Origin of the sequence: Psychrosphaera haliotis (assembly GCF_009728465.1) — a bacterium.
Classification (GTDB): Bacteria; Pseudomonadota; Gammaproteobacteria; order Enterobacterales; family Alteromonadaceae; genus Psychrosphaera; species Psychrosphaera haliotis.
The window spans coordinates 1-57,671 of sequence record NZ_WOCD01000003.1; the positions used below are offsets into that span (position 1 = coordinate 1).

The following is a 57,671-nucleotide window of genomic DNA, read 5'->3' on the forward strand; positions in this document are numbered from 1 at the left end:
TTTAATTACTGTGTACTACCTTATATGCTAGGCAGCTTGCTTTTTGAGTACCTTTATTCCTAGGTAGGCAAACGTTATCGCTAGGATAGGGTTAAGTAAATTAAAGAAGGCATATTGCCAATACTCAAGTGGACTGACAAGCAACACGCCTGCCATGTAGGCACCACAAGTATTCCAAGGAATCAGTGGGCTTGTAATCGTACACCATCTTCTAACGCTCTAGATAAGTTAACATTCTCTAATCCACGGCGCTCATATTCTTCTCTATACATACGACCCGTCATTACCAATGACATATATTGGTCGGCTGTCACTACATTAATACCAAAGCGGTACCTATTGTTGCTGTGATCAGCGAGCCAGAGGATTTTGCTGCAGATAAGATACTTCTAACAAAAACCGCTAGAAGTCCCAATTTCTCCATAACGGCACCAAACATCAATGCAGTCATGATCAACCAAGTTGTATTAAGCATAGATGACATACCACCACCACTTAACAACTTGTCCATGTTGTCGTCACCGGTTACTACACTAAACCCGTCAAACATTGCTTTCCAAACTACTGATACTTTTTCAACAAAACCATTGCCACCGGCGATGCTAGCTAAAAGGTCTGGCTGAAAAATGTATCCCCAAACTGCGCCAATTAGCGCACCGATGAAGATAGCTGGAAAGGCAGGAACCTTTTTAATAGCCATCACAACTAAAATTAATAGTGGAAATAAATGAATTAATGAAACGTCGTAAGTACTGCTAATAATTTCTTGTACGTTACCTATAGAAACGTTTTCAGCACTTGCCTGTTCAGTAAAACCTAAAATAGTAAACAGTATTAGCGCAATTACAAAAGACGGTACCGTTGTCCAAAGCATGTGACGAATATGGTCAAACAGGTCGCTTCCTGACACTGCAGGAGCAAGGTTAGTTGTTTCAGATAACGGGCTTATTTTATCTCCAAAATACGCGCCACTCACTACGGCACCGGCTGCAATTGCTGGTGACATGCCAATACCAGTTGCGATGCCCATCAGCGCAACACCTACCGTAGCTGCTGTTGTCCATGAACTACCTATGCTCATTGCTACAATCGCACTTAATAAACAGGCAGCAGCATAAAACCAGTCAGGGTCCAAAATTTCCAAACCAAAGTAAATTAGTGTTGGCACGGTGCCGGCTAGTAACCATGTACCAATTAAAGAAAACCTACCGCTAACAATATAAAAATAGCACCCATTGAAACAGAGATGCCATGTATCATAGCCTCTTCTAATTGATCCCATTTATAACCGTTTTTAATACCTATCAAACACGCTACTGCTGTTGCTAATAATAAAACGATTTGATTTGGGCCATAAGAGCTATCAGCTCCGTAAAGCCCAACAGACGCAGCCAATAACAATACCAAAAATAGTAACGGTATTATCGCGTCAAAAAATGAAGGTTGTTGTGGTGATTTCAAGTGAAAATCCTCTAAAAAAATATACTGCGATTAAGAGCCAAAGCTCATTAACCCTATTAGGTTTAGAAAAACAAATAGAACCGCTACTGGCGTAAACCAACGCAACGTTACATACCAAAGGTTAAACAAACCCTCAGATAAATTAAGCTCTTGTTTGACCGCTTCTTTTTGCATTATCCAAGCCACAAAAACAGCAGTAGCCAAGCCACCTAGAGGTAGTAATACATCGGCTGTAAGGTGGTCAATCAATTCAAAATAATTTGAAACATGTTTACCCACAAAAACAAAATCTAACTTGGCCCATTCAGCGCCCGTGAAAGAGAATACTGTAAGCATACTAACAAACCACAAACTTATAACTGCTGTAAATGCCGCTTTTCCACGAGAAAAGGCCAGTCGCTCTACTAGCCATGCAACAGCTGATTCAACCATTGCTATTGCAGAAGTAAAGGCAGCAAACCCCAACATTACAAAGAATAGCGTTCCAAAAACGATACCACCCCACATTTGTCCGAAGGCGATTGGCAAGCTTACGAATACTAATCCAGGACCAGCAGTTGCCTCTAAACCATTACCAAAAACGATTGGGTAAATTGCTAAACCAGCAATTAGAGCAATCACTGTGTCCGCAATTGCAATAGCAACAACAGATTGAGAGATACTGGTTTTTTGAGGTAAATAAGCACCGTAAATCATCATTGCGCCTGACGCTAAACTTAGTGTAAAGAAAGCGTGACCTAGTGCTATCAAAACTCCTGAAAATGTTAATTTTGAGAAGTCAGGGTAAAACATAAATTCTATAGTTTTTGCAAAGTCACCATTAATGGCCGCATAACCAGCAATTACGAGTAACAATACAAACATTGTAGGCATTGCGTATGTCACAGCACGTTCAAGACCATTTTTAAGGCCTTTACCAACAATTAAGCCAGTGACAGCAAGCACTATGCTTGTCCACATTATTAACGTAGACGGATCTGTTTGTAATTCGTTAAAAATATTCTGAATTTTTTCTGGCGAAGCACCAACAAAGTTACCCGCTGCTGACTCAAATATATAAGAAATTGCCCAACCAGCAATAACCGCATAAAAGGATAAAATTAAAAAGCCCGCAATCAAGCCAACCCAACAACTAAACTCCATTTAGTATTTGCCTTGGCTTCTAACGCCAATGCTCTTACTGAGTTTCCGGGGCTTAATCGTCCACGACGACCAATTAATACTTCCGCCATCATGACAGGTATACCAATTGCAAAAATACAGACTAGATATACGATGACAAAAGCACCACCACCGTTCTCGCCCATTATGTATGGAAACTTCCATACGTTTCCTAAACCAACGGCAGAACCCGTAGCTGCTAAAATAAACGCTAGTCTGCTAGACCATTGACCATGATCAACATTTGTTGACATGTGTCCCCCTTAAATTGTGTTTTATTATTATTGTTTTTATTCTTATATAAAAAAGCAGCCTAAGGCTGCTCTTCTTTAACCCGATTATTAACTACTTAGTCACTTTAGCAAACTGACCTGACGACACTAGGTCCGCAACGATTCGAGCAGACTCTTCAAGAAAAGGGTCTAGTTTCTCTAGTTGCTCTGGTAAATCATCATCTACTGACTCAATTGGCTCTAAGCCAAAGCGCTTTAGTCTTTCATTAATTCGAACTAAACGCTCAGATTTATTCTTCTCTTTTTCAGCTAACCGCTCAGCCTCATTAAGAGAAATAAAGTTCTTTTCTTTGTTGATCTTATATTCAGCGATATCACTAAATAAATAATTAAATTCAGGCTCTTTAGCTATACGTGATAGGTGACGTTTATTTAACAAATCAACCTGACTAGACACCAACGCAGAAGTCTTATATTTAGCTGGGCGAATATTATCCCAAGGCAATGCGTTTTCTTCCTGACTTTCTCCCCACTCTGCTGCTTCTATAGCCGATGGAAAGATGATGTCTGGAACAACGCCTTTATTTTGGGTACTGCCGCCATCAATTCTATAAAACTTAGCGATAGTAAATTGAATTGACCCAAGTTTATTATCAAATCGATCAAATGCTCTGCCTATTCCGCGATGCTCTTGAACGGTACCTTTACCAAAGGTTTGTTCACCAACAACTAGCGCACGACCATAATCTTGCAAAGCTGCTGCAAATATTTCTGATGCAGAAGCACTATACCTATCTACTAAAACGGTAAGTGGACCGTCATAATAACTAACGCCATCATAGTCACCGCGTTGGCTTATATTTCCAATGCTATTTCTAATTTGTACAACTGGCCCTTTATCAATAAATAAACCAGTTAATAATGACGCTTCAGTTAAAGAGCCACCGCCATTACCTCGAAGGTCAACAATAATGCCTTCAACGTTTTGGTCTTTAATTTTTTAACTTGAACTTTTACGTCTTCCGACAAGTTATTGTAAAAACTAGGGACAGTAATCACCCCAACTTTTGCACCTAACTCACCAGTCTGTGACTCGAAGACTTCTGAATCTGCGGCTCTGTCTTCAAGTCTTACTTTATCTCTAATAATAGAAACTTCTTTAGCGCTAGCTAATGAGTTGTCACCACGTACAACTTGAAGTTTTACCTCAGTGCCTTTTTTACCTTTGATAAGCTCAACAACATCGTCTAAACGCCAGCCTATAACGTCTACATAATCTTCTTTACCTTGAGCTACGCCGATAATCTTATCTTCTGGTTTTAATTTATTCGTTTGATCTGCTGGTCCACCAGGAACTAGACTGCGAATAACAGTAAACTCATCTACAGGCTGAAGTACCGCTCCGATACCTTCTAACTCTAAGTTCATTTCAACTTTAAAGCGGTCCGCTCTACGAGGAGATAAATAAGACGTATGAGCTTCTATGCTGCGAGCGAACGAGTTCATCACTAACTGAAAAGCATCTTCATTTTGGGACTGAGTCAATCGGCGAATTGCATTTACATAGCGTTTTTTAACGTCTCTTTGATACCTTCAACGTCTTTACCAGCAAGTTTTAAGTTCAACGCATCATACTTTAATTTTTGAGCCAAAACTCATCAAGTTCCGCAGTCGACTTTGCCCATGGAGTTTCTTCTCTATCGAAATAAAAGACGTCATCTTTGGTAAAGTCCATTGGTAACGCTAACCATTCGATAGCTTGTTTGTATCTATCCACTCGTCGTTTAATAGACTCTTCAAACAATTCAAAAGCAAAATCTAGAGAGCCTTTACTAATACCGTCATCAAATTGATCGGCATATTGATCAAATTTGGCTATATCGGCAGCCGTAAATAAGCTTTGTTATAATCTAAATTACGTAAATATCTATCGTAGATTTTGGCAGACAGTTCATCATCTAAGTGAACCTTTTTATAATGCGAACGAGAAAACCAGGCCGTGATCCTTTTTGAAGCGACTTTGTGCTGTGCTTCCTGTACCAAATCTGGAACAACAAAATCTTCAACTTTAGTCTCAGCATTTGCAACACTGAAAAAAGATAAAGATGCGATTATCGAGCTTGCTAATACGTTCTTAACTGTCTGCATATACGCTCCTATGCTTTAAAAATACTATCCTTTGATACCTTCATAACCATACCTGAAGATAACTGAACTGAAACCTCTCCCTTTGAAGCTTCGACAATTGTCGCAGCCATTGGTTTCATTCCTAACTTAACTAAAACAGACGTTCCTTCACTAAAGTCTTCATTGCTCACTAATTCTTTAGCTGGCTCAGGTTCTTTTGTGGGGCTTTTTCTGTTTTTGGCTTGCGCTTAGGCGGGTTTTTCACTGACTTAGCTGGACGCTTTGGAGCATCCTTTTTCGCAGCAGCTTTACGCTTCTCATCAAACTTAGCTTTACTTTCAGCTAATTGAGATTTTGCATGTTCAATATGTTCGTTAGTTAGAGCCTCAACATCAGCACCTACTAAATCTACTCTCATCCCACCTTTCTCTACTGCCTCTAGGTATCTCCAGCTATTTGTATAGCGACGTAACGCATGACGAACTTGCGTTTTAGAGACAGGATCTTCATCGGTCAATTCCGCTGCAATATCATTAAAAATACCGATTTTTAATGGTTTAGCTGCGCCCTTGATACTGAAGCTTTGTGGAAATTTATTTGCTAAAAATTCAATAACCGTTTTAAGGTCTGTTTTCTGTTGAGATTGCATTAATCGTTCTCTATTTCATCTAATTTCTGAACTACAAAGCTAGTTAACCAGCTTTCTAATTCATCTAATTCATTTTCTATAACAAAGTCTTGGCCAGCTACTGCTTCCCATAACTCGTCGAATAATTTTTCAGCCATCAATGGTGTAGTGTGGTCAGGCAACATTCCGTATGCTTGATAAACCATTTCATTTATTCGTTCTACTACTTCTTCTTCGTCGCCATCCCAATCACCTACGATTTCAATGCCAACTAAAAAGTCACGAACGTCTATAAACTCTTTCATTATGGACTAAGACCAAATACTTTGGATCATTTCTACCAACTGTTCCATTCCGTCAGCATCTGCTTGTTTGAAACGGCCGACTGTTGGACTATCAATGTCTAGTACCGCAACTAACTTGCCATTAACATTAATTGGTACAACAACTTCTGAGTTACTTGCTGCGTCACAGGCAATATGACCGTCAAATTCATGTACGTCCATAATCAATTGAGTTTTGTTTTGAGACACGGCAGTACCGCAAACACCACGACCAACTGGAATACGAACACAAGCCGCTCGCCCTTGAAAAGGACCCAGAATAAGTTCTTCTGATTGACCGTTTACACTTTCACCCATCAAATAAAATCCTGCCCAATTTACATCGTCTAATCTTTCAAAAAGAATGGCACTAATGTTCGAAAGGTTAGCAATTAAATTAGGTTCGCCTTCACACAATGCTTTCGCTTGCATGGTTATTTCACGATAGAATTCTTTTTTATCCAAAGTTATCCCACAGATTTATTTAAGTTAAAAAATATAGCCTGCTAAGTTACCCCTAATCACCTTAAATTTAAGGCGCTTGGCTTAATAAAATCGGCAAAAGCTCATTATTTGTTGGTTTTTTCTGCAAACGCCTACAAAAATAGTGATCGCACCTTATCTCGGTAGCTTCTACTGACTCTAATTTCATGCTCATTATTTAACTGTATAACGTATTCACCGTTGCTTAATGTGAGTACTTTCTTTACTGCGTTATTATTTACTAACACTGAACGGTGAACTCGGACAAACAATCTAGGGTTCAGTTCTTGTTCAAGTTGCTTCATTGTTTTACGTAAAATATGCGTTTCACCATCATTACAATGAACACACATATAATCACCAGCAGCATCAACCCAAAGGACATCATGTACAGCAATTCGAGTGGTTTCACCTACATCTTTTACCGAAATATAGTCTCTATACCCCTGCACAGCGAGCGGTTCACCTTTTGCTAAGCTATCTAAAATCTCATCAGAATTTGAGCCGGTTAACTGCGCCATTAATTTAACTAATTGCAATTGTTGCTCTGTATCGTGATTCGTTAAAAAGCTTCGTTCAACTTTTTGCATACATTCCTGCAAACGTTCTTCATCAACTGGCTTTAATAGGTAGTCAATTGCATGTACTTCAAATGCCTTTAACGCGTACTGATCGTAAGCGGTAACAAATACAATTTTAGGGAGGTTGCTTATTTCTTGTTGTAGCTTACTTAGAACATCAAAACCTGTCATACCAGGCATTTGAATGTCTAGAAATACTAAATCCGGCTTTAACTCAATAATTTTTTCAATGGCTTGGTGGCCATTCTTACATTGCTCGATAACTTCAACACGTTCGAATTTATTCAGCCTTAATAACAAGCCCTTACGCGCAAGAGGCTCGTCGTCTACAATTATCGTTTTAATAGTTTTTAACATTAAACAAGTCCTACTCAGCTTCAAATTCTAATGGGATACGGATATTTACCTTCAACCCATTTGGTTCTACCGATGACAATACAAATGAATGATCATCATACAAATTTTGTAAACGCTCTTTTATATTAGTTATACCGACGCCAACACCCTTCTGGCTAGTATTATAATGACCATTATCTAAGCCAGGTCCATTGTCTTTTACCTCTAATAACAAGTCATGACCAAATGTTTCGGCGCTTACCGATATAATGCCGCCATCATCGCAAGCAGCGATGGCATACTTAATTGAGTTTTCGATTAGTGGTTGCAGCAGTAAACTAGGAAACTAAAGCTTGTTCAGCATCTTCAGAAACCTTCCAGTTAACCGTTAACCTGTCTTCAAATCTAATTTTTTCAATCTCTAAGTAAAGCGACAACGCTTTAATCTCTTGCTTAAGAGGCACTTTTTTTATGGGATCTGTGTGTAATGAATGTCTTAAAAACTCGCTTAACTTGCTAACCATTCTATTGGCCGTATTATTTTCTTCACACATAATGAGTGTGGATATCGCATTTAGTGTGTTAAACAAAAAATGTGGATTCAATTGATAGCGCAACATTTTTAGTTGTGCTTGGTTTGCCATGTTTGCTGCTGTAAGTACTTTCTGCCTTTCTTTTTGTAACATTTGGTAGTATTTGATACCAAAATACAATCCGCTCCAGCACAGAACAATATAAAAGCTGCCTAATGTATTGTGGAAGTAGTAGGTCCAGTCTTCTGGGTGTGAACCAAATTTATAGAATTCGAAAAAACTAAAGCGCTTTATCACGCCCCATGTTATGCCAACAACAAACGACGCACTGAGTATGGTTACAATAAGTTTAGTCGGCGTCATCTCCCATACTTTTTGATACAAATACCTTAACGGTAAAGTAAGCATAGCGCCAATGTAAGCATCAGAAATGATGATAAATATGTAACTGTCTCTGAAGTTATCAACAAAGGAGCCAATGTAGTGAACAAGCGCAAAACTGCACCAGCCGACGATGTGCAATATCCAAAAGAATTTTTTTCTGTCGTCTAAAAGTGTTTGTACATTCAAATTTATATCGCCCCTCAGCGCAAAACAGCTACTGAATACATTATAAGGAGAAGGGTTTATTAAATACGGTAAGTAGACCCGCTAAGCGGGTCGTTAGTCGCATAACAGAGGTGAATATTTGTATTAAGCTTCCTGCTTATCCAATCCGAATAAATGACAAAATATCCAAGCAGGACCAATCATTAAAAACTGAACATCTTTAAAAAACGATGGCTTTTTACCCTCAATTTTGTGACCAACAAACTGCAGCACCCAAGCTGCGACAAACACAATGATAGACATCATCAACACTGACATATCCATATTTAAAGACCACCAGTGGACAAATAAGACGGTTAAAGTTGAAAAGATAATCATGCCTAAACCAAGAAAAACGGAAAGTTTAATGTAAAACAACATAGCTGGGATCAAAAGTAGCGTTGCCCAGTTAACCATTGGTGAAACATTCTCAACTGGAAATGGAATTGCCCATAATAGGCCTACCACTGTCATAAAAATGGCGGGGACACAAAGGTAGTGAATAACTTTGTTTGTACTGTTTTGGTGGCTTTCGCCATATTCCGACAACCACTGTTGTAAATTCTTCATCTATATTGCTCTTCTATTTTTATAATTTGAGAGCAATATAAACGGGAATGCTATTTAATGACAAGACAAAAAGTTCAGTTTTACATTTCTATATCTGAAAGTACCGGCGTAGGTTTTCTATCTTTGTCTAACGCAACAAACTTAAATGAACCAGAAATCGCCTTATGTTTATCATCTTGGTACATACCTTCAATAAAGATATTCACTTCAACAACCATGCTCGTTCGACCTATTTGTGAAACACTCGCCACCAATTCAACAATTGAACCTGCAGGGATAGGCTCTTTAAAATCGACTCGGTCAGACGATATTGTTACCAGTGGTTTGCGACAAAAACGAGTTGCACATATAAAAGCCACCTCATCCATCCAGGCTAAAGCCTCACCACCGAATAAAGTGTTGTGATGATTTGTTCGACCTGGGAATACCGTTTTTGTGGTGTAGGTTGTTGCATAATTAATTCTGGCTTGGACTTTTTCTGAATATTCCATATGATCACTCTACTCTTTATTGGTTTAACTCTATTATAAACCTATTCTTACAGTAACCTTGATGAATACTTATGTTATTTCCATTAAGTGTTATTTTTTTAGTCACTATGGACGAATTTTGTTATGTCGACGGTTAATTATCACTTTTCAATTGAAGACCCAAATGCACATTTATTTAATATAAAAATAGAATATACCCCTCTAACTGAAACAGTAGATGAATTATATTTGCCAAACTGGATTCCTGGCAGCTACATGATAAGAGACTTTGCCAAGCACGTACTAGAGATTAAGGCGTTTGACAAACATGGCTCACTTACATTGCACGCTACTGACAAAAGTACATTTAAGTTACAACACAATAATAAACCCGTAACGATAGAGTACAAATATTACGCGTTTGATTTAAGCGTACGTAAAGCCTATTTAGATCAACAATATGGTTTTATTAATCCAGCAAGTAGTTGCTTTGCAATCAAAGGTCATGAACACCAAGTTTGCAATGTCATTTTAAATAAGCCTACGTCTTCAATTTGTAAAAACTGGCTACCTGCCTCTGGGTTATCTAAGGGAATTAATACTAAAGCTTTCAGTTGGGGCGAATACAGTATTGAAGGTTATCTTGCATTTACCGACTATCCAATATTATTTGGCGAATTAGACATTGCCACCTTTGAAATAAATCAAATTCCGCACCACGTGGTAACCGTTGGTCAACATTTTGGTTCGCTAACTCGCGTCGCCAAAGACTTAACGCCTCTTTGCCAGTTTCACGCTGATATGTTTGGTGGATTGCCTACTGATGTAGACCAATATCTGTTTTTGACCATGATAACCGACAATGGTTTTGGTGGGCTCGAGCATTTAAACTCAACAGCATTGGTAGCGAGTCGCTTTGATATCATTAATGATGACGCAGCGATTACTGACGGATATCAAACTTTTTTAAGTTTATGCAGTCACGAATATCTTCATACTTGGAACGTAAAACGTTTAAAACCAACCGAGTTTATTCCTTATCAATTGAACAAAGAGGTCTATACCGACCAACTTTGGTTTTATGAGGGAATGACGTCTTATTTTGATGATTTCAGCTTGGTAGCCACTCATACTATTTCTAGTGAAGCATACTTAAATGCGCTAGCAAAAGCCCTTACCCGCCTAGAACGAGGTAAAGGACAACTTAGACAGTCGGTAACGGAAAGTAGCTTTTTAACGTGGACAAAGTTCTATCAACAAGACGATACAGCACCTGATCAAATAGTAAGTTACTACGTTAAAGGCGCTGTTATTGCTTGTTTTGCTGACATTGCCATCCGAAAACAATCAAACGGCGAACAGTCACTTAAAGACCTAATGCAAACCGCTTGGGTTAAGTTTGGCGTCAATAACTTAGGCACAACACAGCAAGACTTAGAAAGCCTGTTTAGTAACTTTTTGTCCGGCGAAGATTACTCTACTTTTCTCGAATTATTGTATAGCAAAGAAAAAGTAAACTTAAAGGAAACATTTAAACGTGTTGGGCTAGATTTAGACTACTATGATCAAGAAAAACCAAGTCAGTGGTTTAAGCCGCTAAGCTTTATACAAACCCAATCTGAAGAGCAGCCTCAAAGTCTCACTCGAGAAACAATTAAAAATACGAAGTCAGCACCTTGGCTTGGGGCTGTATTAGCTAATGTTCAAGGTAATATTGTAGTAAGACAAGTATTAGAAGGCTCGCCTGCACAGCAAGCTGGTATTGCAACAGGAGATACGTTAATTGCTTTTAACAACCTCAAAATTAATAGTGACGCCATCGAGCCTTTATTAAAAAATGCTGTTAAAGACTCAGAGAATGTAATTCACTACTTTAGGAAAGATTTACTTTACTGCTCTGACATAACGTTTGGTCAAAACAATAAGTTTGTTGCTGGGTTTACGATTGAAAATAAAGACAAGCTGAGTAAGTGGCTTAACTAACAAAGCATTCTTAAAGCCTATACTTTTTAAAGCTTAGCTTTCTGAAAGCTTATACTTCGTATAGCCTATAACTAGAAAGAACAAAGCCTAACTAAGCATAGTTTTAGTTAGGCTTTTTAATGTTTTGATTGAATGTTTTGATTTAAACTTTTATTTAACGAGATTTATTAGCTGGCTTAAGTAACGCTCTTAATCCAACTAGCTTATACAGAGGTTATTCGTCTAATAGTAAGGCAGGATCTAATCGGCGATTAAACCAATTCAGACGCCAATCTAAATGCGGGCCTGTTACTCTTCCGGTAGCACCAATCTCAGCAATTTTATCACCTTGCTGAACTTCATCACCTACCTTTACATCAACTTTACTTAAATGAATGTAGGTTGATGTCACGCCTAAGCCATGATCGATAATTAAAGTACCACCTGAATAATACAAATCAGGCTCTGCTAACACGACTTTTCCCGCCCAAGGCGCGATAACTTTGGTTCCAGTAGGTCCAGCTATATCTAAACCAAAGTGTGGACGTTTTGGTACACCATTAAATACACGTCTCGAACCATAAACTCCACTAATGCGCCCTTCTGCAGGTCGTATAGATTTTTCAAGGAAGTCGGTACGATAAGACATTTTCTCGCGAGCTTTTTTGACCTTAGCAGAGTCAGAGCTTATTCGGCTCAACACAGACTTAGGAGGCGACACGTATTTTTTAGCAACGCCATTGACTCTATCTATTTTATATTCACGTTGGGCAACCTTTAATGGCTGTCTATCAACGCTTCCATCAACATAAGTAATAACTAGTTCTGACTGCTCCTGTGCATCTACACCAAAGCCAAATACAAACAGATTATTATTAGGATGAACAGGAACCTTTACGCCATCAATTTTAACGCTTGTGACAGCTTCCGTTGACTTTCCATATAACAAACCGCCTTGAATAACATCACCAAAAAGGGTTGTTCTAGTCCCGTCAGTTGAAACGTTAATATCTGTTTTGTTATTAGCATTGGCATTGGCGACGTAAAAAAGAATGGAAGCCACTATGAATAGTCGCTTCATTAAAAGTCGTTTAATTACTATCAATTTCATTTAATAACATCCTTCATTAAATTTACCGTTTAAACTGACCAAATATCCACTGCAATGCTAAAGCTATTTTTTACTAAGCGAATGCAATTGCGCCTTTTGCAACACCTTCATAAGCCACTACTTTATAGTTGTTGTGCGGGTACTGAGCTTTTAATTTATCGGCAAGGTATTGAGCTATTAGTTCTACCGTCGTATCCACGGGCATGGAGTAGACAGAAGCTTTTTCCATTGCTAACTCAAACTTACCTTGAGAAGACTCATATTTGTATGCAACCTGGCTTTGTGTTTTTGAAATGAATTCTAACTCTGATTCAGCTACTTCATCTTCGTCTGTCGCCACATAAATATCTTCCCACAGTTTAGAAGCTTCTTTTTCTAAACGTGGAGATTTCATGTCATTTTCAAAGATTTGAATTTTAGAACGATGGCCATGAGCAATACGTTGGCAATTACCATCGTGCTTTTTTAGTCCATGCGTGTAGTGATAATAGAAGCCGCTTATATCTTCCGCTCTTAAAGACAATTCAACCTTCTTAACATTAGCAGGCAGTTGAGGCTTGATTACTGACGCTAAATGCTTAATCACATGAGACATTTCAATGCGGTCAGCGTCTACAAAACAGTAAGCGTCAGATGGGCTAGAAATCGCGATTTTTTCGCCGCTATTAGACTCAAACTCAACCTTTATGTAGTCTTGTCCCTCGATATGCTGAACATTAACACCACTGTATTCAGTTGGAATAGCCAACTTATGGTCAACCGTATCATCAATAATACGTTTAACTTGTTTTTTAACTTTAGAGAAGTCCAAAACCATATTTTGTTCATCAAGTTCACCGTGTAATGTCAAATCGACAATCCAGCTTTCACCCACCATGCCTCGTTGAGTACACAGGTAGGAAAAATCGATAACGGTTAAATCATTAACAAACAGTTGCATATTACTCTCTCTCTTTAATTCGAGCCGGTATTATAAAGATAATTATCACGCATCGCATTAATTGTTTTAGTTAACTTGGCGAAAACTATCAGAGTAGGTCATAGTATAAAACAATACACAAAAACAGGCGGTTAAATGAAGAAAGTTTATCAATGTAGCAATAACCTAGAACTTCAGCCTTTTATTGAAACTTTAAAGCGGTTAGATATAAAACATTTAGTTAAAAACGAGTACATCTCTGGAGCAATCGGAGAACTTCCTTTCACTGAAGCATGGCCACAACTTTGGGTATTAAATGACAGTGATTTAGATAGCGCAAGATCAGCGTGTAAGGCGATAGAGCAAGAATTAAAAACTGACAAACCCGATTGGAATTGCACTCATTGTGGCGAAGAAAACCACGCAAACTTTGAGTTTTGTTGGCAATGTGAACAATTAGATGTGCATCAAGTTTAGTTGTGTATACCTAACCACACTAATTGTGCATTTTGTATATTTTTACAGTGTAATGGCAAGGCCACTGTTAGACGATTAAATTATTTCCTAACGAGTAGACCTTGCTTGTCAATAATCAAAGACTACCAGCAACCTGTGTTTTCCATTGAAACCCACGGTTCTTTTGGTGGTAATGAGCCATTTTTTTGCAATAACTCAATGCTAATTCCATCGGGTGATCGTACAAATGCCATATGGCCACATCTTGGCGGTCGATTAATCAGTACCCCACCGTCTTGTAACTTTTGACAAAGCTCATAAATATCATCAACTCTAAATGCCAAGTGCCCAAAGTTACGACCACCTGTGTACTCTTCCGGATCCCAGTTGTAGGTTAGCTCAATAGTAGGTTTCTGTGTTTCTTTTGCTTCTTCTAACTGGTCTGACGCTGCTAGATACACAAGTGTAAACCTGCCCTTCTCACTATCTTGGCGATGAACTTCATGCAAGCCTAATAGGTCACAATAAAACTTCATTGATGCTTCAAGATTGTTGACTCGAACCATAGTGTGGACATATTCCATTGGTGTCTCCTAACTTAAAATATAAAAACGCAATTAATTTAACATGCTCAAAATTTCAAAACATTAAAAGCCTAGTGAGAAAATCCTAACTGGTGACTTTTTAACAAAGCCAGTATAATACGCGGCCTAATTTTTTAAAGATGAACTCGATGACTAAACCAAAAATAACGTTGGCGCCTATGGAAGGTGTAATAGACCACCTAATGAGGCACATGCTTACCAGCATGGGTGGCATCGACTTATGCGTTACTGAGTTTATTCGTATTGTCGATCAGAAACTGCCTGATCGTGTTTTTTATCGATACTGCCCAGAATTATACAACGGGAGTAAAACACCAAGCGGTACTCCTGTTCGTATTCAATTACTTGGACAAGAACCTAATTGGTTGGCCGAAAATGCCGTGGTTGCGACTTCTTTAGGTAGTCCGGGTATAGACCTTAACTTTGGTTGCCCAGCAAAGGCCGTTAATAAAAGTCGCGGTGGCGCAATTTTACTTAAAGACCCCAATACGCTTTATAACATAGCAAAAGCAGTGAGAAGTGCCGTCCCTGAGCATTTACCCGTTACCGCAAAAATGCGACTAGGTTTTGATGACGCTAGCCTAGCAATAGAAAACGCACAAGCTTTATCAGAAGGTGGTGCCTCTGAAATTGCTATTCATGCAAGAACAAAAAGTGATGGATACAAACCACCCGCTTATTGGGAACACATTGCGCTCATTGCCAAGCACGTTAAAACACCTCTAATTGCCAATGGCGAAATATGGAACCCAGAACAAGCCAGACTATGTCAATCAAGATCAGGCTGTACAAATATTATGTTAGGAAGAGGTGCATTAGCCCTTCCCAACTTAGCAAGTTGGATTAAAGGTGACCAACAGCCATTAACTTGGTTTCAGGTATTGGCACTGTTAATTAAATATTCTGAATATGAAATTGAAGGCGATAAAGGACTTTACTATTCAAACAGAGTGAAACAATGGATGGTTTATTTAAAGATGAACTACCCAGAAGCAGAACCATTTTTTAGGTCTATCCGAACCATCAAAAAGACCAACGAAATGCTGAACGCAATCCAACAAGAACATCAACATTATGCCAATATTGCAGAAACTAGTTAGCTAGGTTATTTTATCCTGAACTTTATGATTCATAAAAATAAAATAATCAGGATCTAAAATGCAAAAACACCTTACAACTAAACGACTAATGTTAACCGCTGCTATATCTATTGCGTTAGCTGGTTGCTCAGTAGAAACAAAAACAGATAATGTAACGACTCAAAACCAGCAATTAACTGAAGCTGATGCAAAAGCTTATGTTGTCAACGCGGAACAGCGCCTTTCAGAAATTTATGAATACGCCGCTAAAGCAGAATGGGTAGCTCAAACCTATATCACTGAAGATACTCAATTTATTGCCTCGAAAGCTAATGAAGAAATTAAGCTTTTGGGAATTGAACTTGCTAACGGTGCCGCAAAGTTCAAAGACTTAACGTTAGATTATGATACCAAACGAAAATTAGACCTTTTAAGACTCGGTCTAACTTTACCAGCTCCAGCAGACTCACCGGAACTGGCTTCTGAATTAGCGAAGATCGAAAGTAAATTATCTGCGATTTATGGCTCTGGCTCAACGCCTGATGGCAACAAGTATGACTTAATTGGCTTATCCAACACTATGGCAACCTCGGATGATCCAGAAGCAATGTTAAATGCCTGGATAGATTGGCGTAAAGTTTCTCCTAGCATGAAAGATAAATACGTCCGCCTTGTAGAGATTGCTAACCAAGGCGCTAAAGATTTAGGCTTTAATGATGTTGGCGCAATGTGGCGCTCTAAATACGACATGGAACCAGATGCCTTTGCAAATGAAATGGACAGGGTTTGGGGGCAAGTAAAACCCTTATACGACTCACTTCATTGTCATGTTAGAGCCAAGCTAAACGAAAAATACGGCGATGACGTAGTTCCTAACGAAGGCGAAATTCCAGCTCACCTTCTAGGTAACATGTGGGCACAGACCTGGGGCAACATTTATGACTTAGTTGCACCTGAAGGCGGAACAGGCGTTGATGTTACAACTAAACTTAAAGAGCACAACTACACACCAATTAAGATGGTCGAACAAGCAGAAGGCTTTTTCACCTCTCTTGGATTCGAAGAGTTACCAGGCACTTTTTGGACTCGTTCTCAGTTTGAAAAACCAGTAGGCCGAGATTCTGTATGTCATGCCAGTGCATGGGATGTTACAGATACGGATTACCGTATAAAAATGTGTATTCAGCAAACCGGTGAGGAGTTTAATGTAATACACCATGAGCTAGGCCATAATTTTTATCAACGTGCCTATAATCAAAAGCAACCTTTGTTGTATCGAGGCAGTGCTAATGATGGTTTCCACGAAGCTATTGGCGATACAGTAGCATTATCAATTACACCAAAATATCTAAAAGAAATTGGTTTGATTGAAGAAGAGCCGGATGCATCTGGCGATCTTCCATTTTTAATGCGTATGGCTATGGATAAAGTTGCCTTTTTACCATTTGGTTTAATGGTAGACAAATGGCGCTGGCAGGTATTTAGCGGTGAGTTAAAACCTGACCAATATAACGAAGGTTGGTGGAAATTACGTGAGCAATACCAAGGTGTGAAAGCTCCGGTAGCCCGCAGCGAAGAAAACTTTGACGCTGGTTCTAAATACCACATTCCTGCGAATACGCCTTATTCACGTTACTTCTTAGCACACATATTACAGTTCCAATTCCATAGAGAGCTTTGTGATATAGCCGGCGAAACGGGTCCTCTGCACCGTTGTTCAATTTACAACAACAAAGAAGTGGGCACTAAGTTAAATGCGATGCTTGAAATGGGCATGAGCAAGCCTTGGCAAGAAGCTTTAGAGGCTATGACAGGCTCTAAAGAAATGGATGCGACAGCAGTAATTGACTATTTTGCACCATTAAAAACATGGTTAGATAAACAAAATGTAAATCGTCAGTGCGGTTGGAAATAATACCAACGCAATACTGCAAATGTACTAATAAGAAATAGTAGTTACATTTGTAGTAGATACTAAAAAACGGCAGTTTAACTGCCGTTTTTTTATGACTTCATATTACCTAGTACAAAGAAGCTTATTTAACGCCTAACTCGCGCAAACGCTCATCTAAGTATTCGCCCGCAGTATAGCGATCAGACAATACAACGTCTGGACGTGGATGTAAGAATAGAGGTAAAGAAATACGAGACTTACTTCTATCTGCACCTTCCGGGTTAATTACTCGGTGAATAGTAGATGGGAAGTAACCGCCTGACGCTTCTTGCAGCATGTCACCGATATTTACCACTAAACAACCAAAGTCGCCTGGTACATCAAACCAACTACCGTCTTTTTTCTGAACTTGCAAACCACCTTGGTTTGCCGCGGGTAATACCGTTAGTAAGTTAATGTCGCCGTGTGCTGCTGCACGAATCGCACCCACTTCTTCGTCACCTGTAATTGGTGGGTAATGAAGAATTCGTAATAACGTTTGTTCGCTATCTTTAATCATTGAAGACAGCGCTGCTTTGTAGTTTACCGCTACATCTGCAGGAGAGTGCTTTTCTACCCAGTCTAAAAGTGTAGACGCTAACTCGTTCGCTTGAACAAAGTAGTTATGAACTTCTTCGCGCAATGCTTCCGGACACTGTCCCCAAGGGTAATAGTGATAATATTCTTTGATGTCTTTTTTGTCATGACCTTTGGCCGTTTCACTTACTGTATCTGGGAAGAATCCGTCTTGTGTGTCAACATTAAAGTGAAAGTCTTGTTTATTTTCCGATGAGAAATAGCCAGCCCAATTGTTATAAATAGACTCTAAAAGATCTTTCTGTAAAGGATGGTTTTTTAGTACACCAAAACCAGTTTCATGAAGAGACTTTACAAACTCTTCCGCTGCATTATCAGCTTTATAATCAACAATAGATAACATTATAATTTTAACCTCTTATTTTATGCGGCGAATTATATGTGATTTTAGCGCGTAATCAAAAAATAAACGGGAAAAAACTAACTTGGATCAAACTAAATGTTTATTGAACCACTTTTTGAACGATTAAACTTACTAAACATCCTATTTCCAAACTGAAAAACCCCCAGCCCCAAAACAATTAGCAGACCACCTGTTAATAAACTTATAGAAAAGCGTTCGTTGTTTAAAATAATACCTAAACTCATAGACACCACAGGCGTTAACATCGTTACTAAAGCGACTGTGCTTGCTTCAAGTTTCTGAAGAATATAAAAGTAAGCTAAAAAACCAAGAAGCGAAGCAAATAGTCCCATGTAAATCACGGCCCAAATGGATCGCATCTGCCACTCTTGGTAATTCACCTCACCATCAAGGACAAACCAAGCGATTAGGTAGACAGGAAGCGATACAAGCAAAGAACCAACGGTTGTTGATAAAGGGTGCAAATCAACTTTAACGCCTTTTACTAAAACGCTACTTAAACTAAACAGTACTACGCCAATAAATATAAAACTAAATCCATAAATAGCACCGTCGTTAATTATCATATTTTCACTGCAGACAATGGCCAATCCAGCTAATGCTATTAACAAGGATATCTTTTTTGTTTTAGTAAATTTATTTTCTGATAGCCAGCGCTGTGCCAAGAGACCAGACAAAATCGGTGTTAAACCGAAACTTAGCGCCATTAACCCCGACGAAATATATTGAGCTGCAAAATAACAAAACAGCATTCCTACAGACAAGCTAATGCTAGAAAATAAATATACCTTTAAGGCATTTCTTGACGTGTTTAATTTAATATTGAGGACTTTCATGAGCAACAGCCCAAAAGATGCCGCAATTCCCATTCGCATTAACAATGACAGTGTTGGTGATATTGATTCGCTGCTCCAAACTATACCAAGAGGCGTAGTAGACCAGACAAGTACAACAACTAAAAAGGCAAGAGATACCGGCATTTGTATTCCAATAAACAAGGCTAACGTGAATCAGCTAACATAAAGCTAGAGTATATACTTTAACCTAATTACCACGAAGTAAAAAATTCATGTGACTGTTTTATTATCCCATGCCAAATTAGGCTAAACATGCTAACTTATAGCTTCATATTTTTAGGAGTAATAATGAAGAGAATCATTGCTTTAATATTAGTTTCAATTACCGCTAGTTTAATTATCGGTCTTTTATCTCTTTCTTCTTATCTAGCAAAGTGGGCAGTAAAAGAAACCTTTTTAGAACAACAGTTGACTCTGCAAGACAACTTCCAATTAAGCTACGACCCGTTTATAAGCGAACTGACTATTTCTGATGCTGCACTAATGTATCAAAACTCCGAAGAGTTAGTTTCCTTTAAGTCGCTAATTGTTAATTTTGATCTGCTACCTTTGTTTAGTAAAACACTATTAATAAATAAATTTGAATTCTCTGGTCTAAATCTAAGTGTAGATCAGCAAGCGGACCAAGCACTTATGATTGGAGGTTGGTCAATCGCTAACTTGGACTCTAAAAGTGACAATAAAAGCACACCAGGTGAGAGCAATGAAAATATTGAAGCTAAAGAAACAGAGAGCGACCAGCCAGCTGAAAAGAGTGAGCCATTTATAAATCAAGTCCAAATTGGAAGCATTGTTTTTAAAGATTTAAATGTGAATGCAAAAGTTGTAAAGCAGGAGCATGACATCGCTATTGAGTCATTAACAATAGAGAAACTAGACTTGCAATTAGGTGAACTCTACCAACCAACTGCGCTTTCATTTTTGTTCGATACAAGCCTGCAATATAAATTAGAAGATGTCGATAGCACACTATCATTGAGCACTAACTTGTTCTTAGAAACTGCGCCAGATATTATTTTTGATAAAAACGACATTGCCAACCTCCAGTTTCAAACAGAGTCGCTCTTATTAAAATTACAACAAACCAATGTAAAATCAGGTGTTCAAGATATTGCACTTAGCTTTAAAGCGTGGCAAACAAATTTAACGGACGTTAATGCGTCTACAGATGGCGGCGTAAAAAGTGATTTGCTGTTAAATTCATTTATCGAAGGCCTAAATGTGTCCACTATAGGCTCTGAACACAAAATGTTTACCTTTGAAAAACTAGCGTTAAATAACGTCGCATCCGACATAAACATGACCGGAGCCGTTCTTGAATATGATGTGGCATTTTCAGACATTCAGCTAGTTGACTCCCAAGCCATGCCAAATAAAGAGGAGACTCTACCTGCCCTTTTAGACTTAGAATCTCTTAGTATCACCAATGGTTCTTTTACAAATCAACTTTCTTCTATAGAAAAAATAGAGATTGGTTCATTAGTAACTAACGTGGTTGTAAACAAAGACAAGTCGATAGCCAATCTAGTTTTACCAAAACCAACAGTTGATAAAGAAAAAGCAGTTACCAATCAAGAAAATTCACAAAAAAATAGTAAACAAGTTACAGAAGTAGCGCACAATAAAGCCAATCAAAAAAGTGCTAATAAGGCTGTTCTTGCCGCCACTGATTTACCAAGTGAAGCCTTACCAGAACAAACAACTTTGAATGACGACACCTCAACTTCGAAGAAAATGGATATCAAACTTGTAGAGTTGGTAAATGCAGGACCATTTAAATTAAATACACTAGATTTGAGTGTTGAGCCCAACTTTCGCTCGTTAATAGAAGTGAAGAAATTCCGTTTAGCTGACATTGACAGCACACAGCCTCAACTTGTTACCACTTTTGATTTAGCGGCGACGAACAACACTTACGCCAAAATTAATATTTCGAATCAAAGTCAGTTATTTATCGAACAACCAACACACACTATTAAGGTGCTTTTAGATGAAATGGATTTAGCATCTTTGTCTCCATATGTAAGTTCTGCACTGGGTTATCATATAAATACCGGGCAGTTAGACAGTGAAGTAAACGCCAAAGTCATTGGTAACAAAATAGACGGAGAAGCCGATTTATTAATGCGTTCAGTCGACTTAACCGCTATTTCCAATCAAGGTGAAGAAAGTGGCTTTAGTGGTGGCGCGATTTCTTTTAATTACGCCCTGAGCATGCTTAAAGATGGTGATGGCAATGTTGATTTGAATGTACCTTTCGACGGTGATTTAAATAACCCTTCTGTTGGTTTTACCGGTTTTCTGTCACTCATAGTGCAAAGAGCAACAATGTCAGCCGCTAAAGACTACCTTATCAATACCTTTGTGCCATATGCCAACGTGGTTAACTTTGCGTTGTCGGCCAGCAAACATGTATTAAAGCTTAGGTTTAATGACCTCGCATTAACGGCTAAAAAATCGGAATTAACCGAAACCGAAACTGAACGTTTGTCTCAACTTAGCTTAGTATTAAAAAAACACGATACAACCAGTATTAAAGTGTGCCCTATTGGCGTTGTCGCTGATTTAACTACAAGTGCCGAACAGATAGAAAGCCAGGATGTTGTTACTCAAAAATCAATTACCGCTACGCAAGTACAAGAACTAATGGATTTAAACCAAGCACGAGCGGAAAAGATAAAGGCTTATTTAGTAAACGAAGGAAATGTTGAATCGAAACGTGTTCTTGGCTGTTCACCAACTATTGACTATAAAAAAGGTGCTGAGCCTAGGGTTTCTTTTAACGCGACTTAACTCTATTTAACTAACCAACAATTAGCCTAACTTTAATAAGCTGTTACAATGCCCGCTTTTTAATATAAAGAAGTGTATTGTGCGTTTACTAAAGTTAGCAACCCACCCTCAAGTTACAGACTTAAACGGCTCTACTTTTACTAGAAAAGCAACTCGAGCTATTGTGGTTAATAACAATAATATTTTATTGCTTTACACTCAGCGCTACGACGACTTTAGCTTACCTGGCGGTGGCATAGATGAAAATGAAAGCCACCTTGATGGACTTATCCGAGAGCTAAAAGAGGAAACTGGCGCACAAGCCATATCGAACGTAAAAGAATTTGGCCTATATCGCGAATACAGACCTTGGTACAAGCCTGACTTTGATGTAGTGCATATGGAATCTTATTGTTTTACATGTGACATAGACGGAGATTTGCTTGAGCCGCAATTTGAAGCTCACGAAATTCAAAATGGTATGAAACCACAATGGGTGAATATTCACGACGCAATAAAGCACAATGAAAATACAATTACGCATAGTGAAAAAAAAGGCATGTCTATTGAAAGAGAAACCTTTTTATTGAAACTTATTGTAGAAGAATTAATAAAAAACAGGGCTAGTTTACTGTAGCCCTATTTCAATATCCGTAATAACAAAATTACCTGAGAATACCGGATCAGGAACGCCTCTAGTTTCTAATGCAAAGTAACTTTTATCTTGTTCTGGCAAACCGTGAAAACCACCAATAACCTGATAAAGCCAAACTTCAGGGTCAAAATCTAAATTCTTCGCTTTATAATAATCTAGTGCAGTTTGATTTGTGCCAGAATCAATCACTGCACAAAAGAATGCGTCCACTTCACTTTTCAGTAGGCTCTCTTGTAACTCTATTGCGTTTTCATCTTGCATCGTTAGAGGTGATGCATTATTCAAATTGGTTCGAGTATCTCGTTGCCTGTTTACATGTTTAATATTGCTCATTACTTCTAGTAACGACTGCTCTTGTTCTACATTGTTTACATCAATGGCTGCGGCGGCAATGGTATTTTCCGCAACATTAAACAACGCAGGCACATTACTCATAGTCGAGTAATTTTGAGGCGCAAAACTAGGGTTTTGTTCTAGGTGCAATACAAAACCCTTGAGTAGTCGTGTGCGGCCTTTAAACTCTCTGAAGCGACCTAACAAATCAATAAGCTTAGCCTGGGCTAGGCTGAGCTCTTGCGTACAATGTGCAAAGCTACTTTGTAGAGTAACCACCAGCAAATGTCTTAGCTCACGATGTGAACCAGAAATATCACTAAGTTGGTCAAACTGGAACATGCTCAATTGGTTTAGCAATTCTGATACTTGAGACTGAGCCAGTTCATTCTCTCTGATTTTGGCATCAACAGTGGCAACATAACCAAATTCATTACTAATACGTGACCATAGCAAACGTACATTAGTGGCCAACATATCCGTCAGGCTATACACGCGCTCAGTAACATCAGACAGCATAGACTCCGCTTCTTTAAAGCGTCCTGCGTTTAATGCTTCTTTGTAATGCTCAGCTTGGGTTTTAATTGACACTAAACTACTGCCAATATTAGCGTCTATTTGTCTATTATTTTCGTCCTGTAAGCTTTCTTCTAATAACGTTCTAAGCGCAGGCCTTAAACGTAACTGACGTTCATTTTCAGGTCGCCAAATTACTTTTAGGTCTAACAGGTTATTAATGACTTTAGGCGTGTAGTCGGCTTCGTTAATGCTGCCAGAAAAGTACGCCTCCATGACTAACTCAGAATGATTACTAAGTGCATTAAGAAGCGAAGAGCCTGCTTTTTTAAGATTGTAATTCATCTTAAACTTCCACTAAATCAAGTCTGACTGAGACATGGCATCTTCAGCCTTTTTAGCTAATGACAGTTGTTCCGTTTCATCAATAAACTTAAGAACATCGAATAGATAGTCTATTTTGCCAGTAACGGTATAAATCTGTTTATCTTGGTTTGGCTTGATCAAATAACCAAGCTCAACTAAACGCTTAAATACTAACTTTAGTTGGGCATCAAGCTCTGCGGCTTTAGAGCCAAAGAGTGCATAACGAGATATTTTATTTAGCTGTTCAGCATAAGCTGGCGTATCTTCAATGATTGTTTGTAACTCATTTAATCGTAGGTTCATGCCTTGAGATAAACTTAAGTCGTTGTTTAAGCTTTCTTGAACTAACAACAACCATTCAATTAATGGCAATAAATGATTAGATACATCTTCAAACTGTTTACCAAGTTTAACTCTCTCAGTTTCACCAATAGTCTGATACGACGCGAAAAAAACTTGTTCCTCAGCCGCATGCGTTAGTTGTCTATTAAGTACAGCAAGATGTGCTTCTACTTCCATTCGACCAGCAGACGTTTTTAAAAAGCGATAACTATCTTCATCGGTAGTTTCGCAAATGAAATGTCCAGATAGTAATTTTTCTAACACAATTCCTTTTTGACTAATCATGCCGATACCTCGTTTGACGATTCATTTTTCATTTTTGCTTTTATACGCTCAGATATAGGGCTCACTTTAGGCTCTACCACTTGAAGTTGTTTTTTCTGCTTATCTATTAAGTATCGGTTTTTAAACAAACTTAATACTTCTGATTCAGGATTAGGAAACGCCCCAACAACATGTATTTGGTTATTTTGGCAAGCATCAAATATTTTCTTGATATTGCTTTGATGTAAAGTGCCTAACTCATCAATTGGCCAGTGGATAATTGCACTTGAAGGCCCTCTTAACAATCTCGTAAATGCCAACAAAAACTTACATAAAATAAGATATGCCATTCCATGACTCGAGGATTCATTTAATTGACGGTCAGTTCTTATAATAAGGTCTCGGCCACTTTCTTTAATATGAAGCTCAATATCGAGCAACTTACTAATTCCACCAGCAAGCGCCGCTTTACCTAATATATCAATCACACGTCGCATGCTAGCGGCATATTCGTCAGTTGGTAACTCATGAGCTCCGGCTTCAATCCACTTACCATACAACTCACTAAAGCGTTGAAGATCAGGCCAAAACTCCAACTCATCAATTTTCGAGCGAATTTTAACCGCTGAATCAGAGACACCATCTAAAAACAATTCTTCATCAACTTCTTTACTAATGCGTTCGCTTTGCAAACCAATATGCTTTTCAATATCTTTAAGAATTTTGTAGTACTCAGAAAGCGCTAAGCCAAAGATACGTCCTTGCTCTCTAATACTGTTTAATTTTTGTGGAATTAGCCCATTTATAAGCTGATCGAGTTCAGGAACTAGCTTAACAGGATCAACGTGACGAACGCCTTCTTCATCCATAACACTGCATAGTTCACGACTACGCTCCCAAGCATCATAAAATCCGGTGCCACTTTGCGCCGCAATCTTTTGATCAAAATTTTCTACATAATGTTTGATTGCACTTAGTTGCTCTTCTCTTTGCGCCATTAGGCTAGTAGCTTCGTTTAGGCGTTGTGAAATACTACCGTTTTCCAACTGAGGCACACTGTCTGTGAGCTTAAGCTTTCTCATTTGAGCTGAAACTGACTGAGCTTGATACTCTTGCTCTAATAAATGTTTAAGAGACTTTTCCGCTTCGTTTTGTGTCGTCTTAATGCTGCTCGCTGTTTGCTTGTATGTGTTTAGCGCTTTGTCTAAGTCTCGTTTAGATTGGCTTTCTAACTGACGAGCATCAGACAATTGCTGTTGCCACGTCACTTTTTGTTTTACGTAGTTAGTTTGATACCAAACATTAAATTCCAACACTTGATTACGTTGTTTTTCTGTTTCGGTAATATCGGCTTTTAACGTTTTAATTTTTCGTTTTAAGTCACCTATATCATCAACATCAACGCCACGATTATCTAACTCATCTTTTTGCCACTTCTCTAGCTGCTTAAGCTCGGTTTTTAATGACACTTGGCATTGCGTAATATGACTTTCAACTTGTGCTAACTGTTGTTCAATATCATTAACAAGGCTTTGCCAATGAGTCTTGAGTTCCATTTCGGCGTCACGTTGTTGATCAGCAACATCCTCTAACGCTTCATCTTGTTTAAGCTGCAAACTCTGCAGGTTCGACTTTAACGATGATATTTGCTTTTGGTAATGCTGCTTTCGTTCTTTTTGAGCAATTTGAAATGCTTGCGTAGATGCGGACTTATCCGCAACGGCACGCTTTCTATTTTGTAGGGCGTTATTAACATCAGACTGAACTTTAGCTAGATTAACTTCTGCAGCTCTAAGCGCATTGTTAAGCTCTGCTAGTGATGTTTCTTCTTTGTGTTGAGCCTCCAACGATTCTTTTATCGCCAGTTCTAAATCATGAAGTTTTGTTTGTAAGTCAGATTCATTAGCACACTCAGATGGCAACTCTATATTGTTAGCGTCAATATTTAACCCAAACAAACTATTTTCATCTTCCACTAATGAAGGTTGCATATCCTTTCGTCGTAATAAAGCAGGGTTAATAACTTTACCTATGCTTTGTTGCCAGCCTGGCTTTTCTGATCTTAAAAACTCTAATAGAGTGCCTTCGCCTGGAAATATAACCGAATTTAATTCATTTAAAGAGGTTTGTTGTTGCGCTACTTCTTGTCTTGCCGTTTGAAGTGATAAATCTTGTTGATGACGTTCTGACTTAAGCTTAGCTAACTCATCATTCACTTGCTTGTGTTGCTCTCTAGCAAGGTCTTCTAATTCTGTTGCTTCATTAATTGTTTGCTCTAACAACTCAATTTGCTGCTGCTCTTGTTGAGTGAAACCCACATTGTTCGCAAGTGTTGTTAATTTGGTTATCTCTAGGTCTATCTCAACTTTTTGTTCTTTAAAGTCACTATTGAGCTGACTAATCTCGCCTTTAAATTTAGATTCCAAGCTCGTTAGCTGTTGATTTTGCTGTTGAACTTTTTCTGTGCGTAAATCCTTCAAAGACTCTTTTTGTTCTTTGTATGCTTCTAACTCGTCAGCGTGTTGCTCTCGAATCTCCAAGAGTTGTTTATTGTATCGACCTTCAACATCTTGATGTTGTTCCGTTAATAACGAAAGCCTGGACTCTGCGCTACTAAGCTCACTATTCCAACGTGGCAGCTTTTCTAGGTTGTCTTTATGGGTTTCAATTTCTTTATCTTGCCACGTGTCATAAACCGACTCTACTTCATCTAGTTTAGAGGTATAAATTTCGACATCGGATTTGGCCGCAGATAAGCTTTGATTTAGTGTGTCTCTTTGTTCAGACCATTGCGACTCTAACTGTTGAGCGTCCATTTTATTTTGTAAAATCGCGCCCTCTAATTCCGATTTATTGGAGCTTAATACCGTTTGGTCAATAGAGATTTGATGCTTTAATTCAGCGAGCCTGATTAAGATTTGATTATAATCTGTATAAGAAGCCTCTAGCTTTGTAAAATCCGGTCGGATCTCTTCAAAGCCTTTGATCAGCTTACACTCTCTAATCCATTCATCTACTTTGGTCGGACTTAGTTTTGTTTCGCCAGGTGTTACACCATCTTCTTCTAGAATAGCAGCAACCATTGCTTTAATGGTTTCCATTTTTCCTTCTTTACTATGGACTGCCTTTGCTAACTTCTCTATGTGTCGTAAATTGTTCGAGCCATCGCATAAACTAAAAAGACGAGCGTAACCAGGTAAGTCTCTGTGGGAGGCGAGAATTGACCTGTCATTTTGGATAATAGCTTTAAACTCTTTGGTGTTTAATTTTCGACTACACAAAATACCATCACGTTTGATAGTTTCGGACTAACTCAACCGGATTTGCAGCGTGCTGACCTTCCAACATGCCCGCGCTTAAGTAGTCGGATAATTCAAAGGCTTTGTTGATCAATCTATAGTCAACACCTTTACCTGACGAAGTTAACACCACCTGGCAAACATCTGAATCTTGCTCACCTCTAAGGTATTCGTAAATTATGTAACTATTAGATTGTGGCAAATACCAACGCTCAAACGAATCACGGGTAGCGGGTACTACACGACTCGGGTATTCACCATAAAAAACAGGAATAAGACGCTGCAACGTTGTTTTACCCGACGCGTTTGTACCACAGATATTCGTATGACCGTTTAGATTTAGTTCTACCACTCCGGTCATATGGGTATTTATAAGAATTATCCGATTTAATGCTGGCATTTTATCCCTTCAAACTATTTTTATTCTAATAACTAAACACAACAACGCCGCTAATGAAAGCGGCGCTATTTTAATACTGACTTGCGTTATGCTTTAAGGCAATTACAACTCAACTTCTTCTTCTTTTATAATCTTGATGATCAAATTATATATCTCTAAAACTTGGCTTTGAGACAAAGGTTGACCTTCTTCATTTGTAAACTGAATATAAACACCGTCAATGGTGGTTACTAACACAGCTTCATATTCACCTGCTTCTAACGATAATAAGTTCCGATATTCAGAGCCAAATAAAGATCCAAAGAATGACTTGTCATCTTTGTCATAATTTAATGTATAAAGAAAAAGCTTTTTGTCTTCTTCTTCAATATCGAAACCTAGATCTTCAAATATATCTTCTAATTTTTTGAAAACAAATAAGATGTCTCGTTGAGAGGTAATAACATGATCGCCAGCCGGGTTGGTCCCCATTACCAGTGAAACATCGGTCAATACTTGTTGTTTCTGGATTACAACTCGATATTGATAATCCAACTCTAAGGAAAGTTGATTTAACATCTCTATCGATAGTTGTTGTGTTCGATATTCGTTAGAAAACTTAGGTGCATAAGTATCACTTAGTTTCTCTAATTCAATTGGCGTTATAAACGCTTCACCACTTCTTCCGTGAGGCAAAACTTTATAATTAATTTCAAAAACAAATCGCTCAGTTTCAACTTCGCGCTTCCAAAACCAAAAACCCACTTCCGTTTTTTTGGTAACTTCTACTCGGTAATTGTCTCCGTTGCTTATTAGCTTGTATTCACGGCTATTAATTAAGCCTTCGATACCGTTGTTAATAAACTGTTCAAAATTCTCAACCTGAGTTGGTTTCTCCAACATTATTTTATATGGGTTATCGTCATCTGTATTTACCCAGCTGCCTTGAAGAATCTCTAGTACACTGGAAGGCGATGTGACAGTTTCTGATTTGTTTGCTTGTTTACTGCCTTTTACAAGGTGAAACTCCGTGCTTTTAACAGGTGTATTTAACGATTCTGGCACAACAAGAGTGTCTGTACTTTGCTTTGTATTCTTAACATTTGGCGTATCTGTTAGCCAATTCTTAACCGATGTACAGCCTGTGGTTAACGATACTAAGGTAACCAATAAAGCCGGTTTAAGATATTTCACGCACTTCTCCATCTTATTATTATTTACTTTGCTCTAAAGCTTGTTTGATAACGTTATGATGATTTGGTTCCATCGTAACTAAAGGTAATCGAACAAAGTCAGAACTAATTTTATTTTCTAACATCAGCGCCCATTTTACTGGCACTGGATTAGGCTCAATAAATAGGTCGTTATGCAATGCTACTAGTTTCTTGTCAATATCGTTGGCATTTTGTTGCTCACCTGCCAGTGCATATTGAACCATTTCACGCAGTTGCCCAGGTCTAATATTTGCAGTAACAGAAATAACACCATCACCACCAAGGTGTAAAAAGTCTTTTGACGTAACATCATCACCACTAAACAATATGAAGTCCGGGTTCGCTTGTTTTAAAACTCTAACTCTACTTAAATCGCCAGTTGCGTCTTTAATGCCAACAATATTTTCTACCGCCATTAATTCCATTACCGACTCGTTGCTTAAATCAACATTGGTACGGCCTGGAACATTATACAAAATGATAGGTTTAGAAGACGCTTCTGCAATCGCTTTAAAATGCTGAATCATGCCCCTTTGACTAGGTTTATTATAATATGGTGTTACTGTAAGAAAACCATCAATTTCTAAATGATCATATTTTTGAGTTGTTTCTATTGTTGCAGCTGTGGAATTTGAACCATTACCAACAATAATAGGAAGACGTCCATTGTTAACGTCAATACTATGAGTTAAAACCTGCACTTTCTCAGCTTCATTTAATGTTGCTGATTCTGCTGTTGTTCCAAGTATTACAAGTCCGTCGGTCTTAGAAGCAATATGCCACTCAATCAAATTAGTTAGACTATCAAAATCTACTTCACCATTATTCAACATTGGTGTAATTAAGGCGACAAAGCTGCCCTGAAATCTTGCCTTTAAACTCATAATTCCTCCGTATATTTAGCAAGGTATGTTACTTAGGCACGTACCAATAAACAAGTAAGATATTTGCCAATAATGCGTTTTTATTCCCTTATGGTAGACTACTTGACCATTTTGAAAATAGAAGCGCTTTACAATTGCCTATGACCACCATAAATACAGCTCCACAATACCTCGTAATCACAGCTATTGGAGAGAACAAAACCGGCCTCGTTAGTGAACTCGCAGGGCTAGTCTATCAGTGTGGCTGTAATGTGGTTGACAGCAAAATGGCGATATTTGCCAATGAGTTTTCTATAATCATGTTACTTGAAGGTGAGCATGCCGATCTACTTCAACTAGAAACTCAGTTACCGCCTTTAGCAATGAGTTTATCTTTGCTCACTATGATGAAACGAACGCAAAAGCGTCACTTGGCTGACGATTTAAACAATCACTATTTAATTTCCATAGATGGTCCTGATAAAGCAGGAACCATTAAGGTGTTTACTTCGTATTTAGCAAAGCAAGGTATCGATATTACAAGTTTGAAGTCAGGTACAGAGATACGACAAGGTAACAAATGGCAGTCAGCGCAAATTGAGTGCTTAATGCCAACGGAACAAACAGTGAACAGTATAGAAAGTGAATTTGTTTCACTTTGTAGCTCTTATGAGATGAGCTGTACAATTAGTCCAATTACCATTGAAGTTAATTAAAGGAGTATTCTAATGAACACATTAAAAGCAGGCGATAAAGCGCCAATGTTTAAACTTAATGACCAAAACGGTGAATTATTCGATTTAGCGGAAGCGCTGAAAACAAGCCAAGTGCTGATTTACTTCTATCCAAAAGCAATGACACCAGGTTGTACAGTACAAGCGCAAAACTTGCGTGATGTAAAAGCAGATCTTGAAAAATATAACACGGTTGCTGTCGGTATTAGTCCAGACGCTGTGAAACGATTAACAAAATTTACGGAAAGAGATGAATTGAATTTTCCTCTTTTGTCTGACGAGGACCATAAAGTTGCCGACGACTTTGGTGTTTGGGGCTTAAAGAAGTTTATGGGTAAAGAGTACGACGGTATACATCGTCTATCTTTCTTAATTGGGCAAGACGGTGAAATCAAACATTTCTTTAATAAGTTCAAGACTAAAGATCATCACCAAACCGTACTTGATGTTTTAGCAGAACAATAATTGGTGAATCTAAAGACCTTAGTGCCATATTTTAACCCGATTTATCTGTCACTTAGTTTTTGAATTCATAACACTCTGCAATATATTGATCAAAAAGTGTCAACGTTATTTAGGACGGGTCAATTAAAATAAAAAAAGCCCAATATAAATATTGGGCTTTTTCTTTTTGAACTAAGTTTTTGTTTAAAAAATCTAAACCGTCTATGTTATTGAAGCTACTTACTGCAATTTACTTCTTCTGCGCTAACGTCGTTACTCTGTGGTAGCTCTTTAACAGACCATGCATTGATTAGTGCTTTAACTAGTGACGCCAGAGGTATTGCAAAAAACACGCCCCAAAAACCCCATAAGCCGCCAAAAAATAAAACTGCAACGATGATATAAACAGGGTTTAAGTCTACCGCTTCTGAAAACAATAATGGCACCAGTAAGTTACCATCTAGCGCTTGAATAATGCCGTAGGCAATCATAACGTAATAAAAATCAGGGCTTAATCCAAACTGAAACAAAGCAACACCTATAACGGGGATTGTCACTACTGCAGCCCCTATATATGGAATGAGCACCGATAAGCCAACCAGTAACCCCAAAACAGCAGCATAACGCAAGTCCATAATGACAAACGCAATATAAGTAGAAACACCAACCACAAGTATTTCAATTAACTTGCCTCGGATATAATTAATAATTTGTTGGTTCATTTCAGTTGATACTTGTGTGATCAAGGTTCGCTCTGTAGGCAACAACCGGTCGAAGCCAGCATAAAGTGATGCCTTGTCTTTCAGCATAAAAAACACCATTAGTGGTACCAGTATTAAGTATATTAATAGAGCTACTAGATCTGTTACTGATGTCATAACACCTTGTAGCAGCTCTTCAAGGAAGGTAACAAAACGATTGTCCACATTGCCCATGACCTTTTCTACTAACATAGGATCAATATTAGGGTACTTTTCTGGTATCTCTTGAATAAAGTTTTTTAAGTCATTCATCATCTCTGGCAACTCTTTTACAAGGCTAATGCTTTGTTGCCAAATGACAGGAATAACTTTAACTATAAGTGTGGTGAGTGCGCCAACAAATGCGGTTATGACAATTGTTGTGCTGATGTTTCTACTGAAACCCAGTCGTGATACACGCTTTACTGGCCATTCCAATAAAAAGGCAAATACGACAGCTACTAGAACCGGAGTGAGTAATTTCCCAAACCAAAAAAAGGCTAACATCCCTAGCATGACTACCATAGCTAAGGTTACTGCGTTTGGGTCTGAAAAGTTTTTTCTATACCACTGTCTTATCACTTCGAACATAATTGGCTATCCAACCTATATTATTTTAATCCAATATCTCAACGTTAAAATCCGAACCTTGAACGGATTGTTCAAAGCTTATGTTTTCGGACTTTAAGTAACTAACAAAGTTTTTTAAAGTAATGTCATCATCCAAAACAAATGATTTTGTGCTTTTTTTTAGCAATTGTTGTTTAACTAGTACAAAAGCCAGTGGACAAGTTAGTCCTCTAGCATCAAACTGATACACAGAATTCAAAATTGGAGCCTTTTGGCAATTTGCTCTATTTTGGGTAGTCTACACCTAAGATTGTGTTAATGCAGTAAACCGATTAAAAAGAGAATTATGGGCTTATATCCAGATAAATACGGCTTACCAGACGAAGCCGAGATCAAAGACATAAATGCATTTAAGAAAAAAATAAACTGGGGCGAAATTCCAGCCTTTTTTCAACTCGTCGGTAAATCCATAGCTGATGCTGAAGGGTTTATACATTATGGTTTTGACAATGCATTCAAAAAAATTGTTGATCGGAAAAACTGGAATTATGAAAGATTAGGTATACCTGTCAATGCAGATAGGACAATGGCAGAACACGCACTTGAGCCCATAAGACGTCCTAAAATTTGTTTGTATCATGTATTTAATAAAACAGGGTATGAACTTTTAGCATTTCCATACGTCAAAAGTGTATTAATTGATGAGTTTAGAGAAAATGATCCTAAATTAGACTTTCGTCGATGGGATCCATCTCAGATGAAAGTACTCGTTAGAATTCCAGAGTTGCATAAGTTTATTGCCTTTACGCTGGTAAATGGTGATGACGCAGACATGGCTTTAATAGTTCATGCACATAACGTGGTAAATCGAATGATTTCAATGTTAGAGAATGAAGTGGATGTGCACGAGATACGAGGTTTAAGCATTGACCAAGGTTTTAAAAAGCAAAGCCTAAGCCCCGACGACACACCGGAAGATATTATTATCGAAAACCAAAAAAAAGGATAAAACAACGCCTTATGCAGTTCTCTTTTCAAAAGGCAGTAAGAAATAAATTTACTTCTATATCAGCCGCCGCCATTTTTGTTTTTTCCGCTACGGCGCACTCAATGACCTTAGACAATGAATTGCCTGATTTAGGCACTTCGGCTTTAAGTACATTATCAATAGAAAAGGAAAAGCAATTAGGCAACATCATTTTGACCAATTAAGGGGCCAAACCGCTATTTTGCAAGACCCTATAATAATTGAATATATCAATGACTTGGGAAATAGATTAGTGGCGAAGTCAAATGATGTAAATTTCCCTTTCACATTTTTTGGTGTTAACAATAGTCAAATAAATGCCTTTGCTTTTTACGGTGGTTATATTGGTATACATACTGGTCTAATTGCAAAGTCTGAAAATGAAAGTCAGCTTGCGTCAGTATTGGCCCATGAAATTGCTCACGTTACACAACGACACCTTGCAAGAAGTAAAGAAGCGGCAACGAACAGAGCTCCGTTAACGTTAGCGGGAATCGTAGGCTCTATAATTTTAGCTGCCGTAAGCCCTCAATTAGTAATGGCCTCTATGATGGCTACATCTGCGGGTACCCAGCAAGCCATGATCAATTATACAAGAGGCAACGAGCAAGAGGCTGATAGAATTGGCATGAATATATTGGCTAATTCTGGTTACGATCCATATGCCGCTGCTGAATTTTTCACTAAGCTACAGGAACAAGTGCGTTACAAAAGTAGCATTCCCGCATTTTTAGTTACTCACCCTCTTCCTGATTCACGTGTAACCGATGCAAGACTTCGCGCTCAGCAATATGAAAAAAAGTTTTATACTGACTCGCTTGATTTTTTATTAGTAAAAGCTCGCGTTGATGCGAGATATGTAAAAAGCCAAGCTGATAACTCAGACACAACTAATTTAGTAGATAGAATAAAAAAGACTAGTGGTAATAAACGGTTTGCGCTTGAGTACCAGTTACTACTTACCTTAGTAGACAATAAGAAAATTGATAAAGCATTTAGCCTGTGGGAAAAGCTTAACGAATACGCACCTGGCAACTTATTTCTTTTAGATACCTACTCTGACCTTGCTATAGCTGCTGAAACACCAGAAGTGGCGCTTGATGCATTGGCAAAGGCTTATAAAAACAAACCTAACAACTACGTAGTAACATTAAATTACGCCAATGTAGCGTTAGAAGCTAAGCAGTATGGCAAAGCGATTGAACTATTAGAGTACTTCTTATTAAAAAAGCCTAAAGATTTATTAGCCACTCAAATGTTAGTTGATGCATACAAAGACGCTAAAAATATGGCAAAATACAATATCACTAAAGGTGAGCTTTACGCACTCATGGCTCGTTACAACGAAGCTATTACATTTTTAGATAGAGCGTTAGCAATGATGGGTAAAAGTGATAAAGCCGAAGTAAGCCGAATTCAAGCGTTAAAGTACCAGTACCGAGAACGCCAGCGCTATATAAAGATATTAAAGGAACCATTTAATGACCGTCACTATTTTCCACAACCCAAGATGCTCAAAAAGCCGACAGACATTAGAGTTACTAAAGTCGAATGATGTGGAGCCAAATATTGTTGAATATCTAAAAACACCTCCCACATCTGCTGAACTTTCTAACATTATTAAACTGCTTGGCGTAGATATAAGAGATATCATCCGTACCAAAGAATCTGAATATAAAGAAGTGGGTGCTGATAATAAAAGTTTATCAGACTCAGAGTTGCTATCTATTCTAGTATCCACTCCAAAACTAATAGAAAGACCTATCGTGATTAACAGAAATAAAGCAGCAATTGGGCGACCTCCTGAAAACGTATTGAGTATTCTTTAATGTCTCAACCATTTGTTTTAGTACTTTTCTATTCCAGACATGGATCTGTTTTGAATCTTGCGAAATCAATAGCCAAAGGTATTGAACAAGCAGGAGTCGAAGCTCGTATCCGAACGGTTATTGACAGTGATGATCATTGCTCAGATTACCCTGCAGTAGATACCGACGATGTTAAAAACTGTATTGGTCTTGCAATGGGCAGTCCGTGTCATTTCGGGATGATGTCTAGTTCGTTAAAAAAGTTTTGGGAAACCACGTCAAACCATTGGATTAGCGGAGAGCTAATTGACAAACCTGCCGCTGTATTTACCTCTAGCTCAAGTTTACATGGTGGCAACGAAAGTACTTTGCTAAGCATGAGCTTACCGTTATTACACCATGGAATGATGCTATTAGGGGTACCATACTCAGAGCCTGAGTTACATAAAACCGAATCTGGTGGCACGCCCTATGGAGCCAGCCATGTTTCAGGTTTGTCGTTATCTAATGAACTAAGCCAATCTGAAAAACGTATTGCGGTAGCATTAGGGACACGTTTAGCAAACACCGCAAAATTAATGAATACTAACCAGGCGACATAGTTAAATAAAATGCAAAAACACAACGCAACAGCTACAGACTTTCAAACCGCACCGATGGCAACTTTTGTAAAGAAACTACAAAGGTTAGGTTCCTTTGGTTTCTTTGGATTAGTAATTTATTATCCTATTTTATTTACCTTGCTTGATACTGCTGGTAATTCTTTATCTTATATAACGTTAGTATTATTTTGGGTGCCATTACTTTTTGCCGTTAAAGGTATTTATCAAGGTAATCCATATACCTTTGCATGGAGTAACTTTGTCATTATGTGGTGCTACCTTCATGGCCTCACAGCAATATGGACGTTTGAAGGTAATAAACTATTTATCGTTATCGAGCTGGTTTTACTCACTGCTGCTTTTATAGGTAACACCTATTTTGCCCGCTTCAGAGGCAGAGAGATGGGCTTAGCTTTGCCTAAAATCAAAGAATTAAAAGAACAAGAGAAAGCTCAGTTTGAAGGTAACATAAAACCCAATAACGAAGAGTCAGTTATCAAACCAAACATTGAAAAGTCTGACAAATAAGGCAGCTTTTAAACCTGTAATTGAAGTGTGTTGATTACCTATCTGAGATGCTTATTCTGCAGGTAAATTAAACTAAAAGTTCAGATTATTCGTAATGAGGCTATTATTCATTATTAAAATGACTCATGGCCTCTAATTATCTATATATATTCGACAACGACTTACGGACGAGCTATTTACCTGTCCTCTCTCAATTTATAAAAGAAATCAACGATAGCGGGCATGGAGAACTTCAATGCGCCTACCTTTTTGATCCAGAAGATTTAAAACCCAAGAATTTTCAGTCTGCGTTAATCAGTCCTGCTAAATTAAAACTAATTTGTGAATCTCTAAAAGAGCTAGGACAAGTCTTAGCCAACAAAGGTATTTTATTAGACATTTGCATTGGTAACAAAAGTGCTAACCTTGGTAACCTAATTAAAAAATATAATGTCACTTGCTTAGGCTACTCTTCGCCAGCAGGCAGTTACGAAAGTGAATTATACCGTAACGCCGAAATTGAAGGCTTAACGGTTCACAACGACTTCCAAACGTCGTTATTCGACAAAGCTACATTGCCATTTGCAATAAATGACTTACCAGCAACCTTCACTCGATTTCGAAAAGTTGTTGAAGCTTTACCTCTCGATGAGTTATTTACTCACTATCAAAAGCTACCGGAGTTATCTCACAAAACTAACTGCGCCATGCAATTACTGGCCAAATTCGAAGCCTCTAATTTATCCCTGAACAAAACGCCTGCTATTAGCTATGCTTTAGACACAGCAAACAAGCTTAAGATCGAATTTAGTGGTGGTGAAGGTTTAGCTGTGCACCATATGAACAATTACTTTTCTCTCACTTCGCCCAGTGTATATAAAACAACGAGAAACTTTTTAGACAATTGGACAGCATCAACCAAGTTCAGTGTTGCTTTGTGTTTAGGCAACATATCTCCTAAACAAATTTGGCGAGAGATTGTAAAGTACGAGTTAAAAAACGGCGGCAATGAGTCTACATACTGGATTAAGTTTGAGTTATTGTGGCGTGAGTATTTTCATTGGTATGCCGCAAAATACAATGAAAAACTATTCCACTTTTCAGGGATCACACAACAAAAACCCCTATCAAGCTTTTATCCAGAACGGTTTCGCAAATGGATTGACGGTGCAACACCCTCTCACTTTATAAACGCTATAATGAATCAATTAAAAACAACGGGTTATATAAGTAACCGGGCGAGGCAACTAACCGCAAGCTACTTTGTAAATGAGCTAAACATAGATTGGCGTTATGGAGCCGCTTATTTCCAGTCACAATTAATTGACCATGACGTTGCTTCTAATTGGGGAAACTGGCAATACTTAGCGGGTGTAGGCTGCGATCCTAGAGGTAAGCGTAAATTTAATATTGAGAAGCAGCAAAATTTATACGACCCAAACATGTCCTATATTAATAAATGGATTTCTAGCGCTACAACGTTGCCATTAGACAGTGTTGACTATGTTGATTGGCCAATAGTTAACGAGGAGCCTTAAACGTGACGTCATATTCAAAGCTACGGTTAGTTTTAGGCGATCAGCTGAACGCGAATCACAGTTGGTATAAAACTAAAAATGAAAGCACACTTTATTTAATTGCAGAGCTTCACCAAGAGCAAAGCTATGTTAACCATCATATCCAGAAAACGCAGGCGTTTTTTAAAAGTATGGAGTGTTTTGGCCAAGCTCTAGAAAAATCAGGTCATCGGGTATTGCATCTAACGTTAGATGATACTGTTGGCTATACCTTAGTGGAACTAATTGAGCATTTAATTTCGAAGCATAAAATAAGTAATTTCGAATATCAGCAGCCTGACGAATATAGACTTTCGGCTCAACTTGAAGTGCTCAATGAAGATAAAAACTTCAAAGTGACGGTTGATTCAACTGAGCATTTTTTTATCGAACATAAAAACATAAAACATAAAAAAATACTTTAAACCCGATACCGCTCATCGAATGGAAGCCTTTTACAGAAAACTTCGGGTTCAGTTTGGAATACTGCTTGATGACACCGGACAGCCTGAAGGAGGCAAGTGGAATTACGACAGTGCCAATAGAAACAAAATGAAGCCGGAAGACATCAAAAAAGTCCCACAGCCGCTGCTTTTTTCAAATGACGTAACAGACATCAATAAACGAATAGAAAAGCACGGCGTAAAAACCATAGGTGTTGGAACAGATCAACTGCTTTGGCCTACCTCAAGGTCACAAGCTAAAGAACTTTTACAATTTTTTCTAGAACATTGCCTAACTAATTTTGGTTATTTCCAGGACTCTATGACACATGAAAGTAACAAAGCTAAATCTTCGCTTGGAGCCTTTATCATTCTCGAGTATCGTTTGCATTAAACGCAAAAATGATTTCACCGGCATATGTTATTGACCAAGCAATAAAAACTTACCGTAATCATACCGACATATCCATTGAACAAATAGAAGGTTTTGTCCGTCAAATATTAGGCTGGCGTGAGTTTGTTCGCGGAATATATTGGATAAATATGCCTAGCTATAAAACTCAAAATCAACTCAACGCCAAAGGTACGCTACCAGATTATTTTTGGACAGGTGAAACCAAAATGAATTGCATGCACCATGCAATAACACAAAGCCTTAATTACGCTTATGCCCATCATATACAGCGTTTAATGGTTACAGGTAACTTTACCTTGCTTACCGGTATAAACCCTGATGAAGTAGATGACTGGTACTTAGGTATTTATATTGATGCTATTGAGTGGGTGGAGTTACCTAACACAAGAGGCATGAGTCAGTTTGCCGACGGTGGTTTACTAGCCTCCAAAGCCTATGCGTCAAGCGGCAATTACATAAACAAAATGAGTGATTATTGTAAGTCTTGCCACTACGACGTTAAAGAAAAGGTAGGTGACACGTCTTGCCCATATAACAGTTTATATTGGGGCTTTATGAACAAACATGAAGACAAATTTGGCAACAACCCAAGACAAGCTATGGTTTACAAAAATTGGCATAAAAAAGGTGAAGACGAACAACAAGCAATATTGAAACGTTACAACTGGTTGCTTAACAACTTAAACAAATTATAAAACGATTGGTTAGTTGGTTAGTTTAGATCTAACTCTTTTAAAATTTCACGCCCAACAAAAAAGGGCTAAAAAGCCCTTTTCTTTATTCAGATATTAACGCCAATAAATAGATTATTTGACTGTCGCTAATAACGTATCGTCTAAACCTTCATTTACGATTCCGATAACCGCATTACAATGCTCTAGCGTAAACTCGCCGTCGGCAATTTGTTTATCAAGCTTGTTACGACGATCAGATACTGTATTTTGGATAGCCTTTTTATCATCTTTATCGATGTTTAGTTTGGCTACTTTAGCGTCTAGCTTCGCGAAATAAGGATATAAAGTACCTTCCGCTTTGTAGGCTTCTGCTCGTGTACTTGGGTGGAAATCTTCACAAGCATTTAAATTCATTAAATAAAATTTAAATATGTAGAAACCGTAATTAATTTATAGCTTTGGTTTTCTGTCTCTTTTGCATTTGCGCCAAATGCCAAAATTGCTAATGCGCCTATTAATATCTTTTTCATTCTATGCTCAACTTCATTTTTATTATTGTTCGACTTTAATAACAAATGGTTATTAATTCAATCTAAGAAAGAGTTTTAATTACGTTTTTTTTATATTTACAAAAAAGGCCACAAATAGTGGCCTTTTTTTCTACACACAAATCTTAGCTAAGCAACGCTAAACCTGTGTTTAATGTTTTGCTTGGACGCATTGCTGCAAAACCCTGCTCATCTGAAGGCTTATAGTAGCCACCAATGTTCATCGCAGCACCTTGAACTTCATTCAGTTCAGTTACGATTGAATCTTCGTTAGCAGTTAGGTGCTCAGCAAGCGCTTTAAATGTTGCTTGAAGATCAGCATCATCCGTTTGCGCCGCTAATTCTTGAGCCCAGTAAAGCGCTAAGAAGAAGTGAGAGCCACGGTTGTCTAACTCATTCACTTTACGTGACGGTGACTTGTTGTTATCTAAGAACTTAGCGGTCGCTTTATCTAAGGTTACAGATAAAACTTTTGCTTTGTTGTTACCAACTGTGTTTCCTAAATGCTCATAAGAAGCCGCAAGCGCTAGGAACTCACCTAATGAATCCCAACGTAAATGGTTTTCTTTTTCAAACTGTTGTACGTGCTTAGGCGCTGAACCACCTGCACCAGTTTCAAATAAACCGCCGCCGTTCATTAGAGGGACAATTGATAGCATTTTAGCTGATGTTCCTAACTCTAAAATTGGGAATAAATCAGTTAAATAGTCACGTAATACGTTACCTGTTACAGAAATCGTATCTTCGCCCTTCTTGATTCTATCTAGTGTGAAACGAGTCGCGTCTTCAGGCGCTAAGATACGCAGGTCTAAACCATCTGTATCGTGATCGTTAAGGTATGTATTTACCTTTTTGATCAATTGAGCGTCATGTGCGCGGTTTTCGTTTAACCAAAATACCGCTGGCATACCAGATAAACGTGAACGATTTACCGCTAATTTAACCCAATCTTGAATTGGTGCATCTTTAACCTGACACATACGGTAGATATCGCCAGTTTCAACAGCGTGTTCAAAAACAACATTGCCGTCTTGGTCTGTTACTTTAACAGTACCATTTGCTGGGATTTCAAACGTTTTATCGTGTGAACCATACTCTTCTGCTTTTTGAGCCATAAGTCCAACGTTAGGCACAGTACCCATAGTTGACGGGTCAAAAGCACCATTTTCAATACAGAATGAAATAGTTTCTTGGTAAACACCTGCATAACAACGATCAGGAATAACTGCTTTCATATCTTGAAGCTTACCTTCCGCATTCCACATCTGACCTGATGTACGAATTGCAGCTGGCATAGAAGCATCAATGATTACGTCTGAAGGCACGTGTAAGTTTGTAATACCACGATCCGAGTCAACCATTGCAATATCAGGTGCAGTTTCATAAACCGCCATAATGTCTGCTTTGATTTCATCTTGCTTCGCCGCATCTAATTTTTCAATTTTTGCGTAAACGTCGCCTAAACCATTTTTAACATCAACACCTAGCTCTTCAAAAGTAGCTGCATGTTTTGCAAATACGTCTTTGTAGAAAACCTTAACGATATGACCAAAAATGATTGGGTCAGAAACTTTCATCATCGTTGCTTTAAGGTGAGCTGAGAATAAAACTCCTTGCTCTTTTGCGTCTGCAATTTCTTTTGCTAGGAAGGTATTTAACGCACTTACGCTCATGAACGTTGCATCAACAACTTCACCAGCTAATACTGGAACCGAGTCTTTTAGAACTTTTGATAAACCATCAGCGCCAACAAACTCAATTTTTAGTGAGCCGTCTTTCGCAATAGTTGTCGACTTTTCACTTGCAAAGAAATCGCCATCGCTCATATGCGCTACGTGAGACTTAGATGTCTTTTCCCACTTACCCATTGAGTGTGGGTTTTTCTGCGCGTATTGCTTAACCGCACCTGGTGCACGACGGTCAGAGTTACCTTCACGTAAAACAGGGTTTACAGCTGAACCTAATACTTTAGAGTAAGCGGCTTTGATTGCTTGCTCTTCATCTGATTTCGCTTCTTCAGGAAACTCAGGAAGTTTAACGCCCTGTGCTTGAAGCTCTTTGATAGCCGCTTTTAATTGCGGAATAGAAGCTGAGATATTAGGGAGCTTAATAATGTTCGCTTCAGGAGTTTTAGCAACTTGACCTAAATATGCTAAGTCATCGTTTACTCGCTGATCTTCTGGAAGAAAATCGGCTAAGTTAGCAATAATTCGAGCAGCTAGTGAAATATCACGAGTTTCAACTTCGATACCAGCTGTTTTGCTGAACGCTTCAACAATTGGTAAAAATGAATAGGTCGCCAATGCTGGCGCTTCATCTGTTTTTGTGTAGATGATTTTTGATGTCATTTAGATTCCCTACATTTGCAGTGAGTTTGTCGTCCGAATAAGTATAGCGGACGATTATCTGAATATAAGTCTGAATTTTGGTTGTGCATACTATAAAATACCGGTACTTAAAGAAAGACCTTTATCTATAATAGCGCTATGAAAACTGTAAAAAATAATGCCCAACGTCAAAATGTGGGCAAAAACACAAATAATCAACGATTTGGTAAAAATAAATCGTCTAATTCTCGATCAGACAAATCCAGTTTTAGTGACAAGAGGACTTCGGGTGGTACCTACTCGTCTAATGCTAAAGCACGCCGAGGAAAACCTTCGAGTCAAAATAAGGCATCCGATCAACCTAAAGAGAATAGTAAAGTTGTTTTGTTTAACAAACCTTTTCAAGTATTAACACAATTTACTGATCAGGATGGTCGAGCAACATTAAAAGACTACATAGATATACAAGGTGTTTATGCAGCGGGACGGCTCGATAGAGACAGTGAAGGATTGTTAGTTTTAACTAATGATGGGGCTTTGCAAAATAAAATAGCGAGTCCAAAACACAAAACCACTAAGTGTTACTGGGTTCAGGTTGAAGGCGCTCCTACAGAAGAACAACTTCAACCATTAAGAGACGGTGTTGAACTAAAAGACGGTTTAACAAAACCAGCAAAAGTACAAAAAATAGCACAACCTGAATTAGTATGGTCAAGAGTTCCACCCATTAGAGAAAGAGCAAATATTCCTACAACCTGGTTAGAGATTACTATTTCTGAAGGTAAAAATAGACAGGTACGACGAATGACAGCCCACATAGGTTTCCCTACCTTAAGATTAATTAGATATAGGGTTGGAAACTGGACGCTGGATGGTATCGATGTTGGAACCTATAAAGTCATCGAAAAACCTTAAAAAGGGCCATTTCGAACTTACTTATTAATAGCGGTTTATGTTAGAATCCGCGCAAATTTTAACTGTCTGGAATAATTTACTGCACCTATGTCTGAGATTTCATCTGAAACGCTAAGCTTAAATGCAACAAAAAAAGTTATCGTTGGTATGTCCGGCGGTGTTGACTCATCTGTTTCTGCCTATCTATTGCAACAGCAAGGGTACCAGGTGGAAGGTCTTTTCATGAAAAATTGGGAAGAAGATGACGATGATGAGTATTGCTCAGCGGCCGAAGATCTAAAAGACGCGCAAGACGTGTGCGACAAATTAGGTATTGAACTTCATACGGTTAATTTTGCCTCTGAATACTGGGACAATGTTTTTGAACACTTTTTAGAAGAATACAAAGCAGGCCGCACCCCTAATCCAGACATCATGTGCAACAAAGAAATTAAGTTTAAAGCCTTTCTTCAATTTTCTGCAGAGATCCTTAGCGCTGACTATATTGCAACTGGCCACTATGTTCGCAGAACTGCTGACGACAACAATACCCAAATGTTACGTGGTCTTGACGACAATAAAGATCAAAGTTACTTCTTATACGCTATTGGCGAAAAACAAATAGCGCAAACTTTATTCCCTGTTGGCGAATTAGAGAAGCCGGAAGTAAGGCGCATTGCTGAAGAACAAGGTTTAGTAACCGCTGATAAAAAAGACTCAACGGGCATCTGTTTCATTGGTGAACGTAAGTTTAAAGACTTTTTACAAAAGTTTTTACCCGCTCAGCCAGGTGATATTGAAACGCCAGAAGGCGAAGTTATTGGTCAACATGAAGGTTTGATGTATCACACATTGGGCCAACGTAAAGGCCTTTTAATTGGTGGTTTAAAAGAGTTTAAAGATCAACCTTGGTTTGTTGTTGATAAAGACGTTAAGCGCAATGTATTAATTGTTGGTCAAGGTAAAAACCACCCTCTTCTGTTTTCTGATGGTCTTGTGGCAAACCAATTAAATTGGGTAGATGGCAAAGGCCCTCAAAACGCTATGCGCTTAACCGTGAAAACACGCTATCGCCAAGAAGATATACCATGCGCTGTGACGCCAGACTTGGAAAAAGGAACAATAAAAGTCCTGTTTGATACCCCTCAAAGAGCCGTAACACCTGGACAATCTGCTGTCTTTTATGACGGCGATGTATGTTTAGGCGGCGGTATTATTGAGCAGTACTTAAGATAATATGAGCGAACAAATGCGTAACCAAACAATAGCAATGGCTGCGCTTTGTGAAGCAGCCCTGCTCATTCAGCAAGTATCTAAAGGTCAGGCTTTTGATAGCCAGGCATTAGCGACGTTAGTTGGCGGTATTATGAATACCGCCCCTGAAAATGTTGACCAAGTCTATCCAAACCTAGCGTCTTTAAAACAAGGCAGCTACTTACTTGTTCACCAACTAAGCGGCCAAGCAACGAGTAAAGATGTAGAAGTGACTCGTTATTTGGCTGGCATGATGTCTCTATCAAAAAAGCTTCTTAATAATCAAACTGCTTTAACGGGCTTATCAACATCTTTAAAAGAGGTTGAGCGTCGACTGGAACATTTTGACATTACAGACGCATCAATTATTGGTAACTTTGCTGATATCTACAGCAAAAACATCAGCCCTATTGGCCAGAAAATTAAAGTCATCGGCACCCCACAAAATTTAAAACAACCCATCATCCAAAACCAAGTCAGAGCATTATTACTAGCAGGCGTTAGAGCCGCTGTGTTATGGCGTCAAATGGGTGGTAAAAGACGACAATTTATTTTTAGTCGCAATAAAATATTAAAAAGCGCAATTTCATTTAACAACGAATTATCATCAATCAGTTAAGAGGTCATCATGCAACTCTCTGCACTTACAGCAATTTCACCAGTAGACGGACGTTACGGTAGCAAAGCTTCTGAACTTCGCTCAATATTTAGCGAGTTCGGTCTTATTAAGTACCGCGTAGTAGTAGAAGTTCGTTGGTTACAAAGACTATCGAGCATTACTGAAATTGCAGAAGTTCCTGCTTTTTCAAATGAAGCAAATGCAGTATTGAACAAAATTGTTGATGAGTTTTCAGAGCAAGACGCACAGCGTATTAAAGATATAGAGCGCACTACCAACCACGACGTAAAAGCGGTTGAATACTTCTTAAAAGAAAAAGTAGCAGACAACGCTGAATTAACGGCCGTTAACGAGTTCATTCATTTTGCTTGTACTTCAGAAGACATTAACAACCTATCACATGGCTTAATGTTAACTGCTGCTCGCGAAGACGTAATTTTGCCATATTGCGACAAAATATTGTCTGAGTTGAAAGTACTAGCTAACGAATACAAATCTATTCCTATGATGTGTCGTACCCATGGTCAGCCTGCAACCCCGTCAACTATGGGCAAAGAAATGGCTAACGTTTTCATGCGCCTTAAACGTCAACGCAGCCAAATTGCCAATGTAGAAATACTAGGTAAATTTAACGGTGCTGTTGGTAATTACAACGCTCACCTTTCTGCTTACCCAGAACTAGATTGGCATGGTCAGTCTGAGCAATTTGTAACGTCATTAGGCTTAACGTGGAACGCATTTACTACACAAATCGAACCTCATGACTACATTGCTGAGCTATTTGATGCCATGGCTCGATTCAATACTATTTTATTAGACTTTGATCGTGACGTTTGGGGCTACATTGCAATGGGCCACTTTAAGCAAAAAACAGTTGCTGGCGAAATCGGCTCTTCAACCATGCCGCATAAAGTAAACCCAATTGATTTTGAAAATTCAGAGGGCAACCTTGGTATCGCTAACGCCATATTTGGACATTTAGCCACCAAACTGCCTGTATCAAGGTGGCAGCGTGATTTAACTGATTCAACGGTATTAAGAACTTTAGGTGTAGGCGTTGCTCACTCTATTATTGCATACCAAGCAACGCTTAAAGGTATGAGTAAATTAGAAGTAAACGAGCAAAGTTTATTAGACGAGTTAGACAACAACTGGGAACTATTAGCAGAGCCAATTCAAACAGTTATGCGTCGATATGGCATTGAAAAGCCATATGAAAAACTGAAAGACTTAACTCGTGGAAAAAAGGTTAACCAACAGGTTATGGCTGAGTTTATTGATAATTTAGAGCTTCCTGACTCGGTAAAAGCTGAACTTAAAACCATGACGCCAGCCAACTATATTGGTGATGCTGAGAAGTTTGTAGCGTTACTAGACTAAACTAACATACTGAAATGTTATTCATCGTATATTAATCCGATGAATAACAAATGATAAAAGCCAGTCAAAAGACTGGCTTTGTTTTTACTGAATAAGGCTAATTGTCATCATGAATATTAATTGGACCAACGTTACACAAGCAGACTTTATTAACCATTATTGGCAACAAAAACCTGTCGTTTTAAAAAATGCTATTGCTGACTTTGCTGATCCAATTGACGCTAATGACTTAGCCGGTTTAGCAATGGAAGAAGTGGTTGAGTCTCGAATTGTTAAACAAACTAATAACAAGTGGAACGTACAACACGGGCCATTTAAAGAGTTTGATGATTTACCTGAACAGGCTTGGTCCCTTTTAGTGCAAGGTGTAGACCGTTGGATACCAGAAATTTATAGCTTAAGAGAACTAGTTAGCTTCATACCTAAATGGAGCGTAGACGATGTGATGGTTTCTTACAGCGCCATAAATGGTGGTGTTGGTGCCCATCTAGATCAGTATGACGTTTTTATCATTCAAGGAAGTGGCTCACGACAATGGCAAGTAGGTTCAGTAGATAAAAGCTTGTCTCAAAAAGAAGTTGTGCAAGACTTGTTACAGGTCGATGACTTTAGCCCTATTATTGATGAAGTACTGGAACCGGGTGATATTTTATATATTCCACCTTTTGCTCCTCATTGCGGAGTGAGTTTAGAGCCAAGCCTGAGTTACTCAATTGGATTTCGTGCACCTAGTCAGACAGAGTTACTTACTTCTTTCGCCGATTTTATCTATGAAAATGAACAGGGTAAAACTAGATTTGTTAATGAGAATATAAACGATTCAGAAAGCCATGCTGGCTCTACCATGCCCGACTCTACTGTAAATGATCTAAAAAACTTCATGTTAGAAACATTACAAAACAACCAATTTGAAAAGTTTTTACATCAATTCCTAACGGAGCCAACTAGGGAACTAGATATCCTTCCAAGTGAGCAGGAATGGAGCGAAGAGCAACTTTCGCAACTACTTCAGTCGAGCAATATACGTATTAATAAAGTTCTAGCCTTAAAAACTTCTTACTTTATGGATGATCAAGGTCTGCATTTTTATTGCAATGGTACATATTTTAAACTGATTGATTCACAACAAGAATTTGTAAGTCTACTACACAGGTCTGAGTCTCTTGACAAATCTAATCTAAAAAGTTCCCTAACCCAATTAGAAAATATTTCACTTTTGACTACACTTATTAATACAGGTTATCTATTTATAGACGAGTAAAAATGAACTACAAAGCTGATAAAGTTTCGTGGAGGAAGTCATCAAAGGAAATTCGCGCCATTCGTGAACAAGTTTTTATTTACGAATATCAATTCCCACTAGAGTCAGAGTTTGACCACCATGATACACATTGCCAGCACGTTTTAGTGCGAGATGAACAAGGTGTCGCTATAGCAACAGGTCGGCTCTGCGACGACGGTAAAATAAGTCGTGTAGCGGTATTAATGAAACACCGCAATATAAAAGTTCGAAGACAGGTGATTAAAGAGTTATTGCAGTTAGCTAAAACTAAGGGTCTCAAAAAAGTATACTTTGACTCAAGACTAGATGAAGTAGATAAATATAAGGAACAAGGATTTGTTCCCACTGGCACTGTATACATGGATGCTGGCATTGCTAAGCAACCTTTGATGTGTGCGTTGGAATTATTTAAGATTGCCCCAACCGTACTTCACTAAAGCAAAAACCAATGCAATGATACTAGTATTCTGCAGTTGCTAGTTTTGTTTTCTTTTTCAATAGGCTCCGTCTCTACAAACTCTTAACTTTGCAATATTACTTTGCCCTGTTCCGTCCTAATCATGGGATATAATCTTTACAATAAAATGTGGTCTAACCAGTAACCTCTAACGTCAACTAGATTGCTAATTAATACTTCTCTGATAAAGTCCGTGAAAATTATTTATACCCACACATGGAGTTACCGTTGACTGTATTTTCCCAGCCTGAATTTGATAACCATGAGCAAATTGTTTTTGCAAATGATGAAGCAACCGGATTAAGAGCAATAATTGCCGTTCACAATACAAACTGTGGTCCAGCAGTTGGTGGCTGTCGCTTTTGGAACTATGATAATGACGAAGATGCTCTTGTAGACGTATTAAGGTTATCCAAGGGAATGACTTACAAAAACGCTTTGGCAGGTTTAAATTTTGGTGGTGGTAAAGCCGTTATTATCGGTGATCCTAAGAAGTTAAAATCAGAAGCCTTATTTAGAGCTTTTGGTAAAAAACTTAATAACCTAAACGGCACCTATTATTCAGCAGAAGACGTTAATATTACGACCACGGACATCATGCAAGCTTACCAAGAAACAGACTTTGTAGTGGGTTTAGAAGGAAAAAGTGGAAACCCTGCCCCTTTTACAGCTTACGGCACATACTTAGGTATAAAAGCAGCGGTTAAACATAAATTCAACCGTGAAAGTTTAGACGGCCTAACCTTCTCTATACAAGGCTTAGGATCTGTTGGTATGTACCTTTGCAAGAGGCTATTCGAAGAAAATGCCAAACTTATCGTTACCGACATTAATCAAGAGTCTGTGGAGAAAGCAGTTTCTGAATTTGGTGCGACTGCAGTTGGCCTAGATGAAATTTATGCCGTAGATGCAGATGTGTATGTCCCTTGTGCTTTAGGTGCTACTATAAACGACGACACTATTCCTCAATTAAAGGTTAAAGTTGTAGCGGGTTGTGCCAACAACCAACTGCAATTGCCTATTCATGGAGCGAAGCTGAAAGATCTCGGGATTTTGTATGCTCCAGACTACGCAATTAATGCTGGCGGAATTATAAATATCTTCTTTGAACAAGACGAAGATGGGTATTCTGCAAGCAAAGCCAATAAAAAAGTTGAAGAAATATACGATACCTTAACTGAAATTTTTGTTAGAGCAGATAAAGAGAACAAACCTACACACGAAGTTGCTGATATTCTTGCACAAGAAATCATCAAAAATGGTGGGAAATAGTTTTTCTAATACCCAGCTAAAATATAATTAATGGCAGAAATAAATCTGTCATTAATTATAAAAAGACAAGCCTAAAACCTCTTCCTTACCGCCCATTTTTGTACACTTATCGCATACAGATAAAAAAAACAGCCACAAACGTATAGTTTTTAACCATTTCGTTCACTTTACATCTAGCAAAATTTCTTTTTTCGTTGTAGGTTTAATTTGCCTTTGAAACAAAAACAACTAACAAAGGTACAAAAGAACAACAAAAAGGGAACAAACATGTATAAATTAAAGCCACTTTCCAAGGTATTGAAATATACTTTGCTATCTAGTTTATCTGTTGGTGCAGCAGTACCAACTCTTGCATTTGCTGAAGATGACAAAGTTGAAAAAAATATAGAAAAAATTGCTGTTGTCGGTACTCGTGCCGCTCCTCGATCAATTGGTGACTCCCCTGTTCCTGTAGATGTAATCAGTGCAGAAGAATTCAATAAACAAGGCTCTACAGATATGGTTTCTATGCTGCAAACCACTGTTCCTTCGTTTAACGTTAACGAACAACCTATCAACGATGCATCATCTTTAGTACGTCCGGCCAACTTGCGAGGCATGGCGGCTGACCACACCCTAGTTTTGGTAAATGGTAAGCGACGACATCGTTCAGCAGTAATTACTTTCCTTGGTGGTGGTTTATCCGACGGTGCTCAAGGACCAGATTTATCTGTTATCCCTTCTGTAGCTATTAAGCAAGTAGAAGTATTACGTGATGGTGCTGCTGCCCAATATGGCTCAGATGCTATCGCTGGTGTTATTAACTTTGTATTGAACGACGCTTCTGAAGGTGGACGATTTGAAGTTAAACACGGTTCTTATTACGAGGGTGACGGTGATACTTTACAAGTCGCTGGTAACATTGGCCTACCTTTAACTGACAAAGGTTTTGCAAACTTTTCTTTCGAATTTAAAGAAGCAGATCCAACAAGTCGAAGTGTTCAACGCGATGACGCAGCATCTCTAATCGCAGGTGGTAATAACTTTGTTGGAGACCCAGCTCAAGTTTGGGGTAATCCAGAGTTTAAAAATGACGTAAAAGTTTTTGGTAACTTTGGATTAGAGTTATCAAATGACTCTGAAGCATACATGTTTTTGAACTACGCAGAGCGTGAAGTTGAGGGTGGTTTTTACTTCCGTAACCCTCACAACCGTGGCGGTGTGTATGACGGTGGTACCAACGGTGATGACCAACAATTACTTCTAGTTGCTGATTTAACAGCTGACATGAGTGGTAATTGTCCAATGGACATCCAAACTGGTAGCAATGTATTAAACAATCCTCGTTACGTTGATGAAGTAGCAAATAACCCTGACTGTTTTGCGTTCAATGAGATGTTCCCTGGTGGTTTCACTCCTAAATTCGGTGGAAAGATCGTCGACTCATCAATTGCAGTGGGCACAAAGGGTGAAAGTAATGCGTTTATTGACGAGCTAATGTATGACATAAGCTTCTACGCTGGCTCTAATGAAGTTGACTTCATGATTAGCAATACAATTAACCCAAGTTTAGGGCCTGATACTCCTACATCATTTAAGCCGGGTAAATACATTCAGTCTGAGCAATCATTAAATATTGATTTCTCTAAGTTCATCGATAACTTTAATGATGGTGCACTTAACGTAGCAGGTGGTTTTGAATTCCGTCACGAATCTTATGAAAGCATTGCTGGCGATTATAAGTCTTGGGAAATTGGACCTCTAGCAGCGCAAGGCTTTGGTATTGGTTCAAACGGCTTCCCTGGTTTATCAGCTAAGAGTGCTGGCAAAAATGACCGTGATAGCTTCGCTACCTACATAGACGTTGAATACAACGTTACTGATGACTTTATGTTATCGGGTGCTTTACGATTTGAAGATTTCTCAGATTTCGGAAGCACTACAAAGGGTAAATTAGCAGGTCGTTACCAACTTAATGACGAATTTGCGATACGTGGTGCCTTTAGTACAGGCTTTAAAGCACCTACGATTGGACAATCAACTGTTCGAAATGTAACAACAGCCTTTGGTACTGACGGTGCACTTATTGACAGAGCGACATTACCACCAACAGATCCGATTTCAGTTCTTAAGGGCGGTACAGCTTTAACACCGGAAGAGTCTGAAGCAATTAGTTTTGGTGTTGTTGCTGAATTAGATAATGGTCTATTTGTAACTGCCGATTACTTCAATATCGACGTGAGTGACAGAATAGCAACAGTTTCTGGTATTAAATTAACGTCAGATGATATTGATTTACTGTTAGCTCAAGGCGTTCAAGATGCGTCTAGTTTCTCGGAAGTAAGTTATTTCACAAACGACTTTGATACGTCTACGGAAGGTTTAGATGTAGTAGCAAACTACAGCGCCGACTTTATGGATGGCGAAAACAAGTATGCGTTAGCGTATAACTGGACAAAAACTGAAGTAACACAGCATTCAGCAAACATCTCGACAGAACGTGTTCGCATGATAGAAGAAAACCTTCCTGAGCACCGCTGGAGCTTTACAACTACTCATTCAAATGAGGGTTGGAGAGCAATGGTTCGTGTTAACTACTTTGCTGGTATTTACGAGGATCACTTAGATTCTGCACTACCAATTGAAGATATCAGTGCAGAGTTCACTATTGATGCTGAAGTTGCCTATGATGTAACTGAGAGTTTTGAAGTGATTGTAGGTGCTAAGAACTTGCTTGATGAGACTCCAGATGAAAATACGATGTGGGATAATGAAGTTGCTGGTGCACAATACCCAGTTACAGCCCCAATCGGTATTAACGGTGGTTTCTACTACTTGAAAGGTGTTTATAAGTTCTAATTAGAATTACTAAATATAAATACTTTTAGTTTATTAAATTTTGAAAGCCCCGATTGGGGCTTTTTTTATGGCTATAAGTCGCCAACTACACGGCAAGCATAGTTTGAAAGCAATTATTCAATCATTATTGCATTGAAGATAGTGACCCGTCCTGAAATAGGTTGACACTTATTTCTTTTAAAACGCTCGATGAACTTCATCGGGCGTTTTGTATTTTAAGGCCGAGTGTGGCCTCTTTTGATTATAGATCGCTACTGACTCGGCGACCATTTTCTTTGCTTCATCTAAATCCTTTGGTTTGTGTAACAGATATTCAGATTTGAGTATTCCATTAATCCGTTCAGCTAAGGCGTTTTGATAACAGTCATATCCATCTGTCATCGAACACTTCACTCCGTACTTTTCGTGCAGACCTTGATACTCCGCAGAGCAGTATTGAACTCCGCGGTCTGAGTGATGAATCAAGTCTCCTTGTTTTGTTCGCTGTTTCAGGGCGCTAGTAAAAGCTTTTTTGACTGAGTTTGTTTTCATATGACTATCAACCTGGTATCCCACGATCTTTCGTGAGAATGCGTCAGTGATTAAGCTTACATATGACTCACCATCTCGTGTTGGCAGATAAGTGATATCGGCCACCCACAATTGCTCGGGCTGCACAGCCGAATAACCATTTTTTATTACATTGGGGTGACAATGAAACCTATGGTGACTATTGGTTGTTCGATGGTAGGCTCTTTTAGGGCTGACAAGCAGCCGTTTATCTCTTAATAAGTTGAAGAGATGGTCTCGACCAATAAAAATATTTTTACGGTTAAGTAGGTACTTGAGTTTGCGTGCTCCAATGCGAGGGTGAACAAGCCGTTCATTTCTAACCTGTTCAAGCACGGACGCTTCGTGTTTATTTTGAGCAGCCTGTCTTTTACCACGTTGGTATAAAGCTTGGCGTGAAATCCCCAGATAAAGGCACGCTTGAGTGACTGTTAGGCCCGGTATCACTTTATTCCGGATTACTTGCCCTTGGGCTTTTTTACAACACGTACTCCATAGTCTGTCTCCAATACATTAACAACGGCCTCAAAGAAGTCGGCTTTTTGTTTGGATTCAACCAGTTGCTGCTCGAGTTGCTTTATTCTCTGCTCTGGGGTTAATGTCGATTCAGGTTTTTCCATAATAGGCCCTTGTGTTAGGAACTTAGGTGTTCCCTTAGACCAATTTAGACGACCATGCTTCCTAAGCCAAACTAAAACAGTTGAACAACCTTGAATTCCATATAAGTCTTGGGCAACTTTATAGGTCATTTCACCTTTTTCTACCTGCTCGACAACAGATAATTTAAAAGCGAGGGTATAATCTTTTTGAGTACGTTTAGTGGTTGTTTTCATAACACTCTCCAATTTATTGATTGAAAAGTGTCAACGTTATTTAGGACGGGTCATAGTAGGCATAAAAAAAGCAGCCATATGGCTGCTTTTTTGTTGGTTCAATATACGTTAGCTAATGCTACGTTAATAGACTACCAGCCTGTTTTTTCTTTTAATGCTTTACCAATTTCAGCTAGTGAACGTACAGTTTTTACGCCCGCAGCTTCAAGAGCAGCAAATTTGTCATCAGCAGTACCTTTACCACCAGAGATAATTGCACCGGCATGACCCATACGCTTACCTTCTGGAGCAGTAACACCAGCAATGTAAGAAACAACTGGCTTAGTTACATTTTCTTTAATGTATGCTGCCGCTTCTTCTTCTGCTGTACCACCAATTTCACCGATCATAACAATCGCTTCAGTTTTAGGGTCTTTTTCGAACAACTCTAAAACGTCAATGAAGTTAGTACCTGGAATTGGATCACCACCAATACCAACACAAGTAGACTGACCAAAACCAGCATCAGTAGTTTGCTTAACCGCTTCGTACGTAAGAGTACCAGAGCGAGAAACAATACCTACACGGCCAGGCTTGTGGATGTGACCAGGCATGATACCAATTTTACACTCTCCAGGAGTGATTACGCCTGGGCAGTTAGGGCCAATTAGACGCACGCCTAATGTGTCACACACTACTTTTGCATCAAGCATATCTTGAGTTGGGATACCTTCTGTAATACAAACGATTAGTTTGATTCCAGAGTTAGCCGCTTCTAAGATAGAGTCTTTACAGAAAGGCGCTGGTACGTAGATAACAGATGCATCAGCACCAGTTTCAGCTACAGCTTCAGCAACTGTGTTGAATACAGGAAGGTCTAAATGAGTTTGACCACCTTTACCTGGAGTAACACCACCAACCATGTTAGTGCCGTATGCAATAGCTTGCTCAGAGTGGAATGTACCTTGAGCACCAGTGAAACCTTGACAGATTACTTTAGTATCTTTATTAATTAAAACGCTCATTATTTACCCTCTGCAGCTTTAACTACTAGTTCAGCAGCGCTCTGTAAGCTTTCTGCTGCGATGATGTCTACGTCAGAATTCGCTAATACTTCACGACCTTTTTCAGCGTTAGTACCTTCAAGACGAACAACAACTGGCACGTTAACGCCAACTTCTTTAACCGCACCAATAATACCTTCAGCGATCATGTCACAACGAACAATACCACCAAAGATGTTTACTAGAACTGCTTTAACATTGTCATCAGATAAAATGATCTTAAATGCTTCAGCAACACGCTCTTTTGTCGCGCCGCCGCCTACATCTAGGAAGTTTGCTGGGCTGCCACCGTTAAGGTTAACAATGTCCATTGTACCCATTGCAAGACCTGCACCGTTAACCATACAGCCAACGTTTCCGTCTAGAGCTACGTAGTTAAGTTCCCATTTTGCAGCATCAGCTTCACGCGCGTCTTCTTGCGAAGGATCGTGCATTTCTTTGATGTCTGGGTGACGGTAAACAGCATTGCTATCGATTGCTACTTTAGCGTCTAGACAATGTAAGTCACCAGCTGGTGTGATAACTAAAGGGTTAACTTCAATTAATTCAATGTCTTTTTCTTTGAAAAGCTTAGCAAGACCCATGAAGATCTTAACAAACTGACCTACTTGCTTACCAGAAAGGCCTAGTTTAAATGCTAAGTCACGACCTTGATAAGGTTGTGCACCTACTAATGGATCGATTGTCGCTTTAAGAATCTTTTCTGGAGTTTCTTCAGCAACTTTCTCAATCTCAACACCACCTTCTGTAGACGCCATGAATACGATACGACGGCTAGAACGGTCTACAACAGCACCAAGATATAACTCTTGGTCAATGTCAGTACATGTTTCAACTAAGATACGGGTAACTGGTTGGCCAGCAGCGTCTGTTTGATAAGTAACTAGACGTTCGCCTAACCACTTTTCAGCAAATGCTTTAATTTCGTCTTTAGTTTTTACTAGTTTAACGCCACCCGCTTTACCACGGCCACCGGCGTGTACTTGCGCTTTAACTACAAATTCTGTTCCGCCGATTTGGTCAGCTGCTGCTGCCGCTTCCGCTGGAGTCTCGGCTGCGATGCCTTTAGATACAGGAAGCCCGTATTGAGCAAACAATTGTTTACCCTGATATTCATGCAAATTCATGATGTTCTATCCATCTCTGTTATAAGTAAAAGGCTACACTACTTATGCAGCCATAATTAACAAGCGGGGCTATTATAGTTAACCCCTCAATTAGTGCAATAAAAGGTAGGTTAAATTACCGATTATTGCGTTAATTTTCGCGTAATTAGATATCTAGTAGTAATCGAGCAGGATCTTCTAGTAACTCTTTAACTGTTACTAAGAAACCAACTGACTCTTTACCGTCTACTAAACGGTGATCGTAAGATAGAGCTAAGTACATCATTGGTAAAATTTCAACTTTACCGTTTACCGCCATAGGGCGATCTTGGATTTTATGCATACCCAAAATAGCTGTTTGCGGTAAGTTAATGATTGGTGTTGATAACAGTGACCCAAATACGCCACCGTTTGTGATTGTAAAGTTACCACCTTGCATTTCTTCAACTGTTAGCTTTCCGTCACGGCCTTTTAGGGCCAATGCACGAATGCCATTTTCAATTTCAGCAAAGTTCATTTTATCGCAATCACGTAAAACTGGAGTAACAAGACCACGTGGAGTTGATACCGCAATACTCACGTCAAAGTAGTTGTGGTAAACAATATCATCACCGTCAATAGAAGCATTAACTGCAGGGAATCGTTTAAGTGCTTCAACTACAGCCTTAACATAGAAAGACATAAAGCCGAGACGAGCACCATGGCGCTCTTCAAATACGTCTTTATATTGTTTACGAAGGTCCATGATTGGTTTCATGTTGATTTCGTTAAACGTTGTTAACATAGCCGTTGAGTTTTTAGCTTCTAACAGACGATTAGCAATTGTTTTACGTAAACGAGTCATTGGAACACGTTTTTGCGTTCTATCGCCCGTTGGCGCTTGAACAGCGGCTTGTGGTGCTGGTGCAGATTTCGCTGGTTTGCTTGCATTACTTGCAAACGCTTCAACGTCTTCTTTAGTAATTTTACCGTTTTTACCAGACCCTTTAATTTTACTTGCGTCTAAGCCTTTCTCAGAAACTAAACGACGGACAGAAGGAGACATTACTTCATCTCCAGGTTCTGCTTCGCTATCGCTTTCTGAGCTAGATGATGCTGCTGGTGCAGCTCCGCCCGCTGTGATTTCTGCGATATCTTGTTCGCCAAGAACCGTATCGCCTTCACCATTAGTTATCTTGCTGATAACGCCGGCTTCTGGTGCTACAACTTCTAAAACCACTTTATCAGTTTCGATATCAACTAAGTTTTGATCGCGTTCAACTGTGTCACCTTCTTGAACATGCCACGTAGCAATTGTCGCATCTGCAACAGACTCAGGAAGAACTGGAACTTTAATCTTTACAACTGTCGTTTCTTTAGTTTCTTTAGT

Annotated in this window: 49 protein-coding genes and 5 pseudogenes (1 of these 54 running past the window's edge); 24 read left to right on the forward strand and 30 right to left on the reverse strand. The window is 38.7% G+C overall.

Annotated elements, in window-relative coordinates:
* Nucleotides 1-27 precede the first annotated feature (27 nt).
* The 12 genes and pseudogenes from nhaC to GNP35_RS04575 all read right to left on the reverse strand — a co-directional run bounded on the left by nhaC (nucleotide 28) and on the right by GNP35_RS04575 (nucleotide 9,515).
* Nucleotides 28-1,461, reverse strand: a pseudogene (nhaC, locus tag GNP35_RS04530) (Na+/H+ antiporter NhaC).
* A 30-nt stretch (nucleotides 1,462-1,491) separates the two neighbouring features.
* Nucleotides 1,492-2,604, reverse strand: coding sequence for a sodium-dependent transporter (locus tag GNP35_RS04535; protein WP_330997710.1), 1,113 nt, complete (start codon nucleotides 2,602-2,604; stop codon nucleotides 1,492-1,494).
* Nucleotides 2,577-2,876 carry an SLC5/6 family protein gene (locus GNP35_RS16235; RefSeq protein WP_330997711.1) on the reverse strand — a complete coding sequence of 100 codons (300 nt, stop codon included), beginning with the start codon at nucleotides 2,874-2,876 and terminating at the stop codon, nucleotides 2,577-2,579. Before GNP35_RS16235 ends, GNP35_RS04535 begins: the two co-directional genes overlap by 28 nt.
* Before the next feature lie 91 nt (nucleotides 2,877-2,967).
* Nucleotides 2,968-5,003: pseudogene (gene prc / locus GNP35_RS16005) on the reverse strand (carboxy terminal-processing peptidase).
* Nucleotides 5,004-5,011: 8 nt separating this feature from the next.
* A complete protein-coding gene (locus GNP35_RS16240; RefSeq protein ID WP_330997712.1) occupies nucleotides 5,012-5,173 on the reverse strand; it encodes a hypothetical protein in 162 nt (53 codons plus the stop codon).
* Nucleotides 5,173-5,631: an RNA chaperone ProQ gene (gene proQ / locus GNP35_RS04545; RefSeq protein WP_230961309.1), complete on the reverse strand. Its 459-nt coding sequence runs from the start codon at nucleotides 5,629-5,631 to the stop codon at nucleotides 5,173-5,175. Before proQ ends, GNP35_RS16240 begins: the two co-directional genes overlap by 1 nt.
* Entirely contained in the window at nucleotides 5,631-5,915 is a 285-nt protein-coding gene (locus tag GNP35_RS04550; RefSeq protein WP_155694922.1) for a hypothetical protein, read from the reverse strand. Before GNP35_RS04550 ends, proQ begins: the two co-directional genes overlap by 1 nt.
* Nucleotides 5,916-5,921: 6 nt before the next feature.
* Complete coding sequence (locus GNP35_RS04555; RefSeq protein ID WP_196492426.1) at nucleotides 5,922-6,398, reverse strand: GAF domain-containing protein; 477 nt, start codon at nucleotides 6,396-6,398, stop codon at nucleotides 5,922-5,924.
* 131 nt (nucleotides 6,399-6,529) lie between these two features.
* Nucleotides 6,530-7,354 (reverse strand): LytR/AlgR family response regulator transcription factor, encoded by an 825-nt coding sequence (locus GNP35_RS04560; protein ID WP_155694924.1) that lies wholly within the window; start codon nucleotides 7,352-7,354, stop codon nucleotides 6,530-6,532.
* A gap of 10 nt (nucleotides 7,355-7,364) precedes the next feature.
* Nucleotides 7,365-8,436, reverse strand: a pseudogene (locus GNP35_RS04565) (sensor histidine kinase).
* A gap of 123 nt (nucleotides 8,437-8,559) precedes the next feature.
* On the reverse strand, nucleotides 8,560-9,024 hold the full coding sequence (locus GNP35_RS04570; protein WP_155694926.1) for an Mpo1 family 2-hydroxy fatty acid dioxygenase: 465 nt from the start codon (nucleotides 9,022-9,024) through the stop codon (nucleotides 8,560-8,562).
* Between the two features lie 80 nt (nucleotides 9,025-9,104).
* Entirely contained in the window at nucleotides 9,105-9,515 is a 411-nt protein-coding gene (locus tag GNP35_RS04575) for an acyl-CoA thioesterase (RefSeq protein ID WP_155694928.1), read from the reverse strand.
* 123 nt (nucleotides 9,516-9,638) lie between these two features.
* Here GNP35_RS04575 and GNP35_RS04580 point away from each other — a divergent pair, with 123 nt between their 5' ends.
* Complete coding sequence (locus GNP35_RS04580) at nucleotides 9,639-11,477, forward strand: M61 family metallopeptidase (protein WP_155694930.1); 1,839 nt, start codon at nucleotides 9,639-9,641, stop codon at nucleotides 11,475-11,477.
* Nucleotides 11,478-11,691: 214 nt separating this feature from the next.
* Here the strand turns inward: GNP35_RS04580 and GNP35_RS04585 are convergent, their stop codons facing one another.
* Nucleotides 11,692-12,567, reverse strand: a complete 876-nt coding sequence (locus GNP35_RS04585) for a M23 family metallopeptidase (RefSeq protein WP_230961310.1) — start codon at nucleotides 12,565-12,567, stop codon at nucleotides 11,692-11,694.
* Nucleotides 12,568-12,640: 73 nt separating this feature from the next.
* A complete protein-coding gene (locus GNP35_RS04590; protein ID WP_155694932.1) occupies nucleotides 12,641-13,507 on the reverse strand; it encodes a 6-carboxytetrahydropterin synthase in 867 nt (288 codons plus the stop codon).
* 135 nt (nucleotides 13,508-13,642) lie between these two features.
* Here GNP35_RS04590 and GNP35_RS04595 point away from each other — a divergent pair, with 135 nt between their 5' ends.
* Nucleotides 13,643-13,963, forward strand: coding sequence for a putative signal transducing protein (locus GNP35_RS04595; RefSeq protein WP_155694934.1), 321 nt, complete (start codon nucleotides 13,643-13,645; stop codon nucleotides 13,961-13,963).
* Between the two features lie 122 nt (nucleotides 13,964-14,085).
* On the opposite strand, the gene GNP35_RS04600 is transcribed toward GNP35_RS04595, so the two are convergent.
* On the reverse strand, nucleotides 14,086-14,526 hold the full coding sequence (locus GNP35_RS04600; protein ID WP_155694936.1) for a VOC family protein: 441 nt from the start codon (nucleotides 14,524-14,526) through the stop codon (nucleotides 14,086-14,088).
* 149 nt (nucleotides 14,527-14,675) lie between these two features.
* On the opposite strand from GNP35_RS04600, the gene GNP35_RS04605 reads away from it, so the two are divergent.
* Both GNP35_RS04605 and GNP35_RS04610 read left to right on the forward strand, forming a co-directional pair.
* Nucleotides 14,676-15,647 (forward strand): tRNA-dihydrouridine synthase, encoded by a 972-nt coding sequence (locus GNP35_RS04605; protein ID WP_196492427.1) that lies wholly within the window; start codon nucleotides 14,676-14,678, stop codon nucleotides 15,645-15,647.
* Between the two features lie 58 nt (nucleotides 15,648-15,705).
* Complete coding sequence (locus GNP35_RS04610) at nucleotides 15,706-17,541, forward strand: M2 family metallopeptidase (RefSeq protein WP_155694938.1); 1,836 nt, start codon at nucleotides 15,706-15,708, stop codon at nucleotides 17,539-17,541.
* 121 nt (nucleotides 17,542-17,662) lie between these two features.
* Here GNP35_RS04610 and GNP35_RS04615 read toward each other — a convergent pair whose 3' ends face one another.
* Together GNP35_RS04615 and GNP35_RS04620 are read right to left on the reverse strand one after the other, a co-directional pair.
* Nucleotides 17,663-18,502, reverse strand: coding sequence for a 2OG-Fe(II) oxygenase family protein (locus tag GNP35_RS04615; RefSeq protein ID WP_330997769.1), 840 nt, complete (start codon nucleotides 18,500-18,502; stop codon nucleotides 17,663-17,665).
* 89 nt (nucleotides 18,503-18,591) lie between these two features.
* Nucleotides 18,592-19,500 carry a DMT family transporter gene (locus tag GNP35_RS04620; protein WP_155694942.1) on the reverse strand — a complete coding sequence of 303 codons (909 nt, stop codon included), beginning with the start codon at nucleotides 19,498-19,500 and terminating at the stop codon, nucleotides 18,592-18,594.
* A gap of 165 nt (nucleotides 19,501-19,665) precedes the next feature.
* On the opposite strand from GNP35_RS04620, the gene GNP35_RS04625 reads away from it, so the two are divergent.
* Both GNP35_RS04625 and GNP35_RS04630 read left to right on the forward strand, forming a co-directional pair.
* Entirely contained in the window at nucleotides 19,666-22,170 is a 2,505-nt protein-coding gene (locus GNP35_RS04625; protein ID WP_196492428.1) for a DUF748 domain-containing protein, read from the forward strand.
* A 79-nt stretch (nucleotides 22,171-22,249) separates the two neighbouring features.
* Nucleotides 22,250-22,786, forward strand: a complete 537-nt coding sequence (locus tag GNP35_RS04630) for an NUDIX hydrolase (RefSeq protein WP_330997713.1) — start codon at nucleotides 22,250-22,252, stop codon at nucleotides 22,784-22,786.
* On the opposite strand, the gene GNP35_RS04635 is transcribed toward GNP35_RS04630, so the two are convergent.
* The 5 genes and pseudogenes from GNP35_RS04635 to dapA all read right to left on the reverse strand — a co-directional run bounded on the left by GNP35_RS04635 (nucleotide 22,778) and on the right by dapA (nucleotide 30,401).
* Entirely contained in the window at nucleotides 22,778-23,998 is a 1,221-nt protein-coding gene (locus GNP35_RS04635; protein WP_155694948.1) for a phosphoenolpyruvate carboxylase, read from the reverse strand. The genes GNP35_RS04630 and GNP35_RS04635 overlap by 9 nt on opposite strands.
* A 12-nt stretch (nucleotides 23,999-24,010) precedes the next feature.
* A complete protein-coding gene (locus tag GNP35_RS04640) occupies nucleotides 24,011-24,646 on the reverse strand; it encodes a condensin complex protein MksE (RefSeq protein ID WP_155694950.1) in 636 nt (211 codons plus the stop codon).
* Nucleotides 24,643-28,311 (reverse strand): annotated as a pseudogene (locus GNP35_RS04645) (ATP-binding protein); the annotation flags it as partial. The pseudogene GNP35_RS04645 and the gene GNP35_RS04640, both read right to left, overlap by 4 nt.
* A gap of 115 nt (nucleotides 28,312-28,426) precedes the next feature.
* Nucleotides 28,427-29,497 (reverse strand): outer membrane protein assembly factor BamC, encoded by a 1,071-nt coding sequence (gene bamC / locus GNP35_RS04655; protein WP_196492429.1) that lies wholly within the window; start codon nucleotides 29,495-29,497, stop codon nucleotides 28,427-28,429.
* Nucleotides 29,498-29,516: 19 nt separating this feature from the next.
* Nucleotides 29,517-30,401: a 4-hydroxy-tetrahydrodipicolinate synthase gene (gene dapA / locus GNP35_RS04660; RefSeq protein ID WP_155694958.1), complete on the reverse strand. Its 885-nt coding sequence runs from the start codon at nucleotides 30,399-30,401 to the stop codon at nucleotides 29,517-29,519.
* Between the two features lie 140 nt (nucleotides 30,402-30,541).
* On the opposite strand from dapA, the gene GNP35_RS04665 reads away from it, so the two are divergent.
* Both GNP35_RS04665 and bcp read left to right on the forward strand, forming a co-directional pair.
* Complete coding sequence (locus tag GNP35_RS04665; RefSeq protein ID WP_155694960.1) at nucleotides 30,542-31,096, forward strand: glycine cleavage system transcriptional repressor; 555 nt, start codon at nucleotides 30,542-30,544, stop codon at nucleotides 31,094-31,096.
* Between the two features lie 12 nt (nucleotides 31,097-31,108).
* On the forward strand, nucleotides 31,109-31,579 hold the full coding sequence (gene bcp / locus GNP35_RS04670) for a thioredoxin-dependent thiol peroxidase (protein ID WP_155694962.1): 471 nt from the start codon (nucleotides 31,109-31,111) through the stop codon (nucleotides 31,577-31,579).
* A 215-nt stretch (nucleotides 31,580-31,794) separates the two neighbouring features.
* Here bcp and GNP35_RS04675 read toward each other — a convergent pair whose 3' ends face one another.
* Both GNP35_RS04675 and GNP35_RS04680 read right to left on the reverse strand, forming a co-directional pair.
* Complete coding sequence (locus GNP35_RS04675; protein WP_155694964.1) at nucleotides 31,795-32,889, reverse strand: AI-2E family transporter; 1,095 nt, start codon at nucleotides 32,887-32,889, stop codon at nucleotides 31,795-31,797.
* 25 nt (nucleotides 32,890-32,914) lie between these two features.
* Nucleotides 32,915-33,127 (reverse strand): sulfurtransferase TusA family protein, encoded by a 213-nt coding sequence (locus tag GNP35_RS04680; protein ID WP_155694966.1) that lies wholly within the window; start codon nucleotides 33,125-33,127, stop codon nucleotides 32,915-32,917.
* 87 nt (nucleotides 33,128-33,214) lie between these two features.
* Between GNP35_RS04680 and GNP35_RS04685 the strand changes: the two genes are divergently transcribed.
* The 8 genes and pseudogenes from GNP35_RS04685 (at nucleotide 33,215) to GNP35_RS16500 (ending at nucleotide 39,921) form a co-directional block, all read left to right on the forward strand.
* A complete protein-coding gene (locus GNP35_RS04685) occupies nucleotides 33,215-33,877 on the forward strand; it encodes a hypothetical protein (RefSeq protein WP_155694967.1) in 663 nt (220 codons plus the stop codon).
* A gap of 11 nt (nucleotides 33,878-33,888) precedes the next feature.
* A complete protein-coding gene (locus tag GNP35_RS04690; protein ID WP_155694969.1) occupies nucleotides 33,889-34,080 on the forward strand; it encodes a hypothetical protein in 192 nt (63 codons plus the stop codon).
* A 53-nt stretch (nucleotides 34,081-34,133) separates the two neighbouring features.
* On the forward strand, nucleotides 34,134-35,450 hold the full coding sequence (locus tag GNP35_RS04695; protein WP_230961367.1) for a M48 family metalloprotease: 1,317 nt from the start codon (nucleotides 34,134-34,136) through the stop codon (nucleotides 35,448-35,450).
* Entirely contained in the window at nucleotides 35,377-35,724 is a 348-nt protein-coding gene (gene arsC / locus GNP35_RS04700; protein WP_155694973.1) for an arsenate reductase (glutaredoxin), read from the forward strand. Before GNP35_RS04695 ends, arsC begins: the two co-directional genes overlap by 74 nt.
* Nucleotides 35,724-36,305 (forward strand): NAD(P)H-dependent oxidoreductase, encoded by a 582-nt coding sequence (locus GNP35_RS04705; RefSeq protein WP_155694975.1) that lies wholly within the window; start codon nucleotides 35,724-35,726, stop codon nucleotides 36,303-36,305. Before arsC ends, GNP35_RS04705 begins: the two co-directional genes overlap by 1 nt.
* A 9-nt stretch (nucleotides 36,306-36,314) precedes the next feature.
* Nucleotides 36,315-36,833 carry a DUF2069 domain-containing protein gene (locus GNP35_RS04710; protein ID WP_155694977.1) on the forward strand — a complete coding sequence of 173 codons (519 nt, stop codon included), beginning with the start codon at nucleotides 36,315-36,317 and terminating at the stop codon, nucleotides 36,831-36,833.
* Between the two features lie 125 nt (nucleotides 36,834-36,958).
* Complete coding sequence (locus tag GNP35_RS04715) at nucleotides 36,959-38,350, forward strand: DASH family cryptochrome (protein WP_155694979.1); 1,392 nt, start codon at nucleotides 36,959-36,961, stop codon at nucleotides 38,348-38,350.
* Between the two features lie 2 nt (nucleotides 38,351-38,352).
* A pseudogene (locus GNP35_RS16500) lies at nucleotides 38,353-39,921 on the forward strand (cryptochrome/photolyase family protein).
* 111 nt (nucleotides 39,922-40,032) lie between these two features.
* Here the strand turns inward: GNP35_RS16500 and GNP35_RS04725 are convergent.
* Nucleotides 40,033-40,314, reverse strand: a complete 282-nt coding sequence (locus tag GNP35_RS04725) for a hypothetical protein (RefSeq protein ID WP_196492431.1) — start codon at nucleotides 40,312-40,314, stop codon at nucleotides 40,033-40,035.
* A 259-nt stretch (nucleotides 40,315-40,573) separates the two neighbouring features.
* A complete protein-coding gene (locus GNP35_RS04730; protein ID WP_155694981.1) occupies nucleotides 40,574-42,796 on the reverse strand; it encodes an NADP-dependent isocitrate dehydrogenase in 2,223 nt (740 codons plus the stop codon).
* 363 nt (nucleotides 42,797-43,159) lie between these two features.
* Between GNP35_RS04730 and GNP35_RS04735 the strand changes: the two genes are divergently transcribed.
* From GNP35_RS04735 to GNP35_RS04770, 8 genes are all read left to right on the forward strand, one after another.
* Complete coding sequence (locus GNP35_RS04735; RefSeq protein ID WP_330997770.1) at nucleotides 43,160-43,690, forward strand: pseudouridine synthase; 531 nt, start codon at nucleotides 43,160-43,162, stop codon at nucleotides 43,688-43,690.
* Nucleotides 43,691-43,777: 87 nt separating this feature from the next.
* Complete coding sequence (mnmA, locus tag GNP35_RS04740; RefSeq protein WP_155694985.1) at nucleotides 43,778-44,905, forward strand: tRNA 2-thiouridine(34) synthase MnmA; 1,128 nt, start codon at nucleotides 43,778-43,780, stop codon at nucleotides 44,903-44,905.
* Between the two features lies 1 nt (nucleotide 44,906).
* Complete coding sequence (hflD, locus tag GNP35_RS04745) at nucleotides 44,907-45,542, forward strand: high frequency lysogenization protein HflD (protein ID WP_155694987.1); 636 nt, start codon at nucleotides 44,907-44,909, stop codon at nucleotides 45,540-45,542.
* A 9-nt stretch (nucleotides 45,543-45,551) separates the two neighbouring features.
* Nucleotides 45,552-46,922: an adenylosuccinate lyase gene (gene purB / locus GNP35_RS04750; protein ID WP_155694989.1), complete on the forward strand. Its 1,371-nt coding sequence runs from the start codon at nucleotides 45,552-45,554 to the stop codon at nucleotides 46,920-46,922.
* Between the two features lie 109 nt (nucleotides 46,923-47,031).
* Nucleotides 47,032-48,183, forward strand: coding sequence for a cupin domain-containing protein (locus tag GNP35_RS04755; RefSeq protein WP_155694991.1), 1,152 nt, complete (start codon nucleotides 47,032-47,034; stop codon nucleotides 48,181-48,183).
* Between the two features lie 2 nt (nucleotides 48,184-48,185).
* Nucleotides 48,186-48,641 carry a GNAT family N-acetyltransferase gene (locus GNP35_RS04760; protein WP_155694993.1) on the forward strand — a complete coding sequence of 152 codons (456 nt, stop codon included), beginning with the start codon at nucleotides 48,186-48,188 and terminating at the stop codon, nucleotides 48,639-48,641.
* 248 nt (nucleotides 48,642-48,889) lie between these two features.
* The gene (locus GNP35_RS04765; RefSeq protein WP_155694995.1) at nucleotides 48,890-49,933 is read left to right on the forward strand and encodes a Leu/Phe/Val dehydrogenase; all 1,044 of its coding nucleotides are present in this window, start codon (nucleotides 48,890-48,892) and stop codon (nucleotides 49,931-49,933) included.
* A 267-nt stretch (nucleotides 49,934-50,200) separates the two neighbouring features.
* Nucleotides 50,201-52,771, forward strand: coding sequence for a TonB-dependent receptor plug domain-containing protein (locus GNP35_RS04770; protein ID WP_155694997.1), 2,571 nt, complete (start codon nucleotides 50,201-50,203; stop codon nucleotides 52,769-52,771).
* A 177-nt stretch (nucleotides 52,772-52,948) separates the two neighbouring features.
* Here GNP35_RS04770 and GNP35_RS04775 read toward each other — a convergent pair.
* From GNP35_RS04775 to odhB, 4 genes are all read right to left on the reverse strand, one after another.
* Nucleotides 52,949-54,153, reverse strand: a protein-coding gene (locus GNP35_RS04775; RefSeq protein WP_155693596.1) for an IS3 family transposase whose coding sequence is annotated in 2 segments (ribosomal slippage) — nucleotides 52,949-53,802 and nucleotides 53,802-54,153 — 1,206 coding nt in all. Because the reading frame shifts where the segments join, the coding sequence is not laid out codon by codon here.
* A 131-nt stretch (nucleotides 54,154-54,284) separates the two neighbouring features.
* Nucleotides 54,285-55,157 (reverse strand): succinate--CoA ligase subunit alpha, encoded by an 873-nt coding sequence (gene sucD, locus GNP35_RS04780; protein ID WP_155694998.1) that lies wholly within the window; start codon nucleotides 55,155-55,157, stop codon nucleotides 54,285-54,287.
* Nucleotides 55,157-56,323, reverse strand: coding sequence for an ADP-forming succinate--CoA ligase subunit beta (gene sucC / locus GNP35_RS04785; protein ID WP_155695000.1), 1,167 nt, complete (start codon nucleotides 56,321-56,323; stop codon nucleotides 55,157-55,159). Before sucC ends, sucD begins: the two co-directional genes overlap by 1 nt.
* 145 nt (nucleotides 56,324-56,468) lie before the next feature.
* Nucleotides 56,469-57,671 carry the 3' portion of a 2-oxoglutarate dehydrogenase complex dihydrolipoyllysine-residue succinyltransferase gene (odhB, locus tag GNP35_RS04790; protein WP_155695002.1) on the reverse strand. The gene runs 294 nt beyond the window's last position, so the window shows 1,203 of its 1,497 coding nt (coding positions 295-1,497); its start codon lies off the right edge, out of view — the gene reads right to left on this strand; the stop codon is at nucleotides 56,469-56,471.

Bases quoted from the DNA above. Each gene is read 5' to 3' on its own strand.
- GNP35_RS04535 (WP_330997710.1), bottom strand. From the start codon at position 2,604: ATGGAGTTTAGTTGTTGGGTTGGCTTGATTGCGGGCTTTTTAATTTTA.
- GNP35_RS16235 (WP_330997711.1), bottom strand. From the start codon at position 2,876: ATGTCAACAAATGTTGATCATGGTCAATGGTCTAGCAGACTAGCGTTT.
- proQ (WP_230961309.1), bottom strand. From the start codon at position 5,631: ATGCAATCTCAACAGAAAACAGACCTTAAAACGGTTATTGAATTTTTA.
- GNP35_RS04550 (WP_155694922.1), bottom strand. From the start codon at position 5,915: ATGAAAGAGTTTATAGACGTTCGTGACTTTTTAGTTGGCATTGAAATC.
- GNP35_RS04560 (WP_155694924.1), bottom strand. From the start codon at position 7,354: ATGTTAAAAACTATTAAAACGATAATTGTAGACGACGAGCCTCTTGCG.
- GNP35_RS04570 (WP_155694926.1), bottom strand. From the start codon at position 9,024: ATGAAGAATTTACAACAGTGGTTGTCGGAATATGGCGAAAGCCACCAA.
- GNP35_RS04575 (WP_155694928.1), bottom strand. From the start codon at position 9,515: ATGGAATATTCAGAAAAAGTCCAAGCCAGAATTAATTATGCAACAACC.
- GNP35_RS04580 (WP_155694930.1), top strand. From the start codon at position 9,639: ATGTCGACGGTTAATTATCACTTTTCAATTGAAGACCCAAATGCACAT.
- GNP35_RS04585 (WP_230961310.1), bottom strand. From the start codon at position 12,567: ATGAAATTGATAGTAATTAAACGACTTTTAATGAAGCGACTATTCATA.
- GNP35_RS04590 (WP_155694932.1), bottom strand. From the start codon at position 13,507: ATGCAACTGTTTGTTAATGATTTAACCGTTATCGATTTTTCCTACCTG.
- GNP35_RS04595 (WP_155694934.1), top strand. From the start codon at position 13,643: ATGAAGAAAGTTTATCAATGTAGCAATAACCTAGAACTTCAGCCTTTT.
- GNP35_RS04600 (WP_155694936.1), bottom strand. From the start codon at position 14,526: ATGGAATATGTCCACACTATGGTTCGAGTCAACAATCTTGAAGCATCA.
- GNP35_RS04605 (WP_196492427.1), top strand. From the start codon at position 14,676: ATGACTAAACCAAAAATAACGTTGGCGCCTATGGAAGGTGTAATAGAC.
- GNP35_RS04610 (WP_155694938.1), top strand. From the start codon at position 15,706: ATGCAAAAACACCTTACAACTAAACGACTAATGTTAACCGCTGCTATA.
- GNP35_RS04620 (WP_155694942.1), bottom strand. From the start codon at position 19,500: ATGCCGGTATCTCTTGCCTTTTTAGTTGTTGTACTTGTCTGGTCTACT.
- GNP35_RS04625 (WP_196492428.1), top strand. From the start codon at position 19,666: ATGAAGAGAATCATTGCTTTAATATTAGTTTCAATTACCGCTAGTTTA.
- GNP35_RS04635 (WP_155694948.1), bottom strand. From the start codon at position 23,998: ATGAATTACAATCTTAAAAAAGCAGGCTCTTCGCTTCTTAATGCACTT.
- GNP35_RS04640 (WP_155694950.1), bottom strand. From the start codon at position 24,646: ATGATTAGTCAAAAAGGAATTGTGTTAGAAAAATTACTATCTGGACAT.
- dapA (WP_155694958.1), bottom strand. From the start codon at position 30,401: ATGAGTTTAAAGGCAAGATTTCAGGGCAGCTTTGTCGCCTTAATTACA.
- GNP35_RS04665 (WP_155694960.1), top strand. From the start codon at position 30,542: ATGACCACCATAAATACAGCTCCACAATACCTCGTAATCACAGCTATT.
- bcp (WP_155694962.1), top strand. From the start codon at position 31,109: ATGAACACATTAAAAGCAGGCGATAAAGCGCCAATGTTTAAACTTAAT.
- GNP35_RS04675 (WP_155694964.1), bottom strand. From the start codon at position 32,889: ATGTTCGAAGTGATAAGACAGTGGTATAGAAAAAACTTTTCAGACCCA.
- GNP35_RS04685 (WP_155694967.1), top strand. From the start codon at position 33,215: ATGGGCTTATATCCAGATAAATACGGCTTACCAGACGAAGCCGAGATC.
- GNP35_RS04690 (WP_155694969.1), top strand. From the start codon at position 33,889: ATGCAGTTCTCTTTTCAAAAGGCAGTAAGAAATAAATTTACTTCTATA.
- arsC (WP_155694973.1), top strand. From the start codon at position 35,377: ATGACCGTCACTATTTTCCACAACCCAAGATGCTCAAAAAGCCGACAG.
- GNP35_RS04705 (WP_155694975.1), top strand. From the start codon at position 35,724: ATGTCTCAACCATTTGTTTTAGTACTTTTCTATTCCAGACATGGATCT.
- GNP35_RS04710 (WP_155694977.1), top strand. From the start codon at position 36,315: ATGCAAAAACACAACGCAACAGCTACAGACTTTCAAACCGCACCGATG.
- GNP35_RS04715 (WP_155694979.1), top strand. From the start codon at position 36,959: ATGGCCTCTAATTATCTATATATATTCGACAACGACTTACGGACGAGC.
- GNP35_RS04725 (WP_196492431.1), bottom strand. From the start codon at position 40,314: ATGAATTTAAATGCTTGTGAAGATTTCCACCCAAGTACACGAGCAGAA.
- GNP35_RS04730 (WP_155694981.1), bottom strand. From the start codon at position 42,796: ATGACATCAAAAATCATCTACACAAAAACAGATGAAGCGCCAGCATTG.
- mnmA (WP_155694985.1), top strand. From the start codon at position 43,778: ATGTCTGAGATTTCATCTGAAACGCTAAGCTTAAATGCAACAAAAAAA.
- hflD (WP_155694987.1), top strand. From the start codon at position 44,907: ATGAGCGAACAAATGCGTAACCAAACAATAGCAATGGCTGCGCTTTGT.
- purB (WP_155694989.1), top strand. From the start codon at position 45,552: ATGCAACTCTCTGCACTTACAGCAATTTCACCAGTAGACGGACGTTAC.
- GNP35_RS04755 (WP_155694991.1), top strand. From the start codon at position 47,032: ATGAATATTAATTGGACCAACGTTACACAAGCAGACTTTATTAACCAT.
- GNP35_RS04760 (WP_155694993.1), top strand. From the start codon at position 48,186: ATGAACTACAAAGCTGATAAAGTTTCGTGGAGGAAGTCATCAAAGGAA.
- GNP35_RS04770 (WP_155694997.1), top strand. From the start codon at position 50,201: ATGTATAAATTAAAGCCACTTTCCAAGGTATTGAAATATACTTTGCTA.
- sucD (WP_155694998.1), bottom strand. From the start codon at position 55,157: ATGAGCGTTTTAATTAATAAAGATACTAAAGTAATCTGTCAAGGTTTC.
- sucC (WP_155695000.1), bottom strand. From the start codon at position 56,323: ATGAATTTGCATGAATATCAGGGTAAACAATTGTTTGCTCAATACGGG.